Raw genomic sequence first — 54,771 nt, forward strand, 5'->3', positions numbered from 1 at the left:
AGCAACAGGCTCAGGAGCCGCGCCGAAGTTGTAGCCCAGCGTCAGCATCAGCGAGTGCGAACGGAAGCGCGTGCGAATGCTCTTGCCCGCAGCGTTCACCAGGTCGTTGTTGAACTGGTTGTAGAAGCGATACTTCAAACCAAGATCAACGTTGCTGGAAACCGGCATGCGCACGCCGGCCAGACCTTGCCAAGCGAAACCAGTGTCCGAATCGTTCACTTGCAGAGCAGTGGTCGGAATGAACATCTGGTTCTTCACGCGGCCAACACCGGCACCGGCGCCAACATAGCCCTGCAGGCCATCATCGGGTCCGAAATCGATCAGGCCGTTGATCATGAAGCTCAGTGCCGAAGCACCGCCGACCATGGGCGAATAGGTGTAGTTGAGCGTCGGGCTGCGATAAGCCTTGATGTGCGCACGGCGATAGCTGGCTTCGGTTTCGAGGCGAAATGCGCCGAAGTCATAACCAACAATGCCGCCTACATCGTAGCCAGCCTTGGTTTCCAGGATGCCGAGATTGTTAACGCCCGTCATGTTCTGGATATCTTCGACGATGGTGCCACCGGCATCACCTTCGACATACCAAGAATCATCGCGAGCCAGGGCTGGCGTCGCCATGGCCGTAGTGGCCAGGGCCATCCCAATGACCAGTTTCCGCATTATCGTTTTCCCCTTTTAGCAGGATTGAACCACCGAGTGCCGCGTTTTCTAACTGCTTAGAATCCCCGGCGCAAGCGCTCAAACACCACTACTGTTGCAATTATGCCTCGAATCCGCTGCGGAATTCCATGAAACGACACGAAAATACGGCAGGAATTGCACAGGTTTGGGTAAAACGGACCGAAATTTCCAGTCGTGATGTCAGCTTGGGGGCAGGATTCCGGCCAGTTCCAGTGCTGAGATCAGCGCAGATATGGTCGCCCGGGCTTCCGAATCGATTACCGTGCCGCCACTTGGTGCCGCGGGCCTGGCGGGCTTTAGCCAGCCGTCGACATAGCGCATGTCCTGGTCAGCTTCGCGATTCAGCACCCGCATTCCATCGCGCGGGCTCATGAACAGCCAGTTGCCACCGCTGAAGCAGGCGATCTGCCCATCTTTTCCTGCCCAGCTGCCGCTCGCGCCGCTGCCGACGATCCAGCATTGGCCGTCGATCGCTGCGGATGGCGGGGTGGCCAGAGTGGCTTCGATCGCCACGTGCAGCAGCGCATCGATCCGACTGAGGGCTTCATTGACGTAGCCCTCTTTCTGCGACTGGCCGGCAGGCGTGGCTGTGCTGCGGGCCGCGCAGGCTTTCGGGTTCTCCGGCGGAATAGAGTGTGGCCTGAGCCCCGTTGGGCCAGGTCAGGGTCCGTTTGGACGGTTCAAAGCGCGGGCGCTTGTCCTTGGGGGCGATCGCCTGCAAGCCGCTGTCGCCCTGAACCATAACCGCGCGCGCTTCATGCAAGGAGGCCGCAATCAGCGCGATCCGGGCCGCAGGGTTCTGTTCCGCGATCGCCCGGATCCATTCTGCCCCGGCCCGGGTCTTGCCAAACCCGCGCCCGGCCAGAATTAGCCAGGTTTGCCAAGCGGCATCGGGCGCAACCTGGCCGTCATGAGCCCACAGGTACCAGCAGGTCCGCAGCGAGCGGCGCTCGCGATGGCCCATCCGGCTTAGCAATTCGCGGCATTCGGAGCGCGACAGCCCTTCGAACAGGCGGCCCGGCTCAGTCGCCTTCATCGCCCTGGTCCTGTTCTTCGAGCAGCGCCGTGTTGGCGGCATTGCGCTTGCGCATGTCCTCGATCATCGCGGTGATCGATTCCAGCACGTCGGCTTCGTCAGCCGCCTCGTCCTGGGCGACCTGTTCGGCCTGTGACTGTTTATGCAGGGTCAGCACGCGGATCGCATTGCTGACATCCATCTTGTAGCCGGGGTTGGGATCGCGCAGGTATCCCAGCACTTCCATTTCAAGGTTGCGATAGCCTTCGGTCTGCGCGGCCTGCCACAGGCGGCGAAAATTGGGATAGCGGGCGCGGGCATGATAGGCCTGGCTGGTGGTGATCCCGGCCACTTCGGCCGCGCGGGTAACATTGGAAGTTTCGATCAGGGCGGCAATGAAGCGGCCGCGCCAGTTACGCTTGACCTGGGCGGTGCCGGGCAAGCGGCGGCGGGGTTGGCGGGCTGTGCAATCGGGCTGCGTGGTCAGCGCCGGGAGGGCGCACTGCGCGCCGTCCGGCGCGATGGGGGCCGTGCTCATCCGGTTCTCCTGTGCGGGAAAGGAAGGGGTATCGCGATAACGCCGGGCCGGTGCAGGTGGAGGCGAATCGGACTATCGCGATGTTCTCTATATGTGCCATATCAGCGTGACATTGTCAAGCGCAAAGAACCAATATGGTTATTTGCAGCACATGCTTGTCGCCCGCGCGCTTGCTCATTAAGCAAGCGGCCTGACGCTCAGAGCCAAGGGAACCCATATGCTGCGCCGCCTCTACGACTGGACCATGGCCAAGGCCGCCGATCCGCGTGCCGAATGGTGGCTGGCGCTGTTCGCCTTTGTTGAGGCAAGCTTTTTTCCGATCCCGCCGCATCCGCTGCTGGGGATCATGTGTCTGGCCGAACCCAAAAAGGCGATCCGCTTTGCCATAATCGCCACGCTGGCCTCGGTCGCCGGGGGGCTGCTGGGCTATGCGATCGGACATTTCCTGTATGACACGCTGGGCACCCAGCTGCTGGCACTGCTGGGCCTGACGCAAAGCTTTCCCAAGGCGGCCTGCTATCTGCGCGAATACGGGGCAGAGATCATCATGATCAAGGGCGCCACCCCGATCCCGTTCAAGCTGCTGACGATCACCGCCGGGTTCATCGCCATGCCGCTGGTAACTTTCGTGCTGGCCAGCCTGGTCAGCCGGTCGATCAGCTTTATGATCGTGGGCGTGCTGTTCCGCCTGTTCGGTGCGCCGATCAAGGCCTTCATCGACAAGTACCTGGGCCTGGCCACGGCCGGTTTCGTGGTGCTGGTGGTGGGCGGGTTCATTGCTGCCGCTGCGCTGTCGGGCGGGGGCAATGACAGCAATGCCAAGTGCGATGCCGTTGCGCCGCTCGCCGCTGCGGCATGAATGCGATCACGCTCTACCACTGCAAGGATGCGCGTTCGTTCCGCGCGCTTTGGGCGCTGGAAGAACTGGGTCTGGACTATGCCCTTGAACTGATGCCCTTCCCGCCGCGCGTCAGGGTGGAGGGATACCGCGAGATCAACCCGCTCGGCACGATCCCCGCGCTGCTAGTTGATGGCGCGCTGATGACGGAAAGCGCGGCGATCCCGCATTTCCTGGCAACGCGGTTCGGCCCTTCGGACCTGGCGGTGGCGCCGGACGAGCCGGACTATGCCCGCTATCTCAATTTCCTGCACATGGGCGAGGCGACGCTGACGTTCCCGCAGACGATCCACCTGCGTTACACCCGGCTGGAGCCGCCCGAGCGCCGCGTGGCCCAGGCGGCAGAGGACTATGCGCTGTGGTTCGGATCGCGGCTGCGCGCCGCAGAAACCATGCTGCACGGGGAATTCGCAGCGGCGGGGCGGTTTACCATGGCCGACATTTCGGTGGGCTATGCGGTGATGCTGGCGCTCAGCATCGGGCTTGAGCAACAGGTCACACCGGGGATGCAGGCCTATCTGGAGCGGCTGAGCCAGCGCGCGGGGTTTGCCCGCGCCAAGGCGGCGCAGGGATCTGCGGGGCTGGAAACCAGCCCGCTGGACTGAAACGGGGAATAAAGCGCATGCCAATGTCCACCTGGGCCGTGCTGGGGGTCTATCTGACTTTCGCACTGATCGAACTGTTGCGCACCCGCCTGTTCGCCAAACCTGGCCAGACCCGCGACGATGCGGTTGTCGAAGTGGCCAGCACGGTGATCCTGCTGGCGCTGACCCAGCCCGCGATCGTGCTGGCAACCGACTGGCTGCTCGACCACTGGCTGCCGCAGTACCGGGGGGCGCTGACCGATCTCAACATCGTGGCGGCGGTGCTGCTGTTCCTGGTGTTCGACGATATGGCGCAATATTGGTGGCACCGCGCCTCGCACTCCACCGCCTGGCTCTACAACCTCCACCGTGCGCACCACAATGCCGGGTACATGAGTGTCCGGCTCGTCTATCGCAACAACCTGCTTTATTACGCGATGATGCCGGCGATCTGGTTTTCGGGCGTGCTGGTCTACCTCGGGCTCGGCTGGGTCTATGCCGGCTATGTGGTGGTCAAGCAGACCGTGATCATCGCCGCGCACAGCGATGCCGCCTGGGATCGGCCGCTGTATCGGATCAAGGCGCTGTCCCCGCTGATGTGGCTGGTGGAACGCACCATCTCAACCCCGGCGACCCATCATGCCCACCACGGCCAGCATGCCACCGATCCGGGGACCCATTACAAAGGGAACTACGGTAACCTGCTGTTTTTCTGGGATGTCCTGTTTGGATCAGCGCGGATTACCCGGCGTTATCCGGAAAGCTACGGGGTGGAAAACCTGCCCCACGCCGGGTTCGGCCAGCAATTGCTCTGGCCACTGGTGCCAGAAAACAAGGGCGAGCCGGTTACGGCACCGCGCGACTGAGCGCCGCCGCCAGCGCGGCCCGCGTGACCGGCTCCATCACCGCATAGCCCGCCGCTTCGGGATGCACGCCATCGCGGCCGAATTCGGTGCGCAGTTCGCCATTCGGCCCGGACAGGATGGCGTGGTAATCGGCAAAGGTCAGTTGCTGCTCCTTGGCATAGTCCTTCAACCACCGGTTCAGTTCGGCTATGCGCGGGGCGGGCTTTACCTCGGGCCGCCAGCTCATCCGGTCGGCTGGCGGGATCGAGCCGAGGATCACGCGGATTCCGGCGGCTTTCGCCAGTGTGACCATCGCGCGGACGTTGTTCTGGTAAGCCACGGGCGTGGTCGGCCCCGTATTCCCGGCAATGTCGTTGGTGCCGATCATCAGGTGCACCACGCGCGGTTTCAGCGCGATGACATCGGCCATGAAGCGCAACAGCAGTTGCGGGCTGGTCTGGCCGGAAATGCCGCGGTTGACGATCCCGCCGGTGAACAGCCCCGGGGTGAAGCGGCTCCAGCCCTCGGTGATCGAATCGCCGATGAACACGATGTCGGCATGCTGGCCGGGCAAAGCCAGATTGGCAGCGTGATAGCGGCACAGCCAGGCCCAGTCGGCCTGCGGGTTATAGGCACCCGCCGATTGCGGCGTGCAGGCTTCGTCCAGCATGTAGCTCTCCGGCTTGGCGGTGGTCGTCTGGCCCCATGCCGGTGCCGACAGCAGCAGCGCGGGCAGGGTCAGCAGCAGGGCTGAGGTGCGCGGACGGACTGGCATATGCGAACTTCTCCATTCCCTTGGCACCGCGCGGTGGTATGCCCCCCGTGATGAACCCGATCGCCCGAAAGCTTAAAGTGCGGGTCCGGCAGGCCCTGGTCAAGGGGCCACTGCGCCCGCTTGCCAGAACCGCCTTTCACGCGCTGACCGGGGCCGAACTCGCGTTCCAGCGCCTGGTCCTGCCGCGTCGGCCCGATCCGGCTGACCTCAGCGATGTCACCGCCGTGATCAAGACCTTCCAGCGCCCCCGCCGCTGCCAGGCCCTGATTGATTCGATCCGCGCGCTCCATCCCCACCTCAGGATCGTGGTGGTCGATGACAGCCGCGTGTCCACTCCCTTCCACCATGCCGAAACCCTGGTCCTGCCGTTTGACAGCGGGGTCAGCGCGGGGCGCAATGCCGCCTTGGCTGCGGTCGAAACACCCTATGTCATCAACCTTGATGACGATCTGGTGTTCTTCCGCAAGACCGGCCTGGCCGCCGCGCTGGCATTGCTGCGCGGACAGAGCGATCTGGCCATCATGGGCGGGGTCATGCTTGACCTGCCGCACTACGGCTGGAACCACTCGCTTGGCGGAGCCCTGCACCCGTCGGCGGCCTCCTCGCTGATCCCAGAAGGAACCCGGATCGGACCGCTGACCGTGGGGGACAAGGTCAGCAACTTCTTCATCGCGCGCACCGAAGCCGTGCGCAGCATCGGCTGGGATCCGCAGGTCCGGCGGCTGGACCATGCCGATTTCTTCACCCGGGCGAAGGGCCGCCTGGTCTGCGCTTATAACCCCGCGCTGCAGGTCCTCCACGTCAAGGATCCGTTCGACGCGGACTACCTGCGCTTCCGCTTCGACCTCGCGGCAGACCTGGCCTACCTCAAGGCCAAGTACCCCTAAGATTGCTCCGCTGGCCGTGCCGGCAGCGCGGCCTGGGCCCGGCGCACCACCGGTTCGAGCAAGGCATAGGCCTGCGCCGAAGGGTGCACCCCGTCCAGGCTCAGCCCCGGCCGGGGGGTCTTGCCATCCGGCCCGACCAGCGCGGCATGGAAATCCGCCAGCACCGCCCCGCGCCGCGCCGCCATCTCGCGCAGCGCCGTGTTGAGCTGCTCGATCCGGGGATAGGGCGCCAGCCGGGGGCGGGTCGGGAACCGTTCCACCGGCGGCATGGTCGCCACGATCACCGCGATCCCGTTGGCCTGGGCCAGATCGATCAGCGATTCGATATTGGCGAGGTATTCCGCCGGACCGATCAGGCCGCCGCGCCCGATCACATCGTTGATCCCCGCCTCGATCAGCACGGCCCGGGGACGCAGCGCGATCACGTCTTGCCGGAACCGGGGCAAAAGCGCGGCGCTGGAATGGCCACCGATCCCGCGATTGACCCAGTCCCGCCCGAACAGGCCGGGTTGCAGTTCATCCCAGTCCCCGACGATCGAATCCCCGTAAAAGACCAGTTCCGGCCGCAGACCGGCAGCGGCCAGCCGCCGGTTGTCGGCCCGGTGGACGCAGATGCCGAACACGTCGCCGGGCACCGCCAGCGGATCGGCCGCCGGATCATCCGGGCAGGGCTGGTCCACCATTTGCTTCTGATAGGCCGGAGCCCACCAATAGCGCCAGTGGTTCGCCGCCCAGACCGCAGCAATCGCCGCAAGCAGCAGTGCAATGCGCCAGCGCCGCGTCACCGCCGATCCCCTCAGATGATCCCGGCCGTGTGCCCGGCGCGTTCGAACATGCCGATGATCGTCTGCACCTGTTCGGCGCTATGCTCCGCGCAGAGCGAGCAGCGCAGCAGGGTCATCCCGGCCGGGGTCGCGGGCGGGCGGGCCAGGTTGACGTAAAGCCCTTCGTGCAGCAGCGCTTCCCACATCATCGCGCCGCGTTCCAGATCGGGCATGATCACCGAAATGATCGCGCTTTGCGGCTCGTCCGTGCCCAGCTGAAAGCCCTTGTCCTTCAGTCCCTTGTGCAACACCCGCGAATTTTCCCACAGATGCGCGCGCTTGTTGCCGGCGTGCATCAGCTTGCGGATCGAGGTGCAGGCGGTTGCCACCACGCTGGGCGGCAGGCTCGCCGTGAACACATAGGGACGGCAGACCAGCCGCATGATTTCGAACTTAGGATGGTTCGATACGCAGAAGCCGCCGACCGTGCCGACCGATTTGGAGAAAGTGCCGATCACGAAATCGACATCGTCCAGGCAGCCCTGATCCTCGGCCACGCCGCGTCCGTTGGGGCCGATGAAGCCCATCGAATGCGCTTCGTCCACCAGCACCATCGCGCCGTTTTCCTTGGCGACGCGGATCATTTCCTTCAGCGGGGCAATATCGCCCAGCATCGAATAGACCCCTTCCAGCACCACCAGCTTGCCCGCGCCTTCGGGAATGCGCTTCAGCCGCTTTTCCATCGCTTCGATGTCATTGTGCTTGAACGGCACGACCTCGGCATCGCCCATCTTGCAGCCATCCCAGATGCTGGCGTGGCTATCGATGTCGAGCACGATGTAATCGCCTTTGCTGGCGATCGTTGAGATAATCCCAAGGTTGGCCTGATAGCCGGTGGAAAACACCATGGCGTGATCCATGGCGTAGAATTCCTTCAGCGCCTCTTCGACCGCGCGGTGCCCGGCATAAGTGCCGTTGAGCACGCGACTGCCGGTGGTGCCGGCGCCAAAATCGTCCAGCGCCTGCTTGCCCGCCTCGATCACATCGGGGTCAAAGGTCATGCCCATGTAATTGTACGTGCCGAGCAAAATCGTCTCGCGCCCGCTGCACATCGCAACCGTGGGCGAGATCACCCGTTCCATCACCAGATTGAACGGATCGGTCACCCCGGTCGCCAGCAGTGCGCGGCGGGTTTCGATCAGCGGGTCGAATTTGGAAAACAGGTCAGTCATCGCGGCTCCGGCCCCCTCAGCCCTGCAGCTTTACCACGGCGTCAACCAGCTGGCCGTAATTCTCGATTTCGGCCTGCTGGTTCATGGTGATGATGATGTCGAAATCGTCCTCGATCGCGGCGACGAAATCCATCACGGTCAGGCTGTCAAATTCAAGATCCCCGGCAAAAGTCGTGGCATCGCTGATCGCCACGCCCTTCTTGTTGAACGGTTCGATCAGGGCGGCGATTTTCTCGGCGGTAGCGGCGCGATCCATTGTTGTCTTAGCTCCGGAATTGACGTGACGGCGCTCTGGCCGATGAATGGGGCGGAAAAGCGGCGTGGGGCCGAATTTGTCAAGCATTGGTGCGCCTGCCGCCAGCCGTGAAGTAGCAAGACCGGCGGACAAGGGTGACACCAAGGTGACACTCTGTCCGGCCAACTTCTTATTTCAGATCAATACATTATTCCAAACAAGGTGACACATGTGCGGTTTCTGGGTCATTTCCCCGCAGCTTTCGGTCCGGGGAACGGACTGATCGCACAATATGACAGGTCTCACCAATGTAGGAAAGCGCCGCGCTGACCGCCGCTTTGGCTAGCGGTCCACCAGCGCTTTCACCGCCGCCATGAACGGCCCGATCGAGACGGGCTTGGCCAAGTACCCTTCCGCGCCCGCATCGCGGATGCGTTCTTCGTCACCTTTGCCGGCATAGGCGGTTACCGCCAGCACCGGGATCGAGCGCAGTGTTGCGTCGGCTTTGGCTGCTTCGATCAGATCAAGGCCAGAGACATTGGGCAGCTGGATGTCCATGATGATCAGGTTGGGGACAAACTGCCGTGCCTTGTCCAGCGCTTCCAGTCCGTCGGCGCAGGGTTCCACGCCGTAGCCCTGGCTGCGCAATACGTCGCAGAACAGCTTGCGGTTGAGGTCGTTGTCCTCGACAACAAGGATACGCTTTGCCATGGCATGCGCCCTACGCCCGATCACGGAGAGAGACAATTATCCGCGAGCCGCAATCCCCGGCGCACGATGCCACCGTTCTGGCGCTGGGTGCGCTCGGCTGGGTGCTGGGCGACAGCGCGCGGGCGGATCGGCTGCTGGCCTTGACCGGGCTGACCCCCGATGCCTTGCGCGGGGGGCTGGACAATCCGGCCATGCTGGCGGCGGTGCTGGATTTTCTGGCCAGCTACGAACCCGATCTGGTCGCGGCGGCCGATGCGCTGGGAATTGAACCGGCAGAGCTGATCTCTGCCCGAAAGAGGTTGTGACACCATGGGAAAACCGCTGATCATCAGCGATTGCGATGAAGTGCTGCTGCACATGATCGTGCCGTTCGGCGAATGGCTGGAAGAAAGCCAGCCGGTTTCGTTCAAGCTGATCGGCAACGATTTCGGCAATGCGATCCGCCACAAGGATAGCGGCGAGCCGATCGATCCGGCGGAAATCTGGAAGCTGCTGAACCTGTTCTTCGACAATGAAATGCACCGGCAAAGCCCGATTGCCGGAGCGGTCGGTTCGATCAATACCCTGGCCGAGCATGCCGACGTGGTGATCCTGACCAACCTGCATGACAAGCACAACGCCGCGCGGCAGCGGCAACTGGCGGATCACGGGATGCCGTACCGGGTATTCACCAACCAGGGGCCCAAGGGCCCGGCGCTGCAGGCGATCCTGGATGAATACCAGCCGTCAAAGGCGGTGTTTATCGACGATCTGGCCCAGCATCATGGCTCTGCGGCTGAATTGGTTCCTCATATCGATCGACTTCACCTATGTGGTGAACCGACTCTGGCCCCGCATATCAAATGCGGGTTCGAAGCGGGGCATGCCCATGCCCGGATTGATACGTGGGAACATGCCTTGCCGTGGCTGCTCTCGCGATTGTAAGGTGGCACCATGAACATTGACGCACGACTGGCCGAACTCGGCATCACCCTTCCCGAACCCGCCGCGCCGGTTGCGGCCTATGTCCCGGTCGTGATCGCGGGCGGGCTGGCCTATGTTTCGGGTCAGGTCTCGATCATCGATGGCCAGCGCCTCAACGGGCGGCTGGGCGAAGACCTCAGCCTGGAACAGGGCGTGCTGGGCGCGCAGGCCTGCGGACTGATGATCCTGGCGCAGCTGAAAGCTGCACTCGGCTCGCTTGACCGGGTGGAACGGGTGGTCAAGCTGGGGGCCTTCGTCAATTCGACCCCCGATTTCACCGACCAGCCCAAGGTTGCCAATGGTGCTTCCGAACTGATGGTCGCGGTGTTTGGTGAGGCCGGCAAGCATGCCCGCAGCGCGGTTGGCGTGCCCAGCCTGCCGCTGGGCGTTGCCGTGGAAGTGGACGCAATCGTTGCTGTTCGGCCTGCTTGACGGCTGGCTCGCACCGCCGCCAAACCCGGAACGGGTGCGGTGGCTGGGTGAGTGGCGCTATGCCCATCGCGGGCTACACGGCCCCGGCGTGCCGGAAAACTCGCCTGCCTCCTTCACTGCGGCGATGGCCCGGGGGATGGGGATCGAATGCGATGTCCTGCGCAGCCAGGATGACGTCGCCATGGTGTTTCACGACGACACGCTGGAACGGCTGACGGCCGAAAGCGGGCCGGTTCACCGCCGCTCTGCCGCGGATCTGGGCCGGATCACCCTGACCGGCGGGGAAGATGGCATCCCCACGCTGCGCCAGGTGCTGGATCAGGTGCGCGGGCAGGTGCCGATCCTGATCGAAATCAAGAGCAACCCCGATACCCGCACCAGCGCGCTGTGCACCACGGTGCGGCGCGCGCTGGAAGGCTATCTGGGGCCGCATGCCGTGATGAGCTTTGACCCGCGCGTGGTGCGCTGGTTCTCCGAATTCTCGCCGTTGACCATTCGCGGTCTGGTGGTGACCGAGGAGGGGGCCAAGGCGTTCATCGGGCGGCTCAAGCGCCGGATCGCTTTCTGGCATGCCCGGCCGCAGTTCCTCGCCTATGACGTGCGCGATCTGCGCAGCTGGTTCCCCGCCAAACAGCGCAAGCGCGGCTTTCCCGTGCTGACCTGGACCGTGCGCGATGCGGATCATGTTGAACGGGCCGCGAAATATGCCGATGCGCCGATCGCGGAGGGTACCGGAATCGCGTGAGCGCGCCTGCGGCCAGCGTGCGGATCGCGCGTGCAGTGGGGGAACTGCCCGCTGCCGAATGGGATGCGCTGGGCGCTGACAACCCGTTCCTGAGCCATGCTTTCCTGTCTGCGTTGGAAGACTCAGGCTCGGTTGGTCCCGGCACCGGCTGGAGCCCCGCGCCCTTGGTGATCGAGGGACCGGATGGCGCACTTGAAGCCGCGCTCCCGGCCTATCTCAAGGATCACAGCCAGGGCGAATATGTGTTCGACCATGCCTGGGCCGATGCCTGGCACCGCGCGGGCGGAAACTATTACCCCAAACTGCAGATCGCCGTGCCGTTCACCCCGGCCACCGGGCCGCGCGTGCTGACGGACGATCCGATCAAGGCGGCGCTGCTGCTGCGCGCGGCGGAACAGGTCTGCGCCGACAACGGCCTGTCATCGGCCCACGCGACATTCATCGAACCGGCGCAGCTGCCGTGGTTCGAAGCGGCGGGCTGGCTGCCGCGCAGCGATATCCAGTTCCACTGGACCAATCGCGGCTATGCCTGTTTCGACGATTTTCTGGCCCAGCTGTCATCCCGCAAGCGCAAGGACTTGCGCAAGGAGCGCGCGGCGGCGCAGGCAGGGGTGGAGATCCGGGCCTTGCGCGGGGCGGAAATCCGGCCCGAACACTGGCAGGCGTTCTGGCATTTCTATCAGGATACCGGATCGCGCAAATGGGGCCGGCCCTATCTGACCCGTGCCGCGTTTGACCTGCTGGGGCAGCGGATGGGGGAGCAGATCCTGCTGGTTCTTGCTTTTGCAGGCGGCGAGCCGGTGGCAGGGGCCCTGAATTTTATCGGGCCGAACGCGCTCTATGGCCGCTACTGGGGCGCCGTGGTCGACAAGCCGTTCCTGCACTTTGAGCTGTGCTATTACCAGGCAATCGACGCGGCGATCGCCTTGGGGCTGTCACGGGTTGAGGCGGGCGCCCAGGGCGGGCACAAGCTGGCCCGCGGTTATGAACCCGTTGAGACCTGGTCCGCGCATTACATCGCCCACCCGGGCTTCCGCAGCGCGGTTGCGGACTTTCTGGCGCGCGAGCGGGCGGGAACTGCCGCTGACCGCAACTACCTGAGCGAGCGGACGCCCTTCAGGAAGACTTAGGCCGCGCGGCGGGCGCTGGCGGCGAGCCATTCGCGGGCGCGGCGCTGGGCTTCGGCGATTTCGCGGGCGGTCATTTCGTCCGAGATGTCGGCGCGGCACAGCTGGGCTTCGGCATGGCCCGAAACGGCGGCCAGGTTGAACCACTTGTGCGCTTCGATCAGATCGCAATCGACCCCGTGGCTGCCAGTGGAATAGGCAACACCCAGATCATAGTAGGCGCTGATGTCCCCTTGGGCGGCGGCGGCAAGGCAGCTCGCGACCAGCAGGTCTTCACTGGTGTCGTCCGCAATCGAAACCGGCCCGGCAAAATGGCCGGCGAAATTTCCGTTCTGGATCCAGGCAGTGCTCATTTCGAAACCCCCTAATTGCGATCCCGATCAGGACCGCCGATGGGTTCAAACTTCCCGAACATGGTCAACAAAAGGTTAACGCCGACGTTAATTTGTCCCGTGATGCGACATCGCCGTGTCACATGCCTGTGTGACAGGGCCGTGAAACGGGCTCCCTGGCCTGTTCGGCTTTGCTTAATGTTGATGAATCCAGTTTCGGTCCGCATTGCCGCTTGTGCGGGATTCTGCGGAGTTCTATAGGCCCGCTCGATCCGGCGCGGGTGGCTGACGGGAAAAACCCGGGGCCGCAGGAACCCTCGGTTCCGGCTGGTCTGGTGTGGAGAGTATATGGCAACCGTTCTGGGCGATGAGATTGACGTCCTTGCCAAGGCGAAACGTGCGATCGCGGGCGAATATGTCCCGGGCGATAACGAACCCTACATGGCAGAAGCGCAGCTCGATTATTATCGGCGGCTGCTGCAGGAATGGAAAAAGCTGATCCTTTCAGCCGCGCAGGATACCCTGCAGCAGCTGCAGGACGGCCCGATCCGCGAGCCTGATCTTAACGATCGGGCCAGCAGCGAAACCGACTGGGGGATCGAACTGCGCACGCGTGACCGGCAGCGCAAGCTGATCGCCAAGATCGATTCGGCCCTGCGCCGGATCGAAGAAGGCGAATACGGCTATTGCGAGGTTACCGGCGAACCGATCGGTCTGGGCCGCCTTTCGGCCCGCCCGATCGCCACCATGACGGTCGAAGCGCAGGAAGCGCACGAGCGTCGGGAGAAAATTTCTCGCGACGATTGAACCCTATAAGGGCGTTAACCGCATTTTTGCTAGTTCGCTTTAGCATTCAGCCACGGTGAATCTCTTAGTGAGAAGCCAGGCACGGGCCGCGATGGCCCCAGAACGTTGGAGCGACGGTGACGGCAATGAGCGATAGCGAGCATCGGCAGATCGCGCGCGACAGCCTGTTCGTCATGGCTGAGCTGCGCCTTGACGGAGTTGGCGGAGAGCACCGCGTGCGGGTCCGCAACCTGTCTTCGGGCGGGCTGATGGCCGAAGGCAACCTTGGCGTGCAGCGCGGCCAGCTGTGCTGGGTCCAGATCCGTAACATCGGCTGGGTCGAAGGATCGGTCGCCTGGGTGCAGGACACTCGCTTTGGCGTGGCCTTCCGCGAGGAAATCGATCCGATGGTGGCGCGCGCACCGATCGCCAGCGGGGAAGGAACCCCGCGCTATGTCCGCCCGCCGCTCGCCCAGTTTGAACCGGGCGCCTTGCGCAAGATCTGACTTTCGCGGCCAGAGCGCGGTCAGCGGTTGTCACTGCCCCTGCAAATCCCCTAAGACGAGGCGGCGTGTCGATCCACCCGCCTTTCCGAGCCCCCCTGGCGCTGCTGGCCGGCCTGGCCCTGGCCACGCTTGCGGCCTGCAGCAGCGATGACGACAAGGCGGTCGACGTTGCGGTGATCGGCGATCCCGGCGCACCCTTTGTCACCGCCGGGCGGCTGCCGTTTGCCGCCGAACTGGTCCGTGCGGCAACGGTCGAAGGGCTGGTTGCGCTGGATGAGGAAGGCCGCGTGGTGCCTGCCGTGGCGGACCGGTGGATCGTTACCGATGATGGCATGTCCTATATCTTCCGTTTGCGCGACGGAACCTGGCCCGATGGCTCGCCAATCACCGGCGAAACCGCGCGCGCGGCGCTGGTGCAGGCCATCGGAGCCTTGCGCGGCCGCGCGTTTGGCGATGACCTGGCGGCAATCGAAGAAGTGCGCGCCATGGCGGGCCGCGTGGTCGAAATCCGGCTGAGCCAGCAATCACCTGATCTGCTGCAATTGCTGGCCCAGCCCGAACTCGGCCTGGCCTGGCGCGGGCGCGGGGCCGGACCAATGCAGCTGGCCCGCAAAAAGGGCGTGGCCACACTATCTCCGATCCCGCCCGAGGATCGCGGCTTGCCCCAGCAGGCCGATTGGCAGGAACGCCGCCGCAAGCTGCGCCTGGTTGCCCTGCCGGCCCAGCAGGCGATTGACCGGTTCAACACCGGCGAGGTTGATTTCGTGCTCGGCGGCCAGTTTCAGGACTTTCCCCGGCTCGATGCCAGCGGGGTAGCGCGCGGTGCGCTGCGGTTCGATCCGGTGTCCGGCCTGTTCGGGCTGGCGATTGAGCATCGCGACGGATTCTTTGATCTGCCCGAAAATCGTGAGGCACTGGCCATGGCGATTGACCGGGATGGCATCGCCACGGCGCTGGGCGTGGGCGGTTGGCTGCAGACCACCCGGATCGTCAATCCGGGCAGCGGGGATGACAATGGCAGCGTGGGCGAACGCTGGCAGGGCCGCTCGCAGGCCGATCGCCGCGCCGAAGCAGCCGCCCGGGTTGCGCGCTGGAAAGCCGCGCACAAGCTGACGCCGCTGCGCATCGCGCTGCCAGCCGGGCCGGGGGCTGATGCTCTGTTCCGCCGCCTGTCGGCCGATTACACCGCAATCGGGTTGGAAGTGCAGCGCGTCCGGCTTGCGGCCGAAGCCGATCTGCGGCTGGTTGACAGCGTGGCGCGCTATGCCCGGATTGGCTGGTATCTGAACCAGCTGAGCTGCCAGGTCGCCCCGGCGGCCTGCAACCCGGCTGCCGATCGGCTGGCAATCCAGGCCCGCAGCGAACCTGATCCGGCCAAGCGCAATGATCTTTACGCCCAGGCCGAAGCGCAATTGACCATGGCCAACGGCTATATTCCCTTTGGCGCGCCGATCCGTTGGTCGGTCGTATCGGGCAATGCCACCGGCTTCATGGTCAACCGCCGCGCCTTGCACCCCTTGATGCCGATGGCCATGCGCCCCAAATAGGCACTGCGGCCTGACTTGGGCTGCGTTACGTGAAAGACCCTAATGGCTCAGGATCGCGTTAAACCCTTTATCCAGGACTTGCCGCTGGGCACCGATGCCCTCTCGGTCCGCCGCCGGGTGGAGGCGCTGGAACGATTGCTGGAAGGCATGATCGAAGTGCCACTGATCGGGCGCAAGGTCGGGCTTGACGCAATTGTCGGCCTGTTGCCGGGTGCGGGTGATCTGATCACCGGCGCGATGGGGCTCTACCTCGTCTGGGAAGCCCGCAACCTCGGCCTGCCGCGCTGGCAGCTGTGGCGCATGGCGGGCAATGTCGGGATCGACAGCCTGGTGGGCGCGGTTCCGGTTGCGGGCGACCTGTTTGACCTGCTGTACCGGTCGAACAGCAAGAACCTCAAGATCATCCGCAAGCACCTTGACCGGCATCACCCCGCGACTGCGGTGCTGGAGGGGTAGGGGAAAATTTTGATTAGTGCGCCAATCGCATCCGCGATTGGTTTGCAACACCAGCCCGCTCCCCTGGCCCGACCACCCATAGGGTACCATCAGCGGGCTGGTGTTGCAAGGGAGGCCCGGATGGGCCGACCGCACCCAACCAAAACGACTCGCGCAGTTCCGCCGTTTACGAGAAATTAACCTTTCATCTTCATTGGTCATATGGTTAATGGACGACAACGACTGTTGCCAGGTGGTTAGCAGTCGGGAAATTCGGGGCAAAGGGGGATATCCCATGCGCGTACTGCTGATCGAGGACGAGCCAACCACGGCACGGGCCATCGAACTGATGCTGACTTCTGAGGGCTTCAATGTCTATTCCACGGACCTTGGGGAAGAGGGTTTGGACCTCGGCAAGCTGTATGATTACGACATCATCCTGCTCGACCTGAACCTGCCGGACATGCACGGCTATGACGTGCTGAAAAAACTGAGCGTTGCCAAGGTGCAGACCCCGGTGCTGATCCTTTCGGGTATCAGCGAAATGGATTCCAAGGTGCGCTCGTTCGGCTTCGGTGCCGACGATTACGTCACCAAGCCATTCCACCGCGAAGAACTCGTCGCCCGCATTCATGCGGTTGTGCGCCGGTCCAAGGGCCATTCGCAGTCGGTCATTCGCACCGGCAAGCTGGCGGTTAACCTGGATGCCAAGACCGTTGAGGTTGATGGCGCCCGCGTTCACCTGACCGGCAAGGAATATGCGATGCTGGAACTGCTCTCGCTGCGCAAGGGCACCACGTTGACCAAGGAAATGTTCCTCAACCACCTGTATGGCGGGATGGACGAACCCGAACTCAAGATCATCGACGTGTTCATCTGCAAGCTGCGCAAGAAACTTGCCCATGCCTGCAATGGTGAAAACTACATCGAAACCGTCTGGGGGCGCGGCTATGTGCTGCGTGATCCGGGTGAAGAGGCGCAGGCCGCCTGATTTTACCTCCTGTTTGTTGCCAGAACGGCCCGCCCTTGATGGCGGGCCGTTTTGTCTTGTCAGGGGCGGTTCAATTGACCCGGTTGAAATAGGTGGTTTCCAGCTTTGGCATGCTGGTTCCCGCCCACACGATGGTTTCGGTCATCGATTTGCTATCTTTCGCAACGGTATAGACCCGCGTCGATACCGGTGCGCCGTTCTTGCCCAGGGTCATGACCAGAGTGCCCGGGGCCGGTTGGCGCAGCGATGCCGTATCGATGAACTGCATGGTGCCGCTGATCGGCACCGGAATGCCGTCCGCCGCTGCAGTTGATTCCGCATAAGTGGAGGAACCGTCGGGGGCGACGATTTCGACGCGCGAAGACCATTTCTGATCCTGCGAGCGGCGCAGCGTGATCGTTACCCGCTGCGGCCGTTCCGCCGCCGGAATGCGCTGAACATCGAGCGCCCAGGTTCCGACCAGCGGAGATTGCCGGGCCGGGGCCGCGTTGGCGGTTTGCGGGGGCAGCGGCGATTGCGCCGGCTGCGCGGCCATGATGGCCAGACCCACGGCGGCGGCAGGGATTGCGATAAGCATGACAAGCGTTCCTTTCGATCTGAACAGCCCCGCACTTGGGGGCTGGTCCAGACCGTGGGTCAGCGGGCTTGGCGCCGATAGATCGATATTCTTGTCCCAATTTTTCTGGGCATCGATCAGCCGCGCCAGTTCGCGGCTGCTGCCAACGCCAGTCTTGCGGCGGGCATCACGGAGGCGCTCGTTAATCGAGGCTTCGGAGCGGCCCAGATTGGCGGCAATCGACTTCACCGTGTGCCCCGCGGCGAGCAGGCGCAACACTTCGAGCTCCTTGTCGTTTAGCGCTGCAAGCGAGCTGGGCAGGCGTTCCATGACCGACATGCTGCCTGATCACCACAGGCATTGCCCTGCGTCCATCCCAATTTTCTTGTCCATTGGCTGCGGCGTGGCGCCCGTCCTGTGCGTGAACGCCGTCAGTATAGCGCAACCTTGACCCGTGTCGGGCCGACTGCCAAACGCCCGCGCCATGAGCGCTTACAAATCCGGTGACCCGACCACGATCAACCGCCTCTATGGCCGCGCCAAGGGCAAGCCCCTGCGTGCCGGGCAGCAAGGCTTGGTCGATATCTTGCTGCCGCGCATCGCCATGCCGGAAGAAGGCCCGATCACGGCGCAAGTGCTGTTCGGCGATGACCGGCCCTTGCATTTCGAGATCGGGTTCGGCGGCGGCGAGCACATGGCGGGGCGGGCGGATATGCTGCCCGATCACGGTTTTATCGGCGCGGAGCCGTTCCTTAACGGGGTGGCGCAGGCACTGACCCATGTTGACGGTGACAACGGCGCGCATCCGCCGCTGGGCAACGTCCGGATCCACCACGGCGATGCGCTGGAAGTGCTGCGGCGGATCCCTGATGGCTCGCTCAGCTTCCTCTACCTGCTTCACCCCGATCCCTGGCCCAAGGCGCGCCATGCCAAGCGGCGGATGATGAACGATGGCCCGGTCGATCTGTTCGCGGCAAAGCTCAAGCCGGGTGGAGAGTTCCGCTTCGGCACCGATCACGCGGTCTATCTGCGCCACGCGCTGATGGTGATGCGCCGCCACACCGGGCAGTTCGAATGGCTGTGCGATCAGCCGCAGCAGTTCCAGAAACGCCCCGGCGGCTGGCCCGAGACGCGCTATGAACACAAAGCCCGGACGGTGTACGGGCATGAGGTCTGGTACTTCCGCTACCGCCGCAAGTAGCGGTCTGGCTTGGCCATAGAGCGGCTTGGCGCAGGCGTACTTTTTCCTTCTGGTACCGTTCCTACTTAAACTCCACCACATTGGTTGACAAAACCACGAGGGGAGTCGGTCATGGACCTGTCGCTGCTGAGCATCGAGGCGCTGCTGCCGTTCATCGCGGTCGGGTTTGCCGCGCAGCTGGTCGATGGCGCGCTGGGGATGGCCTTCGGAGTGATCTGCAACACTTTGCTAGTGGCAGTGATGGGCGTGCCACCCGCGCTGGCATCACAGCGGGTCCATGTGGTCGAATGCTTTACCACGGCCACTTCGGGGATCAGCCATTTGCTTCACGGCAACGTCGACAAGGACCTGTTCTTCCGTTTGCTGGTGCCGGGCATGGTCGGCGGGATCGCCGGGGCCTATGTGCTGACCAGTCTCGATGCAGCGGTAGTGAAGCCGTTTGTGCTGCTCTACCTGACGGCAATCGGGTTCTACATCCTGGTGCGCGGGCTGTTTTATCCGCCCAAGATCAAGACCGCCCGAGTGATTGCGCCGTTGGGCCTGTTCGGCGGGTTCCTGGATGCCGCAGGCGGCGGTGGGTGGGGGCCGGTGGTGACCAGCAACCTGCTGATCCAGGGTGCCGATCCGCGCAAGGTGGTGGGCACGGTCAACACGGTCGAATTCTTCCTTACGCTGACCGTCTCAGCGGCTTTCATCTGGCGTCTGGGCCTGGCCGATGTAGCCGGGGCAACGCTGGGCCTGCTGATTGGCGGTCTGCTCGCCGCGCCGATCGGGGCCTGGGCGGCCAAGCACTTCCCGCCCAAGCAGATGCTGATCATGGTTGGGATCGTGCTGGTGCTGACCAGCGGGTTCGGGGTGTGGAAGGCCTGGGGTTAGGCTGCAATCAGCGCCGCGATATCGAGCAGGCGGCGGGCCTGTTCCAGATGCAGCAGTTCGACCATCTTGCCGTCGAGCTTGATCACACCCTTACCCACATTCTCCGGCAGGTCGAACGCGGCGACGACTTTGCCCGCCCAGTCCAGTTCGGCGGCACTGGGGCTGAACACCGCGTTGCAGGGATCGATCTGGTCGGGGTGGATCAGGGTCTTGCCGTCGAACCCGAACAGCAGGCCTTGCTCTGCCTCGGCAGTAAAGACAGCGGCATCGCGGAATTCATTGCAGACCCCGTCCAGCACGGCCAGGCCATGCGCCCGCGCCGCGGCGACGGCCATGGTCAGCACCGGCTGGAAAGGGACGCGCCCCGGGCGCAGCTGGGCGCGCATTTCCTTGGCGAGGTCATTGGTGCCGAGCACGAACCCCGCCAGGCGGCTGTCCGCAGCGCAGGCGGCAACCTGATGCAGGCAGGGCAGCACCGCGCAGGTTTCAATCATCACCCACAGCCGGGTCTTCGCCGGGGCTTTGGCCAGCGCTGCATCATAAGCCCGGACATCCGCCGGGCCGTCGAACTTGGGCACCAGCACCGCGTCTGGCCCGGCCTCGGCCAGCACGGCCAAATCGTCCGCGCCCCAGGGAGTGGACAGGGCATTGGCCCGCACCACCAGTTCGCGCCGCCCAAACCCGCCTTCGCGCACTGCCGCCACGGCCATCTGGCGCGCTTCCAGCTTATGCTCGGGCGCGACTGCGTCCTCCAGGTCGAGGATCACCACATCCGCCCCCAGACCCCGCGCCTTGGCCAGCGCCTTGGCGTTGGAGGCCGGCAGATAGAGGGCGCTGCGGCGCGGGCGCGCCGGCTGGGTCATCCCGCGATCCCTGCCGCTGCCAGCACAGCCAAGGTCAGAACGTCCGGCGCAATCGCGGTCATCGGGATCACTTGCACCGGCTTTTCCATCCCGATCAGCATCGGCCCGATCGTGGCGTTACCCGCCAGTTCGCGCAGCAGCTTGGCCGAGATATTGGCCGATTGCAGCCCGGGCATGATCAGCACATTGGCCGGAGCCGAAAGGCGGCTGAACGGATAGTTCTTCATCACCGTCGGGTTCAGCGCGGCGTCGGGGGCCAGTTCGCCCTCGTACTCGAACCCGGGTTGCTCGGCATCGAGCATTGCGACCGCCTCGCGGATCGGTTCCAGCCAGCGGCCCGGCGGGTTGCCGAAAGTGGAATAGGACAGGAACGCGACGCGCGGTTCGTGGCCCAGGCGGCGGGCAACGGCGGCAGTTTCCTTGGCGAACATCGCCAGATCCGCGCTGCTTGGGCGTTCGTTGACGGTCGTATCGGCCAGAAACACGGTGTAATTCTTGCCGACCATCAGGTGGATGCCAAACGGCAGGCGTCCTTCCTGCGGGTCGAGCACCTGGCGCACTTCGCGGATTGTCTGGCCGAAGGTCCGGCTGATCCCGGTGACCATCGCGTCACCTACCCCCAGCTTGAGCAGGGCTGAGGCAAACACGTTGCGATCCTGATTGACCATCCGCCGCACGTCACGCTCAAGAAAGCCGCGGCGCTGAAGCCGTTCATACAGCATGTCGACCATCGCGGGCACATGTTCGCTGACGGCGGAATTCTCGATCTCGTAACTACCGGGATCACCCACGCCCAGTTCGGCCAGCTTGGCCCGGACCGCATCGGTGCGGCCGACCAGAATTGGTTCGCCATAGCCATAATCGCGGTACTGAATTGCGGCGCGCAGCACGATTTCGTTTTCGGCTTCGGCAAAGATCATCCGCTTGGGATTGGCCTTGACCGCTTCATAGACCTGGGTCAGCACCGAAGTCGTCGGGTTGAGCCGCGCCTTGAGGCTGGTGCGATAGGCGTCGAAATCCTCGATCTGTTTTTGCGCCACCCCGGTATCCATTGCCGCCTTGGCGACAGCGGAGGACACCACTTCCATCAGCCGGGGATCGAACGGCGCGGGGATGATGTATTCCGGGCCGAACTGGTACTTCTGGCCATAGGCTGCCGCGACTTCCTCGGGCACGGTCTCGCGCGCCAGTTCGGCAATGGCATTGGCCGCAGCGATCTTCATCTCTTCATTGATCGCGGTTGCCCGCACGTCTAGCGCGCCGCGGAAGATGAAGGGGAAGCCCAGCACGTTGTTGACCTGGTTGGGATAGTCCGACCGGCCCGTGGCGACGATCGCATCGGGGCGCACCGCCTTGACATCGGGCGGGGTGATTTCCGGGTCCGGGTTGGCCATGGCAAAGATGATCGGCTGGGGCGCCATATGTTTGACCATCTCCTGCGTCACCGCGCCCTTGGCAGAGAGGCCCAGGAAGATGTCCGCGCCTTCCAGCGCTTCCATCAGCGTGCGCTTGTCGGTCACCGCGGCATGGGCGCTCTTGAACTGGTCCACCCCTTCGCGCCCGACATAGATCACGCCCTTGGTGTCGCAGACGGTGACGTTTTCGTGGCGCACGCCCATCGATTTGATCAGCGCGGTGCAGGCCAGCGCCGAAGCGCCCGCACCGTTGACCACCATCTTGACGTCCTTGAAATCGCGCCCGGTCAGATAGCAGGCGTTGACCAGACCAGCGGCAGCGATGATCGCGGTGCCGTGCTGGTCATCGTGCATCACCGGGATCTTCATGCGTTCGCGCAGCGCCTGTTCGATCACGAAGCATTCGGGGGCCTTGATGTCTTCCAGGTTGATCCCGCCAAAGCTGGGCTCCATCAGGGCCACAGCTTCGATGAACTTGTCCGGATCTTCTGTGTCGAGCTCGATGTCGATCGAATCGACGTCGGCAAAGCGCTTGAACAGCACGGCCTTGCCTTCCATCACCGGCTTGCTCGCCAGTGCCCCAAGATTGCCCATACCCAGGATCGCGGTGCCGTTGGAAATCACCGCCACCAGATTGCCGCGCGCGGTATAGTCATAGGCGGCAGCGGGATCGTCGGCGATCGCCTGCACCGGCACGGCCACGCCGGGCGAATAGGCCAGCGAAAGGTCGCGCTGGGTTGCCATCGGCTTCGATGCGATGATCTCGATCTTACCCGGGCGGATAGTGCTGTGATAGAACAGCGCCTCACGCTCGGTGAAGCGGACGTTGCTTTCGTTCTGCTGGGAAACTTCTTCTGCCAAGGGTCTTCTCCGAATTCAGCCCAGCCCTAACGGATGCAAAAGCCACGCGATAGGGGAAAGCGTGGGATCGCACCGTTCCGAATCGTCGCCAGAGCGGCTAACCCCCTGTCATGTCAGGCAACGGCACCAGTCCGATGATGGTCCAGTATCTTGCGCTGAAGCAGGAGGCCGGGGATTGCCTGCTGTTCTACCGCATGGGCGACTTTTTCGAACTGTTCTTCGATGATGCCCGCCATGCCGCGCAAGTGCTTGATATTGCACTGACCAGCCGGGGTGAGCATCTGGGCTTGCCGATCCCGATGTGCGGAGTGCCGGTCCATGCGGCCGAAGGCTATCTGGCGCGGCTGATCAAAGCCGGCTGCCGGGTGGCGATTGCCGAACAGGTCGAAACCCCCGAACAGGCGAAAAAGCGCGGCGGATCAAAGGCGCTGGTAGCGCGCGACATCGTCCGCTTCGTCACTGCGGGCACGCTGACCGAGGAAGCCCTGCTCGAACCGCGCCGTGCCAATGTGCTCGCCGCAGTGTGCGATGTGCGGGGAACCTGCGGGATTGCGGCCTGCGATATTTCGACCGGGCGGATGGAGCTGGAAGAATGTCCGCCGGGTCAGCTGGGCGCGGCGCTCGCGCGGCTGGGGGCGAGCGAAGTGGTCGTACCCGAGGGGTGGGAACTGGCCCCCGCCGAAGCGATTGCCCGCCCCGCGCGCGATTTTGCCTCCGATGGCGGTGAAGCGCGGCTGAAGGCAGTGCATCAGGTCGCCACGCTCGACGGGTTCGGGCTGTTCGGGCGGGCGATGCTGGCCGCGGCGGGCGGCCTGATCGCCTATCTTGACCATGCCGGGCGCGGCAAGCTGCCCTTGCTGCTGCCCCCGGTGGCGCGCCATGGTGAGGCGCATCTGGCGATGGATGAAGCGACGCGGGCAAGCCTGGAAATCCTGGTCTCCAGCCAGGGCACGCGCAAAGGCAGTCTGGTCGAAGCGGTCGATCGCTGCGTCACCGGTGCGGGCGCGCGGCTGCTGGCGGAGGACCTGTCCGCCCCGCTAACTGACTCTGCCGGAATCGAAGCGCGGCTCAATCTGGTGCAGTGGCTGCACGGCGATCCGCTGCTCCGGGCAGACCTGCGCGCGGTGCTGCGCGGCCTGCCCGATCTGGGCCGCGCGCTGGGCCGGGTGGTGGCAGGGCGCGGCAGCCCGCGCGATCTTGGCCAGCTCCGCGACGGGCTGAGCGAGGCGCGGCGGATCCATGATGTGCTGCTGGCGCGAACCGATCTGCCCGAAGCGTTGCGCGCGCTGCTACCGGGCCTGTCGGGTCACGGCGCACTGTGCGATCACTTTGCTCGCGCACTGGTGCCCAGTCCGCCGACCGAACGCAGCCAGGGCGGCTATATCGCCGAAGGCTATGACCACGCGCTGGACGAACTGCGCCGGACCTCGGGCGATGCCCGCCGTGCAATTGCCGCGCTGGAAGCGAAATACCGCGACCAGACCGGAATTGCCGCGCTCAAGATCCGCCACAACGGGGTGCTGGGCTATTTCATCGAAGTGCCCGCCGGGCGCGCCGATCCGCTGATGGCGCCGGACAGCGGGTTCACGCATCGCCAGACCATGGCCGGGGCAGTGCGGTTCAACGCCGTGGCCCTGCACGAGGAAGCCAGCAGGATCGCCCAGGCCGGGGGCCATGCCCTGATCGCGGAAGAAGCCCACTTCGAAGAGCTGGTGGCCGAGGCCGTGGCCGCTCGCCACGCCATTGCCGGAACCGCGCAAGTGCTGGCCCGGATCGACGTCGCCGCCGGGCAAGCCGAGCGCGCGGCAGAAGGCGGCTGGGCCCGGCCCGTGATCAGCGAAGGCCTGTCACTGGAAATCGAGGGCGGACGCCATCCGGTGGTCGAAGCCGCACTGGCGGCCAAAGGCGAACGCTTTGTGTCCAATGACTGCCGCCTTGCCGTGCATGACCGCCTGTGGCTGGTCGGCGGGCCGAACATGGGCGGCAAGAGCACGTTCCTGCGTCAGAACGCACTGGTGGTCTTGCTCGCCCAGGCGGGCGGCTTTGTCCCGGCTGCGCGGGCGCGGATCGGGCTGGTTGACCGGCTGTTCAGCCGGGTCGGGGCGAGCGACAACCTGGCGCGCGGGCGCTCGACCTTCATGGTCGAAATGGTCGAAACTGCCGCGATCCTGGCCCAGGCGAGCGAGCGCAGCTTTGTGATCCTGGACGAGGTCGGGCGCGGCACTTCGACCTATGACGGGTTGGCGCTGGCCTGGGCGGTGGTTGAAGCGGTCCACGGGGTGAATCGTTGCCGCTGCCTGTTTGCCACCCATTACCACGAACTGGCCCGGCTGGCGGACAGCTGCGATGCCTTGTCGCTGCACCATGTCCGGGCGCGCGAGTGGAAGGGCGAGTTGGTGCTGCTGCACGAAGTGAGCGAGGGCCCGGCGGATCGTTCCTATGGCCTCGCCGTGGCCAAGCTGGCCGGAGTGCCCGCGCCGGTGGTGGCCCGGGCCAAGGCGGTGCTCGACAAGCTCGAAAAAGGCCGCGCGGAGACTGGCGGGCTGGCCGCCGGGCTGGGTGATCTGCCGCTGTTCGCCGCGTCTGCACAAGCGGAAGAGGCCGAAGTCGATCAGCTGCGCGCGCGGCTCACGGCAACCGATGTCGATGCGCTCAGCCCGCGTGAGGCGCTGGACCTGCTCTATGAACTGCGGCGGCTGGCCGAATAGGCTTCCTTAAGCATTGTCCGCTAGACCGGAGGCCATGTTTGGTTTCGGTCCCAAGATGAGCCAGGTCTTCGCGAGCCGCTGGAAAGCGCTGACCTGGTCGCTGGGTATTCTGGCCACGGCCTATTGCACCCTGCCCGCCGCCGATGTCGCGCGCGAGCATGAGACCAAGCAGGTGGTCCAGGCCACGGCCGCGCACAAATCGCCCTGGGCGAAGGACTGAACGGCGATGTACGAACTGATCTTTCGCAACTGGAAATTCGCCATGCTGTGGGCCATCGGCCTGACCGCCAGCGCGGCTGCCTTTACCGAAAGTGACGGCGGACAGGCGGAAATCCAGGCCAGCGCCGATCAGATCCGGGCCCAGCGCGCGCAGCTTGCCCCCGCCGCACCCCCCGCCGCTGCGCCGCTGCCACCCAGCAGCGATCCGGCCATGGAGGACGGGGAAGAGGCACCGCCCGCCGAAACCGAAGCGCCGATTGAACCGGGCGAAGCGACCGACAGCGCGGCCTAGCGGCCGAGCATAGCTTCGTCCAAACAAACCAAGCCCCGTTCGCCTCGAGCGAAGTCGAGAGGTCAGGCGCGTGTGTCTCGACTGCGCTCGACACGAACGGTGCGGAGTGGGAATTCGGTAGCGACCGCCTTAACCCGCCAGTTTCGCGATCTCACCTTCAACCCGGTCGATGATTGCATCCTTCATCCAGCGTTCTTCCGCCCGCGTTCTGGCGGCCTGACCCCAGACGGAGCGCTGGGCTGGATCATCGACCAGACGTTCGATTGCAGCGGCCAGCGCTGCCGCGTCTCCGGGCGGCGTCAGCGCGCCGCAGCCATCGACTTCGCCGTAAAGCCCGGTGCCTGGATCGGCGGTCGCCACCACCGGCCGGGCCGAGGCGAGCATGTTGGTCAGCTTGCTCGGCAGGACCAGATCGGCTGCGCCCGCGATCTGCGGCAACAGGTGCAGATCGGCCATGGTCAACATCGCCCCCATCCGTTCCGCCGGTTGCAGATCGTGCAGCTGGACATTGTCCAGCCCTGCGGCCAGCCGTTCCAGCTCGATCCGGTTGGGCCCTTCGCCGCAGATCACAAAGGCCAGATCGCGGCGGTGCTGAAGCAGCCGTGCGGCCTCGACCAGAATCTCGATCCCCTGTTTGCGCGCGATATTGCCCGAATAGAGCGCGACCAGCCGGCCTTCCAGACCCCATTCGGCCCGGATCGTGGCAGCGCCAGCCGGATCGGCAGCAAACCGGCTGTCGGCCCAGTTGCGCACTTCCAGCACGCGGGTGCTTTCCACCCCTTTGTCACGCAATTTGGCGCACATCTGCGGGCTGATCGTCGACACGCGGTCGCCTCGGCGCAGCACCCAGCTTTCCAGCCAGCGGGCGAACCGCGCGGGCAGGCTGGCCTGATCCATCAGTCCGGTGGCGAGCGCTGCTTCAACCTCGAAGTCCTGAACGTGGATCCACAGGCTGGCCCCGGCCAACCGCGCCGCGATCCAGGCGGTCAGCACGCTGAGCAGGGCCGGGGCGGTGACCACCACCACTTGCGGCTGCTGCGCCTTTCCGCGCAGCGCCGCACGCAAGGCCACGGGCAGCGCGCTCAGCGCAAAGCTGGCGAGGTGGACGATACGCTTGAGCCCGCTCGGCTCGGCCGGGACATAGTGGGGGCAGCGGGTCACGCTGACGCCGTGTTCCTCACCGCTTTGCCACCCGCCCCCGGCATAGGCCGGATAGACCTGCCACTGTGGATAGTACGGCTTGCCCGCGATCACTTCCACCCGGTGCCCGCGCGCGGCCAGCGCTTCGGCCAGCCCCGCGCTATAGGGTCCGATCCCGACCGGTTCGGGCGCGTAGTTGAGCGTCAGCAGCAGCACGTTCGCCTTGGTCATTGATCAAGCCACCGCGAAAGCAGGGCCAGCTGGCGTGATTGGCGGCGAACCTTGGGATCGGCCAGATCGCCCAAGGTGCGCGCCAGACGGCTGCCAGCCCAGGCCAGATAGCCGCCATCACGCGCGCTGTCGCGGTGGTGGACCGTGCCCTCTGCGCTCTGCACCCGGCGCATGATGCGCGGCCACAGCCCCTTGATCCCGCGCGCCAGACCCGAAGCGGCAAAGCCTGCGCTGTGGCGGGTAGTAAGGTCTTGCAGCATCAATTCCCCAGCCATGTCCAGCAGTTCGGGCGGAGAGGCCGGGACCGGCGCCATGGTCAGATCGAGCCCGGGCGGGGCGCGATAGTGCTGGACCAGATCGAGCACCAGCCGCACCCCTCCGGCATAGCCACCCGCCTGCGCGCGGTGCCAGAAGGCCTGCCAATCGAGCGGACCCTGTCGCAGCAGGAAGTCGATATCGGGCAGCAGCAATGGCCCGCAGTCAAGCCGGTGGCTGTAGATCGCGTGGATCACCAGATGCGCCAGCATGTCTTCGCGCGAAGGGTAGAGCAGACCGCCGGGGCCGCGCTGGCTGCGTGCGAACAGGCCCGCATCATCGCAGGGCGGGCTGTGGTATTCCAGCCGTCCTTCGGGGAACCAGGCGTGAAGATGCAGTTCGATTGCGGTGCCGCGCGGGGTGATCAGCGGCGGCGGGCTCTTGTCGACTGCCATCAGCTGATCGAGCGGCAAGTCGAGTTCGGCCGCCGGGCGATAGCCCGCGTTCAGCAGCAGGTCCCATCCGGCGGCAAAGCGATCCTCGCGCAGCAGCAGGTCAATGTCGCGCAAGGGGCGCTGCGCGGCTTCAGGATAGGCGTGCCAGGCGAGCCACCCGCCCTTGAGTGCCATGGCCTCGATCCCCGCCCCGGCCAGCAGCCGCGTGGTTTCGATCAGGTCGACCTGCTGGACCATGGCGAGCAAGGCCGAAGCGCGGTGCGCGGCCTGCCAATCGTCCCGGATCGCCTGCGGCACTGCGGGATTGCCGCGGTGCTGGGCGTGGAGCAAGGGGCGCAGCCGGTGTTCGCTCGCCAGTTGGCCCAGCGCCTGCCAGTCGGTGAGGTCCAGTGCAGTCAGATCGGGCTGGCTGGTGGTCCCGGTCAGCGCCAGCACGGCGCGGCACAGCGCGGGCCGGTCAGCCATCGCGGCGGGATCAGCTGCCGCGCTTGGGAACCTGGAAGGTCCCCGAAACGCGGCCACCACTGCCCGAAGCACCCGGCGCACCGCTGCCGCTTACGCTCGACAGCCCGCTCTTGAGGTCGATCACCAGCCGTCCGCCGTTCAGCGTATCGGCATCGCGCTTCAGCCCGACCCCGCCTGCCAGGGTGATGATCCGCTGGTTGAAATCATAGACCGCCACTTCGCCGCGCGCGCTTTCGTTGCCCCGCGTGACCAGCACGCCACCGGTCGCGTCGATCCGCTGGATCTTGATCGAACCATTGTTGGTATAGGCAACCGTGGTGCGATCGGCGGTCATATGCAGATCGCCTTGCCGGATATCGACATTGCCAGACAGGACCACGCGCTGGGCCTTGTCCTGCAGCTCGATCCGGTCGGCGGCATAGCTGACCGGGGCGTCGCTGTTGTGCCCGGCAATCGCCTGGGCGCCGCCCTGGCTAACGGCCAGCAGGCCAAGGGTGCCCAGCGCGAAACCGCCCAGCAGCGAGCGGAGAGCAACAGCTTTGATCGAACCTTTTGCCATCACGGCATCCTGAGCTTGCCGGGCTGCATCAGCAGCCGCGCGTGTCCATCGAGCGTCACTTTGCGCTCACCAAGATCGGCCACTATCCGGTCGGCGCTGAAAGTGCCAGCCGGAATGGCCCCGGTCACCCCGCCACCCCCGGTCGCGATTCGGCGCTTGAGGTCGATCATGATGTTCTGGGTGGTCATCCGGTAACCGTCCGCAGCAGTGAAAGTCACCGGGCCGGTCACCGCGACGGTTTCCTTCGAATAGTCATAGACCCCGCCTGCCGCGGCCAGTTCGGCCGGGCCATCGGCCAGCTTGATCCGGGCGACCAGGTTCTGCATCGTCACCACCGGATCGGCGGCGCTGACCTGTACTGCGCTGCCGGCGGTGACCGTGAAGGGCCGCCCCTGGCTGTCCTCACCCCGGTACATTGCATCGGCCACCCGCAGCCGTTCCTTGACCGCCGCCACTTTGGTCCGGTCAAGCAGGAAGCTGATTTCGCCCCGGGGAAACAGCGGGCCGACGATCATCAGCGCCGCGACCACGCCCACAGCGCCGGGCAGCCAGCGTGCCAGGAACCGCACGGTGCGGTCATGCGATCCCCCCGGCGCGGCCCAATGGCGGCGCTGGTCGCGGATCTGGTCGGCGGCTTGGGTCATCGCGGTCCTGTACCTGTCAGCCTAGGCTTCGTGGCTGAAGATGTCCTTGTCCGGCCAGCCGATCAGATCGAGCCGGGCGCGGTGTGGCAGAAAATCGAAGCAGGCCTGCGCCATTTCCATCCGCCCTTCACGCACCAGCCGCTCGGCCAGGATCACCTGCATGGCGTGGAGGTAGCGCACGTCGGAAGCGGCATATTCCTGCTGCGCATCGCTCAGCACCGGGCCGCCCCAGTCGCTCGATTGCTGCTGCTTGGAAATCTCCTTGCCCAGCAGTTCGCGGACCAGATCCTTGAGCCCGTGGCGGTCGGTATAGGTCCGCACCAGCTTGCTGGCGATCTTGGTGCAGAACACCGGCGCGGCGATCACGCCCAGGTAATGCTCGATCGCGGCCAGATCGAACCGGGCAAAGTGGTACAGCTTGACCCGCGCCGGGTCCGCCAGCACCGCTTTCAGGTTCGGCGCGGCATAGTCCGACCCCGGCTTGAAGCGGACCAGATGCTCATCGCCCTTGCCGTCGGACAATTGCACCACACACAGCCGGTCACGCGGGGTGATCAGCCCCATGGTTTCGGTATCGACGGCGATCGGCCCGGGCGCCAGCACGCCCTCGGGGAGATCTTCTTCGTGGAGATAGACTGCCATAGGTCAGAACGCTTAGGCTGATCCGCGAAGTTAGGAAAGAGGCCATGTCCGGTAGCGATGCAGTTCCCGCAAGCTGGCGCAAGGCGCTTGATCCCGTGCTGGCCACCCCGGAAAGTCGGCAGCTGGGTGGGTTCCTCAAGGCTGAGGAAGCGGCCGGCAAGGCGATCTACCCCCCGCTCGGGTCCCGCCTCGCCGCGCTGGACCTGACCCCGCTGGACGCGGTCAAAGTGGTGATCCTGGGGCAGGACCCCTACCACGGACCGGGACAGGCGCATGGCCTGTCGTTCTCGGTCCAGCCGGGGGTCAAAGTGCCGCCCAGTCTGGTCAATATCTACAAGGAGCTGGAAAGCGATCTGGGGCTGCCCCGGCCCGGCCACGGCAACCTGACCAATTGGGCCCGGCAAGGCGTGCTGCTGCTCAACAACGCATTGACGGTGGAGGACGGCAAGCCCGCCTCGCATCAGGGCAAGGGCTGGGAAGCGGTGACCGATGCGGTGGTCGCCGCCGTTGCCGCCAAGGCGGAGCCCTGCGTTTTCCTGCTGTGGGGCAGCCATGCCCGCAAGAAAGCGAAAGACGTGCCGGGGCTGGGGCCGGGCAGCCATCACCTGGTCCTTACCGCGCCGCATCCCAGCCCGCTTTCGGCCCACACCGGCTGGTTCGGCAGCCGCCCGTTCAGTCAGGCCAATGCTTTCCTGGAGGCCAAAGGGCGCGGGGCAGTGGACTGGCGGGTGGAGTGAGGCCAAATCCAACCCAGGTTGACACAGTTGACACTGTCCAAGGCGAAAAAAGTTCCTCCCCCCTGAAGCGATCTAAAGTGCGGATAATGCAGCGGAAAGTTGCATCGCTTTCGCGCCGCGTGCGAGGACCCAGCGTAACGCTGGGCAGCCCGCCGCAGTCACCTGACCTATCCACCATGAGAAAGAGCACCCCGAATCGCGTGATTGGAGTGCAGGGGTGTAATGTTTCATATTTGTTCCGTGTAGGAAAATGGTTTTGCCGAACGACCATCTCCATTTTTTGCGTAGCACAAATGGGGAGGGGGACCGCCGCGAAGCGGTGGTGGAGGGGTATTGCGGCGTTGCGCCATTACCCCTCCGTCAGCCGCCTGCGGCGTCTGCCACCTCCCCATTTGTGGCATTCGCCAAAAATGGGAAGGATCTTAGCGGCACTGCCTCACCAAGATCCTTCCCATTTTCACGCAGTGCAAATGGGGAGGTGGCATTCGCGCAGCGAATGACGGTGGGGTAAGGGCCTCGCCGCCAAGCTCCTCCGTCTCGTCCTGTCCTGCTACCCCACCCGCGCCAGCACCGCTTCGGCCAGCCGCGTGCCAAAGCCTGCATCCTGCAGCGGGTAGAGGTAGGGTTCGATCAGTTCCGCCTCGATCAAGGCCATCTGCCCGTCGAGCCCGCGCACCATATCGATCCGGGCATAGAGCGGGGCCTGATCAAACGGCAGCATGGCCATCACCGCTTGGGCGCGGGCCAGGTCGGCACTTTCGGGCTGCACTGCATGTTCGGTCCCGCCGTAGAGTGACTGGATCCGGTAGTCCCCTGCCACCGCGCGCTTCCTCAGCGCGTGGCTGAACCGCCCGCCAATGAACAGCAGGCTCAATTCGCCTTCGCTCTGGATCGCGGGCAGGAACGGCTGGATCATCGCCGCCGTGCCCATCCGCCAGCCGCTGAGCGCCGGATCGCCCCGGACAAAGCTGAACTGCCCGACCGCGCCCGCGCCAACCCGGCGCTTTACCACCAGCCGCTCACAGCCGAACTGATCGAACGCATCCGCGATGTCCGCCTCGCCCGGATCGTCGTGCCACAGGGTCGGGATTGAAGGCGCGCCGGCCGCGGCCAGATCCTCAAGGTAATGCTTGTCGGCATTCCAGCGCACCATTTGCGGCGGATTGCACACGATCACGCCTGCCGCCTCCAGCGCTTCCAGCCGGGCCAGGAATTCGGCCGGGTGATCGGTATAGTCCCAGGCCGTGCCGAGCAGCGCCAACTGGCATTCGGCGATCGGCTCCAGCGGCCCCCGCCAGTCCAGATCGAGCACTTCAGCCCGTCCCGCGAGTCCCTCGCGCAGCGCCGCGATTTGCAGGTCATGCTCAAACGCATCGGCGCGGCGGGTGGGCGATCCGGGCAGGGTTTCCTGGCAGGCAAGGAAGGCGAGGCGCATGGCCGCGCGCTAGCTTGGTTCTATCATTCGATCAACTGATCCAGCATGCCAAGCCACTGGGCCCTGGCGCGAAGCCAGGTCTGATGGACCTTGCGGGAAAGCGGCTGACTCTCAAAAGCATCCTTTGCGGTTCGCTGCGCAAACTGGCTGCGAACACCCGCCAGAAACTGCTCACGCTGCGCAACCGGAACCAGGTGGAGATGAACCAACCGGGTCCTCAAGGGATCAAATCCCAAGCCAGCAGCCCGTTCACAATCCAACAGCCAGCCGTGCAGGGCAGTCACCCCTTGTTCGGTCAGACAGTACGTCTGGCTTGGGCGCTTTCCGGTCAGGGCGGTTTCCGAATTCAGCAGGCCGCGTGCGGCCATGCGTTTGATCATCGGATAGACTGCCCCGGCCGATCCCGACCAGAATTCGGATGGCGAACCCGCAAAAGCCTGCGCCACGGCATAGCTGGTGGCCGCTCCGCGCTTGGCAATCTCGGCGAGAGCCGCCCCTTCAAGATCGGTAAGTCGGTTGGCCATGACAGGACCTTGACGAATGTCACCGCATTGGTCAAGTATATTGCGAATCGTAATATACGGAGACGAAGATGAAAGCTGTCCTTGGGGTACTTTTGGCCGCCGCGCTCGGGATCGGCGCCAATGGAGCAGAGCTTGCGAAGCCAATCCAGGGCCCGTCTGACGGCGGTTCGGCGGGTGCCGCCGTTGGCGCGCCCGCCGCGCCCGGCGACATGCCGATGGATATTTCGACCGGACGGCCCCGGATTGTGGCCAGCGTCAACGGCCGTCCAGCCGAGGTTGTGGAATTTGATACCGGATCGACGGGTGCGGTGGTCCAGCGCGCCTATGTCGATAAACACAAGCTGCCGATCACAGGCGAAGTGGCGTTGCGCAGCCCATTCGAAAATACGCCGCCCATGATGGCCAAGACGGTGCGAATTGACAGCATTGTGGTGGGCGGCATCACGTTGCGAAACGTCCGTGCGGTGGTGTTGGAAGACAAGGGCTTTGTGGGTGCCGACGCGCCCCTGATCATCGGGCCGGATGAGTTTCCCCGCCATGTCATCACTCTGGATTACCCCGCCAGCAGGTTCAGTCTGACCGCCGCAAGACCCGTTGGAAAAGCCGGATGGCAGCGGCGCAAGCCCGGTAGTCAGCTGGAAACCAGCATCGAGGTGCAAGGCCAGCGGATTGCCCTGCTGATCGATAGTGGCAATCCCGGGGTGTTGATGCTGCCAAAGTCGGTTGCGGACCGGATCGATCCCGCCATGAAGCTGATCCCGGTTGGCGCAATCCGCACGGTTGATCGCGAGATTCCAATCCTGATCGGCAACCTCAATCGCGATGCCAGACTGGCGTCCGTTGCGGCAAGATTGGGCCATACCATCTTTGCTGAAGTGCCGTTCGCCAATTTGGGATCACAGGGGCTCTTGCCGTTCCGGCTGACGATCGACAATCCCCGGCGGCGTTGGCGGCTGGATCACCTTGGCGCAGGCCCGGTCATGCTGGACAGCGCGCCGCGTCGCCAGCCAGATCCTGCGCCGACTGGCAACAGGTCCTGATCCCGGATCAGGCTTCGAATGGGCGATCGGGCCACTGGGTGACGGCTTGGTGTGGCAATTCGCTGACTCCCAATAGCACCAGATCACCCGTTGACGCAGCCTGCCCTGCAAACCCGGGGCCTTGAGCAAGACCGCGCGCCGTGGTCTAATCGCAGGCCATGGTCCGGCTGATCCTGATCTATGGCGGCGCGCTGGCAGCGCTGGCCTTGTTGGTGGAATGGATGGACTTCCGCCATCAAAGCCGCGCCTGGTCGACCTCGCTTTATGTGCTGTGCGTCGCGCTGCTGTTTGCGGGGCTGGGGATCTGGCTCGGCAATCGGCTTACCCCGCGCGCCCGCACTGGCCCGTTCCAGCGCAACCGGGCCGCGCTGACCAGTCTTGGGATCAGCCCGCGCGAATGCGACGTGCTTGATCTGTTGGCTGCGGGGCATTCGAACAAAGTGATCGCGCGGCGGCTGGCGATTTCGCCCAACACGGTGAAGACGCATCTGGCGCGGCTGTTCGAAAAGCTGGAGGCGCAAAGCCGCACTCAGGCGATCGCCAAGGCGCGCAGTCTGGATCTGGTGCCGTAAAAATGGCCGATTTGCCGCCAGTCACCCTTCTGGGCGATACATCCGGGCCTGCCAGTGCGATAGCTGGACGGTCCTCAATTAGGGAGGACTGAACATGCAACGGCTGATTCTGGTTTACGGTTCGATTGGCGGCGCGATCCTGCTCGCCAATCTGGCCTTTGTGATCCTGTCCGGGGTCGAAGGTGGCGCGCTGGGCATGGCGCTGGGCTATCTGTCGATGCTGATCGCGCTCAGTCTGGTGTTCGTGGGTGTGCGCAAAGTGCGTGATGAGCAGCGCGGCGGGGTGATCCGGTTCTGGCCCGCTTTGGGCGTGGGCATGGCCATCGCGGCGGTTGCCTGCCTGTTTTATGTGCTGGGCTGGGAAGCCTACATGTGGGCCACCGACTATCGCTTCATGGCCGAATATATGGCCAGCGCGCTGGCGCAAAAGCAGGCCAGCGGGGCCAGCGCGGCGGATCTGACGGCGTTCAAGGCCGAAATGGATGCCTTCGCCGCGATGTATGCCAATCCGCTGCTGCGGATGCTGATCACACTCAGCGAAATCGCCCCGATCGCGCTGCTGGTGCCGCTGATTTCAGCCATGCTGCTGCGCAATCCGCGGTTTTTGCCGGCGAAGGTCTGAAAACTCGCCGCTGATGCTGAGCTTGTGTCGCGCAAGAGGTGACTGAACCGGCAAGAGTGCCTGGGTAAACGGGCCGTTCGACAAGCTCTGGCTGTGTGGATCGGGTTCAGATGGGGCAGCCTGCGAAGCGGGCGCGCCACGCCTTGTAGTTCGGGGTTTGGAACCCCATATCGGACGTTCTCCATTCAAGCGCCCCTGCTGTTGTCAGTAAGTCTGTCGCGTTTGAATCTTCGCTCCAATCGTGATGCATTGACGGGTCTTCACGCGGGTGATCCGGGCTTTGCCCCTGCGCGCGCGACGCGACGGGGAAACCCAAGGAATCCTGCCTGATGATCGCCTATTTCCTGTTGGTCCATCGCTTTCCCGAACAGTTCAAACGGATGTTCAAGGCGATCCATGCGCCGGGCAATCGCTATCTCGTCCATATCGACAAGAGTTCGGGCAAAGCGCTGGCGGCGGATATCGCGGAGTTCCTGAAATCCTATCCCGAAGCCGAGATTTTGCCCTCCCGACGTGCGTTGTGGGGTGGTTTCAGTCTGGTCGATGCCGAATTGCGGGGAATGCAGCATTTGCTCGACGGCAGCACCGAATGGCAGCATTACATCAATCTCAGCGGCCAGGATTTTCCGTTGAAATCTCAAGGCTATATTCGCGATTTCCTGGCCGCCCATCCGGGCACGCAGTTCATCCGCTACGCCGATCAGTTGCTGGTGCGGCCCGATACGATGAACCGGGTGCAAAGCGTGTTTCTGGAACTGTTCGGGAAGATCTGGCGGACCGGCATCCGCCGCAAGCTTCCCGCCGGGATGACCCCTTACATTGGCACCCAATGGAAGGTCGTCAGCCGGGCATTTTGCGAACACGTTTGCAGCGATCCGTCGGTTGCGCGGATCAAGCGGTTCTATCGCCGCAGCCTGATCGCCGACGAAGGATTTTTCCAGACCGCCTTGATGAACACATTCCCGCGCGGCCCAGTGGTCAATGATGACATGCGATTGATCGATTGGGTTCCCGACGGCCTGATCAAGTTGCGTCCACGCACCTTTGTCAGCCGCGATGCTTCCGAATTGACGCTCAGCAACGATCTGTTCGCGCGCAAGTTCGATTGTCAGGAGGATTCGGCGATTTTCGATGTGCTGGAACGTCACCTGACCACACGCCGGGCAAGCACCTATGTCGCAGCGCCGGCCCGGGCCCGGCCTGCGCCGCGCCCGCACCCACAGGCTCGCGGGTTGGCCGTGCCGGTCTGATTCTGGCCAAGGCGGCGCCGGGCCGTCTGGCAGTTGCAAACAGGGCGCCTCCCTTGCGGAAGGCACCCTGTCTGGTTTCACTCGCTGTGAAAAGGATCAGCGTGGCAGGTCGGTCTGGCCCATCAGCATCTGGTCAACCGCGCGGGCGGCCTGGCGGCCTTCGCGGATCGCCCAGACCACGAGGCTTTGCCCCCGGCGCATGTCACCGCAGGCAAAGATCTTGGGATCGCTGGTCTGATAGCTGAAGGTATCGGCGAACACGTTGCCGCGCGCGTCGAGCTCGACCCCGGCCTGATCGATCAGACCCTGCTTGCGCGGACCAAGGAAGCCCATGGCGAGGAAGATCAGGTCGGCCTTGAGCGTGAATTCGCTGCCGGCCACTTCCTGCAGCTTGCCGCCCACCCATTCGACGCGGACGCATTCCAGGCCGGTCACCTGATTGCCTTCGCCGACGACGCGCTTGGTCAGGATCGCCCAGTCACGCTCGCAGCCTTCTTCGTGGCTGGAACTGGTGCGCAGCTTCATTGGCCAGTTCGGCCAGGTCAGCGCCTTGTCTTCCTTTTCCGGGGGCTTGGGCATGATCTCGATCTGGGTGACCGAGGCCGCGCCCTGACGGATCGAGGTGCCGACGCAGTCAGAGCCGGTATCGCCGCCGCCGATTACCACCACATGCTTGCCAGTGGCGACCAAGGTGCCGCGCGGTGCGGCGCGCAGTTCATCGTCGCCCGCATTGCGCTTGTTCTGCTGGGTCAGGAATTCCATCGCAAAGCGCACGCCGGGCAGTTCCCAGCCCGGAATGTCCAGCGCGCGCGGGTCTTCCGCCCCGCCCGACAGGACGATCGCATCGAAGTTTTCCTTGAGCGAATTGACCGAGATCGCCACGCCCACTTCGGTCGAGGTGCGGAATTCGACGCCTTCGGCCAGCATCTGCACCATGCGGCGCTGGATCAGGTGCTTTTCCAGCTTGAAGTCAGGAATGCCGTACCGCAGCAGCCCACCGACGCGGTCGTTCTTTTCGAACAGGGTCACCGAATGGCCCGCGCGCGCCAGTTGCTGCGCGGCGGCCAGCCCGGCCGGGCCCGATCCGACCACGGCGACTGACTTGCCGGTGCGGTGTGCGGGCACCTGCGGCACGATCCAGCCCTGTTCCCAGCCCTTGTCGACGATCGCGCATTCGATGCTCTTGATCGTGACCGGCTGGTCCTGGATGTTCAGCGTGCAGCTCGCCTCGCACGGGGCGGGGCAGATGCGGCCGGTGAATTCGGGGAAGTTGTTGGTGCTGTGCAGCACTTCCAGTGCGTTCTGCCAGTCCCCTTCATAGACCAGGTGGTTCCAGTCGGGGATGATATTGTTCACCGGGCAGCCGTTGTGGCAGTACGGGATCCCGCAATTCATGCAGCGACTTGCCTGCGCCGTGAGGTCTTCTTCCTTGTGGGGAACGACGAACTCGTTGTAATTCTTCACCCGTTCGCCAGCATCCGCATAGGTGCGGTCCTTGCGGTCAAGCTCGAGAAAGCCGGTTTCCTTGCCCATAGTCCTAACCCTTATTCCGCGGCCACCGAGGCGGCGCTGAGCCGCTCGGCCTCGAGTTGCTGCAACGCCTTGGCGTAATCGCGCGGCATCACCTTGACGAATTTGCCCAGCGCGGCGTCGAAATCATCGAGCAACATGCGGGCGCGTTTCGATCCGGTGTGGAGGTGGTGGCGTTCCAGCAGCACGCGCACACGGTCGGCATCGTGGCGCAGCACATCGCCCATCCCGGCATCGCTGACCCCATTGGTGCGCTGCTGCGGACGGCCGGCGCCGTCCTCCTCGTCGCGCAGATTGGCAACCGGGAGCAGATCGACCTGCGCCTGATTGCACAGCTGCGCGAAATTGCCCGCCTCGTCATAGACATAGGCGACACCGCCCGACATGCCCGCGGCGAAATTGCGCCCGGTCTTGCCCAGCACCATCACCACGCCGCCGGTCATATATTCGCAGCCATGGTCCCCGGTGCCTTCAACCACCGCGACCGCGCCCGAATTGCGCACGGCAAAGCGTTCCCCGGCAACGCCGTTGAAGAACGCCTCGCCCGCAATCGCGCCATAGAGCACGGTGTTGCCGACGATGATGTTCTCGGTCGGCTCGCGGTCAACATGGCCCGGCTGGCGCACGACCACGCGGCCGCCCGACAGGCCCTTGCCGACATAGTCGTTGGCATCGCCGGTCAGTTCAAGGCTGACGCCGTGGGCCAGCCACGCGCCAAAGCTTTGCCCGGCGACCCCGGTCAGGCGGATCGAGATCGTGTTGTCCGGCAGCCCGGCATGGCCATAACGCCGCGCCACCTGGCCCGACAGCATCGCGCCGACGGTGCGGTTGACGTTGATTACCTTGCGTTCGATCACCACCGGGCTCTTCTTGTCCAGCGCATCGGCGGCAGCCGCGATCAGATCGTTGTCGAGCGCCTTGTCGAGCCCGTGGTCCTGCGTGCCCGACCAGCCGAGCGACGGACTGTCGCCCAGCGGGGTCTGGTAGAGGATCCGGCCAAGGTCCACGCCCTGCGCCTTCCAGTGGTGGATCGCCTGCTTCATGTCGAGCCGGTCAACCCGGCCGACCATTTCGCCGACGGTGCGAAAGCCCATTTCGGCCATGATCGCGCGCAGTTCTTCGGCCACGAAGAAGAAGTAGTTGATCACGTGTTCGGCCTGGCCGGTAAAGCGCGCGCGCAGTACCGGGTCCTGCGTCGCCACGCCGACCGGGCAGGTGTTGAGGTGGCACTTGCGCATCATGATGCACCCGGCCGCGATCAGCGGCGCGGTGGCAAAGCCGAATTCATCCGCCCCCAGCAGTGCCGCCACGGCGACATCGCGCCCGGTGCGCAGCCCGCCATCGGCCTGCACGCAGATCCGGCTGCGCAGGTTGTTGAGCAGCAGGGTCTGCTGAGTTTCAGCGAGGCCGATTTCCCAGGGCGAACCGGCATGGGTCAGGCTGGTCAGCGGCGAAGCGCCGGTCCCGCCTTCATAGCCGGAAATCGTGACATGGTCCGCGCGCGCCTTGGATACGCCCGCAGCAACCGTGCCGACCCCTACTTCGCTGACCAGCTTGACCGAAATCCGCGCGCCGTTGTTGACGTTCTTGAGATCGTGGATCAGCTGCGCCAGATCTTCGATCGAATAGATGTCATGGTGCGGCGGCGGGCTGATCAGGCCGACGCCGGGGGTGGAATGCCGGGTCGCGCCGATGGTCTTGTCCACCTTGTCGCCGGGCAGCTGCCCGCCTTCACCGGGCTTGGCGCCCTGGGCCATCTTGATCTGCACGTCATCGGCATTGACCAGGTATTCGGTGGTCACGCCAAACCGGCCCGATGCGACCTGCTTGATCGCGCTGCGCAGGTTGCGGCCATCCTCCATCGGCTTGAACCGGCGCGGATCTTCGCCGCCTTCGCCGGTGTTGCTCTTGCCGCCGATCTGGTTCATCGCCTGGGCCAGCGTGGTGTGCGCTTCCCAGCTGATCGAGCCATAGCTCATTGCCCCGGTGGCGAACCGCTTGACGATCTCGCTGGCGGGTTCAACCTCGCTGACGTCGATCGGCTTGTCGGCCGGCTTCAGATCCATCAGCCCGCGGATGGTCAGCATCCGGGTGGACTGATCGTTGATGGTCTGGGCGAATTCGCGGTACTTTTCGGGAATATTCCCGCGCACCGCGTGCTGCAGCGCGGCGACGTTGTCTGCGGTCCAGGCGTGCTGTTCACCGCGCAAGCGCAGCCCGTACATCCCGCCGACGTCGAGCATCTTGGCATAGATCGGATTGTCACCATAGGCGGCTGCATGGCGGCGGACGGTTTCCTCGGCCACCTGGGTCAGCCCGACGCCCTCGATCGTGGTCGCGGTGCCGGTGAAGTAGCGTTCGATGAACTTGCTCGACAGCCCGACGGCGTCAAAGATCTGCGCGCCGCAGTACGATTGGTAGGTCGAAATGCCCATCTTGGACATCACCTTGAGCACGCCCTTGCCGATTGCCTTGATATAGTTCTTCTGAACCTCATAAGCGGTGAGCGGCAGGTCCTTCTTCACGCGGATATCTTCCAGCGTTTCGAAGGCGACATAGGGGTTGATCGCTTCGGCGCCATAGCCTGCCAGCACGCAGAAATGGTGCACTTCGCGCGCTTCGCCGGTTTCGACCACCAGCCCGGTCTGCATCCGCAGCCCCTGGCGGACCAGATGGTGATGGACCGCCGCGGTGGCGAGCAGTGCGGGCATCGGGATCCGGTCAGGCCCTTGCGCCCGGTCGGACAGGATCAGGATGTTCTTGTCCTGCAGCACCGCTTCGGTTGCGGCCCAGCACATTTCCTTGATCGCCATTTCCAGACCCGCCGCGCCGCTGGCTGCGTCCCAGGTGATGTCGATCGTTTCGGTGCGGAACGCCCCGTCCAGCGCAGCTTCGACCGAGCGGATCTTGGCCACTTCGGCATTGGTCAGGATCGGCTGGTCAACCTCAAGCCGCTTGTGCGTGCCGGCATCGCGGCCCAGCAGGTTGGGGCGCGGGCCGATCATGGACACCAGCGACATCACCAGTTCCTCGCGGATCGGGTCGATCGGCGGGTTGGTGACCTGGGCGAAGTTCTGCTTGAAGTAATCGTAGAGCAGGCGGCTGCGGTCAGACAGCACCGCGATCGGGGTGTCGGTGCCCATCGAGCCGAGCGGATCGTCGCCATTGCGGCCCATCGGCTCCAGGAACTTCGATACGTCTTCCTGGGTGTAGCCAAAGGCCTGCTGGCGATCGAGCAGGCTGGTCACTTCCACCGGCAGCTGCGCCAGTTCGGGCTCGATCAGGTCAAGGTCCTTGAGCTTGTACTGCGCCGATTCCAGCCAGGCTTCATAGGGTTCCTCGGCCGAAAGCTGGGCCTTCAGTTCCTCGTCCTCGATGATCCGGCCCTGATCGAAATCAATCAGCAGCATCTTGCCGGGCTGCAGGCGCCATTTGCGGCGGATGTTGTCTTCCTTGATCGGCAGCACGCCGCTTTCCGATGCCATTACCACCAGATCGTCATCGGTCACGATGAAGCGCGCCGGGCGCAGGCCATTGCGATCCAGCGTCGCGCCGATCTGGCGGCCATCGGTAAAGGCGACGGCAGCCGGGCCGTCCCACGGTTCCATCAAGGCGGCATGGTATTCGTAGAACGCGCGGCGCTTGGCATCCATCAGCGGATTGCCGGCCCAGGCTTCCGGGATCAGCATCATCACCGCATGGGCAAGGCTGAACCCGCCCGCGAGCAACAGTTCGAGCGCATTGTCGAGACAGGCCGTGTCCGATTGCCCGTGCGGGATGATCGGCCACATCTTGTCGAGGTCGGCGCCCAGCAGTTCGCTTTCCATCGTGCGGCGGCGCGCGTTCATCCAGTTGACGTTGCCGCGCACGGTGTTGATCTCGCCGTTGTGGGCGATCAAACGGTAGGGGTGCGCGAGCTTCCAGCTGGGGAAGGTGTTGGTCGAGAAGCGCTGGTGGACGAGGCCAAGCGCGGAAACGCAGTCCGGATCAGTCAGGTCGCGATAGAAGCTGCCAACCTGCGTTGCCAGCAGCAGCCCCTTGTAAACCACCGTGCGGCTGGAAAAGCTGGGCATGTACAGCTCGGTCAGGCCGGGCAGGCCATGCTTTTCGGCCAGCGCTGCCAGCGGGTTCTGGGTCTGCTTGCGGATCGTCAGCAGCTTGCGTTCAAACGCGTCCTGATCGGCGCAGTTTTCCCCGCGCGCGACGAAGCACTGGCGCACCACCGGCATCGATTCCAGCACGGCCTTGCCCAGTCCGTCCGTATTCACCGGCACGTCGCGCCAGCCGATCAGCCGCTGGCCTTCCTTGGCGATGAATTTTTCAAAAGTGCCGATCACGAAGGTACGGCTCTGTTCATCCTGCGGCAGGAAGCACATCGCCACGGCATAGTCGCCCGGCTGGGGCAGCTTCAGCCCTTCGGTGTCGGCCCACTTGCGGAACAGCGCATCGGGCAACTGGATCAGGATCCCCGCGCCGTCACCCAGCAGGGGATCGGCACCAACCGCGCCGCGGTGGTCAATGTTTTTCAGAATCTCCAGCGCCTGGCTAATGATCGCATGGCTTTTCGCACCTTTGATATGGGCGACAAAGCCCACACCACATGCGTCATGCTCATTGTTCGGATCATAGAGCCCCTGGGGCGCCGGAAAACCCATCGATGTACCATCCTGTTCATGCCGCCGAGCGTCACGATTCTCCGCGCAACCGCGCGTGAATCGCTGATTTCCGGCAATTAAGCGCAATCCACCCCGCCACCAAAAGCAGCGAAAGTTGCGCCATGGTTCCCCATGACGACACGATACTGTTTTTGCAACTGCGAAAAGGACAAGAACCGCTTGGGTCGGCCCAAGCGGTTCTTGAATAGGATTTCAGGACGGATTGAAGGCGGTCAGGCCGCGCCGCTCATCCGCTGCAGGTTGGCCAGCGCCGCGCGCAGGGCCTGATCGGCCTCGGCCGGATCGGTGCTCGATTGCATGGCCTGGCCTGCGATCGGTCCACCCTGTCCGGCGGCGCTGGGCGCATCGAAGCGCCGGAACGGCACTGTATCTGCTTCGGCCAGACTGGCGGCAAATGGTGCGGGCGGCGCCAGCGGGGCCTGGCCAGGGAAAATCACCACTGGTTCGACAGCCTGACTTTCGGCCTCGGGTTCCTCGATCCGCACGAACTGCGAGCGCGCTGAAAGCGGCTGGCCGATATCGAGCAGCGAGGCATAGCTCTCTTCCTCGGCTACCTCGACTTCAACAGCGGCGGGTTCCTCTTCGGCTACCGGCGACGCGAACGGCGCGGCAGGGGCCGCGAAGGAAGCGGGCGCAGTGAAGGGGGCAGGCTGGGCCGGCAGCAATGCCGAAGGCGCTTCGGGTGCTGCGGCGGCGAATGGCGCAGGCGGGGCCTCTGCCGAAGCCGGAGCGGTTACCGGCATGGCGATATGGCGCGGCGGCAACAAGCTGGCGAGCATGTCGTCATCGTCATCGCTCATCGCTTCGAGATTGAGCGGGCGCAGCGAGGCGGGCATCGGCAGCGGGGCCGGGGTGATCACGGCGGCAGGATCAGGCGCGGCATGGACCGGTGCCGGGTTCAGCAACGAGATAGCATCCGCGATCGGGGCGGCTGCAACCGGTGCTGGTGCGGCAAATGGTGCAAGCACAGGCTCTGGCGGCGCGGCAAACGCCTGCGGTGCGGCGAAAGCGGGGGGTGCAGCGACGACCGGCTCTGCCTCGGCAACGACAGGTACGGTTGCCTGTTCAGCCGAACCGGCTTCACCCGAGCGTGCGGCGCGGCGGCGCTGCATCGACTGCTGCAGGCGAGTAGCCAGGTCAGTCATGCCCAGCCCGGTCACGGACGGCAGCGGGTCGGCCGGTGCAATTACCGGTGCCGGAGCAGGCTCAACCAGAGCAGGCGCGGCGGCAACCGGTTCGGGCGCGGCCGGGGGGGCAAAGCTCTGGTGAACTTGCGCGGCCGGCATTGCGGGCGGCAGTTCGGCATCCGCGTCGCTGGTCATGCGGCCGTTGAACAGCGGTTCGGCTGCCTCGGTTTCAAAGACAGAAGTCTTGAACCCGGCAGCGCGGACGAATTCCGGGTCAATATGATCACCATCGATCGGCATGCCAAAGATCTGGCGTGCCGAGGCCGGTTCGGCCGGCTGGAATTCGGGGGCAGCTGCAACCGGCGGCGGCGCAGCGGCGACGGGCGCGGCGAATGCCGGAACCGGTTCTGCCGGAGCGGCAAAGCTGGGCATGGCGGGAGCTGGTGCGGCTGGCGCAGGCATGGCAAAAGGCGGTACGGCGGGTTTCGGCGCAAACGGCGCTTCAGTGACTGGCGCATCAGCTTCGGGCAGCGGCTGGAACAGCTGGCGAGCATCGGCCTGGGCGTGGATCGGCTGACCGAACGGTGCGGCGGGGGCCGGGGCCGGTTCGGCATAAGCGCCCAGATCGAGCGGGGCATGTGCCGCTTCGGCAGATTCGATCGGAGCATATTCGGCCAGTTCGATCCCGGCGATGTCCAGCACCTGCGGTGCGCCGCCCGGCAAGGGGGCCATTTCATGGGGCACGAATTCCGGCTCCTCTTGTTCGATTGCCAGCGCGCCTCGGCGGCGTCCGGCCAGCACTCCGCCACTTTCGGCATCGGGGCCGATTTCATCGTGGACCGATAGCGGTGCGGCATGGCCGCTGCGGCTGGCATAGCCCGATGCAGCGGCATCGCCGCTGCGCACGCCGCGCTTGCGTTGGCGCTGTTCAACCTTGGGGCGGGCGCTCCGGCGAGCGATCATCACGCCCAGCACGGCACCGATGGCTGCCAGAACCAGCGCAATCAGCATCCGCGCCGTAATGCCAAGCGGCGGAGCGGCGGCAGGAACGATCAGATCGATCCGGCTCTTCATCACCAGCGATTCGATCAGACTGGGGCGTACGGCCAGGCTTCCCAGCCCGAACAGCGCCCCGAACCACAGCGCAACCACAGCTGGAAACAGCTGGTGGCTGGTGATCGGCTTGCTGGCCTGCGGCTTGCCTTTGGGCGCGCTGCGCTTGTGCTGCTTTGCCACTCTTGAATACCCCGTCATTTCAATCCTGGCTGCCGGTTCCGCCGTAGTCAGGCGGCAGAACGGCGGCAGTCCACCAAACGGGATAAGACGAGATGGTAAACATCCTGATAACGATAAACGTTGCGGGCCCAGTCATGGCTGGTCTGGACGTGGGCATAGCCCGCATCGCGGCGCGCTTCCCAGCCTGACCGGTCACCCAGCAAGGCCGCCAGCGCGTCGGCGCAGGCGGCGGGATCGTCCGGGGCGAACAGCGTGCCGGTGACCCCGTCGGTGATCAGTTCGCGGTGCCCGCCGACATCCGATGCGGCCACCAGCTGGCGCTGGGCCATGGCTTCGAGCGGCTTGAGCGGGGTGACCAGATCGGTCAACCGGCTGCGTTTGCGCGGATAGGCCATGACATCGACCAGCGCATAGTATTTCTCCACCTCGCTGTGCGGCACACGCCCGACAAAGCGGATCGCCGCACTGGCGGGGCTGGCCTCTGCCTGGGCCCGCAGCGCCGCTTCCATCGGGCCGCCGCCGACCAGCAGCAGCTTGGCCGCCGGTACGCGCTGGATCAGCAAGGGCATGGCCTCGATCAGGTCGTCCAGCCCTTCATAGTCATAGAAGCTGCCGATAAATCCCACCACCGGGCCTGCACCCAGCCCGAGCTGCTCCGCGAGCGCCGGATCGCGCGCCACTGGTTCGCCGAACAGGCTGAGGTCCACTCCGTTGGGGCTGACCGTGATCTTGTCCGCCGCCGTGCCGCGTCCGATCAGGTCTGCTTTCAGGCCCTGGCAGATCGTTACGACCGCATCTGCCTGGCTGACGACATGGCTTTCGAGCGCGCGGGTCAGGCGGTATTTGACATTGCCTTCGTGGCCCGTGCCGTTGGAAACGGCGGCGTCTTCCCAGAAGGCGCGGATTTCATAGACCACCGGGATCCCCAGCCGCTTTCCCGCGATCAATGCCGCCTTGCCGCACAGCGCCGGGCTGTGGGCGTGCAGCAGGTCAGGCTGCCAATCCTGCGCGGAGGCGACGATGGCATCGGCCAGCAGATTGATCTCGCGCCATTCGCGCAGGCCCACCGGGCCGCTGGCATTGCCGCGGGTGCGGTAGAAGGTCAGCCCTTCGGCTTGTTCCACGTCGGGGCCTTCGGCCGTGTGGCGCAGCCCGGTGATCCCGCGCACTTCCAGCCCCATCGCCGCCTGCGCGGTCAGGATCGCGCGGGTGCGAAAGGTGTAGCCGCTGTGCAGCGGCAGCGAGTGGTCGAGGACGTGCAGAACCCTGGTCATGGCCGCATTCTCTAGCGCGGGAAGGCTTAACGGGCCGTCAACCCCGTGCGGTTAAAGGGCTTTCCGGATGATCGATTATTTCGCCCTGGCACTGACCCATGCCCTGCTGGCCCTTGCGGCCTGGCGGATGCTGCATCGCGCCGATCTGGATCACGAGGAACCGATGGACTCGCCAGCGCCGCCGCCCCCGCCGAGCGAGCCGCCCGCGCGGACCAAGCCCCGCCTGCAGGTGCGCCCGCGTGCTTGACCTGGCGCTGACCGGCTTTGTCTTTGCCCTGCTTGCGCTGGGGCTGCGCCGCCCCTTCGTGTGGGTGCTGGCCTATCTCTATATCGATATCCTGACCCCGCAGCGGATTTCGTGGGGGCTGCTGGCCTCTTTGCCGATCTCGCTGATCGCTTTCCTGCTGGCCTTTGGCGGCTGGCTGATGCTCGATGCCAAGAATGACACCCGCTTTACCCTGCGCCAGGGCCTGATCGCGCTGTTGCTGGTCTATTGCGGGATGACCACGCTGGCCGCCGACTATCCCGATTCGGCGGTGGAGAAATGGGCCTGGGTGTGGAAAGCGCTGTTCTTTGCGATCTTCCTGCCCCTGACCCTGCGCACCCGGCTGCGGATCGAAGCCGCGACGCTGCTGATCGTGCTGACGGTTGGCGCGATTGTGATCTGCGGCGGGATCAAGACCCTGGCGGGCGGCGGCGGGTATGGCACCTTGCGGCTGTTCGTGGCCGACAATGCCGGGATCTATGAAGGGTCGACCCTGTCGACCATCGCCATCGCAGTCGTCCCGCTGATCTGGTGGCTGGCGCGGTTCGGGACGATCTTTACGCCGAACCGGCTGGTCACGCTGTTCGCGCTGGGGCTGACATTTGCCTGCCTGCTGATCCCAATCGGCACCCAGACCCGCACCGGTCTGCTCTGCATCGCCTTGCTGGGCGTGCTGGCGCTGCGTTCGGCCAAGCGGCGGTTCCTCTATGCCGGACTGGCCAGTGTGGCAGTCCTGGTGGCGATCCCGTTCCTGCCGGAAAGCTATACCAAGCGGATGAACACGATCGAGAACCACCAGTCAGACCAATCGGCCAGCACCCGGGTTGCAGTGTGGATGTGGACGCTGGACTATGTGAAGGATCATCCCTTTGGCGGCGGCTTCGACGCTTACCTTGGCAATCGCCTGCGCGTGCCGACCAGCAAGGCCGAAGGATCGCACAACAACGTTTCGATCAAGACCGAATACCACGAGGAAGTGGGCCGGGCCTATCACTCGGCCTATTTCGAGATGCTGGGTGAACAGGGCTATCCCGGGTTCCTGCTGTGGGCCTGGATCCATGCGCTGGGGATCTGGCAAATGGAACGCCTGCGCCGCCGCTGGAAAGGCCGCACAGATGCGCAGCGCGCCTGGATCGCCCCGCTGGCCAATGCGCTGCAGCTGTCGCAGATGGTCTATTTCGTAGGCGCCTTGTTCATCGGGATCGCGTTCCAGCCGGTCATGTTCATGCTGATCGGGCTGCAATGCGGGCTGTGGTCCTATGCCAGGCGAATCGACCAGCCGCTGCACCGCGCGCCGCGTGGTCAGGGTGGCCAGCCGGTGCTGCGGGTCAAGACAGCATGACCGGCGCGGCGGCCAAGCCCCACCACCTCGATGCCCTGACCGGGATTCGCGGGATCGCGGCCTGGGCGGTGGTGTTCTATCACATCCGCCTGTCGCTGGTTGATCTGCTGCCCGCCTGGACGATTGCCGCGCTGGGCAAGGGCTATCTCGCGGTTGACCTGTTCTTCATCCTGTCAGGCTTCGTGATCTGGTACAATTACGCGGACAAGCTGCGGCGTGGCGGCTGGGCGGAAGCACGACTGTTCCTGTGGCGCCGATTCGCCCGGGTCTGGCCGCTGCACGCGGCGGTGCTGGGCGGGTTCGTGGGTCTGGTTACACTGCTGCTGGCCACCGGGCGCGATGCCTCGGGCTATCCGCTCGAGCAATTGCCGCTGCACTTCGCGCTGGTGCAGAACTGGGGGCTGACGGATGCACTCAGCTGGAACCATCCGGCCTGGTCGATCAGCACCGAACTGGCCGCCTATCTGCTGTTTCCGCTGGTGGTCATGGCCGCGCGGTGGGAGCATTGGCCGCGCTGGGCGCTCTATGCGCTGCTGCTGGCCATGGCGGGCACGGTCCACGCCGTCTTCGCGGCTCATGGCTATACCACGTTGGGAGAGGACATTTCCGGGCTTGGCCTGTGGCGCTGCCTGCCCGAATTCGCGATGGGTATGGTGCTGTGCATCCTGTGGCAGCGCTGGACCTCCAGCGGCGGCCGGGCCTGGCGCGCGGCGATGGCCTGCCTGTTCTGGTTCACCATGTGCCTCGCCTGGCGCCTGCCCGAAACCGCCCTGGTGCCAGGGCTGTTCTTCCTCGCTCTTGCCGCGCTTTCGCTCGATACCGGGCCGGTTTCGCGGCTGCTCGGCAACAAGGTGCTGACCTATCTGGGCGAGATTTCCTATTCGACCTACCTGGCCCACTTCCTGCTGTTCATTGTCTGGAAGCTGCTGTTCGTCGATGCCTCGCTCCAACTCGGTTGGCTTGGTCTCGGAGGCTATCTGGGCAGCGTCGCGGCGGCCTCGGTCGGACTTTACCACGGGCTGGAAAAGCCCGCCCAGCGCTGGCTGAATCGCCGCCCGCCGCAGTGGGCGAACCGCTCTGAGCCGCTGCCAGCCCGGTGATTCGCAGCTTCTGACCTCCCTCACGCACCGCTTGCCGTAGCGGCAGCACAGCGCGCGTTGCACCGCGCCTTCGCTTGGGCCATGAGAGGCGCAGAGATTCAGTGCGAAGGAGAGGCAAATGACCCCCCAAGAAATGCAGGCCAAGACCGGCGAAGTGATCGGCGTGTCGGACTGGTTCCACGTGACGCAGGAACGCATCAACATGTTTGCCGAAGCTACCGGCGATCACCAGTTCATCCACATTGATGAGGAAAAAGCCAAGCTGACCCCGTTCGGCGGAACCATAGCCCATGGCTTCCTCACTCTCTCGCTGATCCCGGTGCTGGGCGCGATGACCGATGGGGCGCGGATCGATGGCGTCAAGATGGGCGTCAATTACGGGGGCAACAAGACCCGCTTCATCAGCCCGGTCAAATCCGGCAAGCGCGTGCGCAGCCACACCAAGCTGCTCGAACTGGTCGAAAAGCGCCCCGGCCAATGGCAGCAGACCAACGAGATCACGATCGAGATCGAAGGCGAAGACAAGCCCGCGCTGATCTGTGAATGGATCACGCAGTTCTTCGTCTGAACCGGACCTCCCCAGGGATCGGCACTCCTGCCAGGCCTTCGACAAGCTCAGGCTGAGCAGACTTTCGTGTAATGACCCTATTCCGCGCGGGCTGAGCTTGTCGAAGCCCCCGTGCGGCCCAAGACCAAAGGATTTTCGCAATGTCACGTGACGCAGTTATCGTATCCACCGCCCGCACGCCGCTGACCAAGGCGGCGCGGGGTGCATTCAACAATACCACCGGCGCGACGCTGGGCGGCTGGTCGATTCGGGCAGCGGTCGAGCGCGCCGGGATCGAAGGCGGCGAAGTCGATGACGTGCTGATGGGCACCGCGGTCCAACAGGGTTCGACCGGCGGCAACGTCGGCCGCCTCGCCGCACTGCGCGCCGGACTGCCGGTTTCGGTCCCGGCCATGACCATGGACCGCCAGTGCTCCTCCGGCCTGATGTCGATCGCAACTGCGGCCAAGCAGATCATCGTCGACAACATGGACATCTGCGTTGCGGGCGGCCTCGAAAGCATTTCCAAGGTAGTCGGCAGCGGCAAGATGTTTGTCGAGCCGGACCGCGAACTGCTGGAAATGCACCCGCACATCTACATGCCGATGATCGGCACGGCCGAAGTGGTGGCCAAGCGTTATGGCATCAGCCGTGAAGCGCAGGATGAATACTCGCTTCGTTCGCAGCAGTTGACCGCTGCGGCCCAGGCGGCCGGCAAGTTCAACGACGAAATCGTGCCGTGCACCGCAACCATGGCTGTGGTCGACAAGGAAACCAAGGAAGTTTCCTACAAGGAAGTGACCGCCGACAAGGACGATTGCAACCGCCCTGAAACCACCCTTGAAGGGCTGGCCAGCCTCAAGCCGGTGATGGGCGAAGGCGGGGTGATTACCGCTGGTAACGCCAGCCAGTTGTCCGATGGCTCGTCGGCCTGCGTGGTGATGGAAGCCAAGCTGGCCGAAAAGCGCGGGCTTGCTCCGCTCGGACGCTATGTTGGCATGGCTGTGGCGGGCACCGAGCCTGACGAAATGGGCATCGGTCCGGTCTTCGCGATCCCCAAGCTGCTGGAACGTACCGGGCTGAAGATGAGCGACATCGGCCTGTGGGAACTGAACGAGGCGTTCGCCGTGCAGGTGCTCTACTGCCGCGACAAGCTGGGCATCCCTGATGAACTGCTCAACGTGAACGGCGGCTCGATCTCGATCGGCCACCCCTTCGGCATGACCGGTGCGCGCTGCACTGGCCACGCGCTGATCGAAGGCAAGCGCCGCGGCGTGAAGTATGTCGTGGTGACGATGTGCATTGGCGGCGGTCAGGGCGCAGCCGGGCTGTTCGAAGTCCTGTAAGATGCGTCTGCCTGCGCCCCGGATCGCCCCGCTGCATGACGCGGAGCTTGGTCCGGAGGCGCAGGCCGCGCTGGCCGGGCTGCCCGAATTTGCCCGCGCCTTCAACATCTTCCGCACTCAGGCGCACAAGCCTGCCGCGCTGAAGGCGTTTCTCGCCTGGGGCAACTATGTGTTGGGGCCGGGCAATTCGCTCGATCCGCGCATGCGCGAACTCGCGATCCTGCGCACCGGCTATCTGTGCAGGGCGGGCTACGAATGGGCTCAGCACGTGGTGATCGGGCAGCAGGCCGGACTGACCCCGGATGAAGTGGCGGCGATCAAGCGGGGTGCGCAGGCTCCCGGCTGGAGCACGATCGACCGGGCCGTGCTGACTGCCTGCGACGAACTGGTGCGCGGCCATTTCATCACCGACCCGACCTGGGCCGCCCTCACCCCGCTGGGGGACGAAGGCCGGATCGATCTGGTCTATACCGTCGGGCAATACACCCAGGTTTCGATGTTGCTCAACAGCGCCGGGGTGCAGCTGGATGCGATGCTGACCGTCGATCCTGATCTGATGGGGTGATTATCCTCCCCTCCCGCCTGCGGGAGGGGGCAACCGGGCCAAACTTGCCAAATCGCCCAAACCGGGCCAAGCTCTGTCCCCTTAGGTCGCGCTGGGGGGAGAAGCTGCCATGGGCGAGCATCTCGGCATTGTCGAAATTCTGGGGATCGCGGGGTCGGTCAGCCTGCTATCGGGCTGGCGGCTCTATCTGTGTGTGCTGGCGACGGGGCTGGCGATGCATTACAACGTGCTGCCGCTGCCCGAAAACCTCAAAAGCTTGCAGGTGCTCGCCAATCCCTGGGTGATGGGGACCGCCGGGGTAGCGGCAACGCTGGAATTCTTTGCCGATAAGGTGATGTGGCTCGATACGGTGTGGGATACGATCCACACCCTGATCCGGCCGCTGGGCGGGGCCCTGCTGGCTCTGGCTGTGGTCGATCCCGGCGATCCGGCAACCCAGGCGATTGCCTTTATCCTGGGCGGCGGGGCCTCGTTGCTCTCGCACGGGGGCAAGGCCAGCGCGCGCGCCGTGGTCAACACCAGCCCCGAACCGTTCAGCAATGCAGCGCTATCGACCGTGGAAGACGTGGCGACCGGCGGCTTGCTCTACCTCGCCTACAGCCACCCGGTCGCTGCGGGCGGGGTGGCGTTGGGGCTGGCGCTGTTCACCGCCGTGCTGCTGGTCATGGCCTGGCGCGTGCTGCGCCGGATTTTCCTGCGGGTGCAGCCGGAACCGGCGGTTCCGGCCGCGCCGGAAGGTTAGGCTACCACCTTCAGCTGCACTTTGTCGTGCTTGGCGATCCAGTCCTCGACGATCGGGGCGATCAGATCACGCCATTTGCTGCCGTTGAAGATGCCGTAATGGCCGACTTCGGGGGCCATGTGGTACTTCTTCTTCGCTTCTGACAGGCCGGTTGCCAGGTGCAGCGCGGCCTTGGTCTGACCGATCCCGGAGATGTCGTCGCGCTCACCCTCGACCGCCAGGATCGCGGTGTCCTTGATCTTGCCCAGATCGACCACTTTGCCGCGGTGGTTGAAAGTGCCGTTGGGCAAGGAGTGCTTCTGGAACACTTCCTCGACCGTCTGGAGGTAATAGGCGGCGTTGAGATCGCAGATCGCGCGGTATTCGTCGTAAAACGCCTTGGTTGCGTCGGCATTCTCGTCCGCACCTTCGACCAGGTGCTTGAACATGTGATAGTGGCTCAGCATGTGGTTGCCCAGGTTCATGCTCATGAAGCCCGCCAGCTGCAGGAACCCCGGATAGACCCGGCGTCCCGCACCCGGATATTGCAGCGGCACCGTGGCGATCACAGTATGGCGGAACCATTCGATCGGGCGCTGCATCGCCAGATCGTTGACCGTGGTCGGCGCTTCGCGTGTGTCGATCGGGCCGCCCATCATGGTCAGGCTGGCCGGGCGGCAGGGATGCTTGTCCGCCGCCATGATCGCGGTCGCGGCAAAGGTTGGCACCGAAGGCTGGCATACTGCCAGGGCATGGGCGCCCGGGCCGATATGTTCGAAGAATTCAACCAGATAGTCGATGTAATCGTCCAGATCGAACTCGCCGGCGGACAGCGGCACCATCTTCGCATCGGCCCAGTCGGTGATGTAGACCTCACACCGCTCAATCATCCGTGCCACCGTGCCGCGCAGCAGCGTGGCGAAATGTCCGCTCATCGGTGCGACGATCAGCAGCCGCGGCGCGCCCTGGGGCAAGCCGGGGTGCGTAAAGCGCAGCAGGTTGCCAAACGGCTTGTGCAGCACGATCGCTTCGGTAACGGGATGAGTCACGCCATCAACCGTGACGTCTTCGATATCGAAATCAGGCTTGCCATAGGGCGCGGAGGCATGGGCGAACACTTCCAGTGCCGAGGAGATTACCGGCGCAATCCCGCTATATCCGAACGGCATGACCGGATTGTTGAGCATTTCAGCCCCGACCGAAGCCCAGGTGCTGGCGGCATTGAGCCACGAACGCTGCATTTCATAGGCGGTGTAAAGCAAGCTGCGAACCTCCTGCCGAACCGGTCAAGCCCGGAATCTGGCCTGCCATGGTGGCGGCAATCAATGCATTGTGCAATGCAATATTTGACGCTGCATTGCACAACGGTCGGTTTTGTCCCTTACCTCGGCCCGGCACTGTGCTAGGGCGCTGCGCCATGGAATCCGAAAAGTCCGCGGTCGCGCCAGAGCAGCCCCAATCCTCCGCTAATGCCGAACCGCCCCCGGCGCGCAACCTGGGGCCGCTGCGGATGATCTGGCGCGAGACGGTCAAGTACCCCAAGCAAGTGGCCATCGCCGTGGTGGCGCTGTGCGTCACATCCGCTGCGACGATCTCGATCCCGGACCGGCTGCGCTCGATTGTCGATACCGCTTTCGGGCAGGGGGCCAGTCCGGAATCGATCAACCAGGTGTTCCATTACCTGCTGATGATCGTCGCGGTGCTGGGTCTGGCCACGGCAGTGCGGTTCTATTTCGTCAGCTGGCTGGGCGAACGCGTAGTAGGTGACTTGCGTTACAAAGTGCAGTCCAACCTGATGCGGCTGCCCCCCAGCTTTTTCGAGGAAAACAGCCCCAAGGAAATTTCCTCGCGAATGACGTCGGACACCGCGATCATCGAACAGGTGGTGGGAACCACTGTTTCGGTCGCGCTGCGCAATTCGCTGACCACGATTTTCGGGATCGCCTATCTGTTCTATCTCGCCCCCAAGCTGACCGCCGGGCTGATCCTGGGCATCCCGCTGGTGGTGGTGCCGATCACCTGGTTCGGGCGGCGGCTGCGCAATATCTCGCGCACCAGCCAGGATCGGGTAGCGGATATCGGTGCGCGCACTTCTGAAGTGCTGGGCGCGATGCGGGTGGTTCAGGCTTTCAATCAGGAAGAGCATGAGCGGCAGGCCTTTTCGGCAGTGGTTGAACAGACCTTTGCCACGGCCAAGCGCCGGATCCGGATTCGCGCGCTGATGACCAGCGTGGTGATCATTCTGGTCCTGGGCGGGATCGTCCTGCTGATGTGGGAAGGCGCGCTCAAGGTCGCCGAAGGGTCGCTCAGCGGCGGGACGATTGCCGGGTTCGTACTGGCCGGTGGGCTGGTCGCGGGATCATTCGGAGCCCTGGCCGAAGTCTATGGCGATCTGCTGCGCGGGGCCGGGGCGGCCAGCCGCCTCAACGAATTGCTCAATGAAAAACCCCT

The 54,771-nt window shown here is 64.5% G+C and carries 57 protein-coding genes (1 of these 57 only partly in view); 32 read left to right on the forward strand and 25 right to left on the reverse strand.

What is annotated here, in order from left to right:
* The 4 genes from MNBBLIKP_RS07700 to MNBBLIKP_RS07715 form a co-directional block, all read right to left on the reverse strand.
* On the reverse strand, positions 1–660 hold a 660-nt coding region (locus MNBBLIKP_RS07700; protein ID WP_140420550.1), incomplete at its 3' end, for an outer membrane protein.
* A gap of 201 nt (positions 661–861) precedes the next feature.
* A complete protein-coding gene (locus tag MNBBLIKP_RS07705) occupies positions 862–1,194 on the reverse strand; it encodes a DUF2793 domain-containing protein (RefSeq protein ID WP_254912955.1) in 333 nt (110 codons plus the stop codon).
* 31 nt (positions 1,195–1,225) lie between these two features.
* Positions 1,226–1,717 (reverse strand): terminase large subunit domain-containing protein, encoded by a 492-nt coding sequence (locus MNBBLIKP_RS07710; protein WP_088309138.1) that lies wholly within the window; start codon positions 1,715–1,717, stop codon positions 1,226–1,228.
* A complete protein-coding gene (locus MNBBLIKP_RS07715) occupies positions 1,704–2,234 on the reverse strand; it encodes a hypothetical protein (protein ID WP_088309140.1) in 531 nt (176 codons plus the stop codon). Before MNBBLIKP_RS07715 ends, MNBBLIKP_RS07710 begins: the two co-directional genes overlap by 14 nt.
* A gap of 217 nt (positions 2,235–2,451) precedes the next feature.
* Here MNBBLIKP_RS07715 and MNBBLIKP_RS07720 point away from each other — a divergent pair, with 217 nt between their 5' ends.
* From MNBBLIKP_RS07720 to MNBBLIKP_RS07730, 3 genes are read left to right on the forward strand one after another with little or no spacing between them, the layout of a single operon-like run.
* Entirely contained in the window at positions 2,452–3,093 is a 642-nt protein-coding gene (locus tag MNBBLIKP_RS07720) for a YqaA family protein (protein ID WP_088309142.1), read from the forward strand.
* The gene (locus MNBBLIKP_RS07725; protein ID WP_088309144.1) at positions 3,090–3,737 is read left to right on the forward strand and encodes a glutathione S-transferase family protein; all 648 of its coding nucleotides are present in this window, start codon (positions 3,090–3,092) and stop codon (positions 3,735–3,737) included. Before MNBBLIKP_RS07720 ends, MNBBLIKP_RS07725 begins: the two co-directional genes overlap by 4 nt.
* Positions 3,738–3,754: 17 nt before the next feature.
* On the forward strand, positions 3,755–4,582 hold the full coding sequence (locus tag MNBBLIKP_RS07730; RefSeq protein WP_088309146.1) for a sterol desaturase family protein: 828 nt from the start codon (positions 3,755–3,757) through the stop codon (positions 4,580–4,582).
* Here MNBBLIKP_RS07730 and MNBBLIKP_RS07735 read toward each other — a convergent pair.
* On the reverse strand, positions 4,563–5,336 hold the full coding sequence (locus MNBBLIKP_RS07735; RefSeq protein WP_088309148.1) for a GDSL-type esterase/lipase family protein: 774 nt from the start codon (positions 5,334–5,336) through the stop codon (positions 4,563–4,565). The genes MNBBLIKP_RS07730 and MNBBLIKP_RS07735 overlap by 20 nt on opposite strands.
* A gap of 50 nt (positions 5,337–5,386) precedes the next feature.
* On the opposite strand from MNBBLIKP_RS07735, the gene MNBBLIKP_RS07740 reads away from it, so the two are divergent.
* The gene (locus MNBBLIKP_RS07740) at positions 5,387–6,223 is read left to right on the forward strand and encodes a glycosyltransferase family 2 protein (RefSeq protein ID WP_176399712.1); all 837 of its coding nucleotides are present in this window, start codon (positions 5,387–5,389) and stop codon (positions 6,221–6,223) included.
* On the opposite strand, the gene MNBBLIKP_RS07745 is transcribed toward MNBBLIKP_RS07740, so the two are convergent.
* From MNBBLIKP_RS07745 to MNBBLIKP_RS07760, 4 genes are all read right to left on the reverse strand, one after another.
* A complete protein-coding gene (locus tag MNBBLIKP_RS07745; protein WP_088309150.1) occupies positions 6,220–7,008 on the reverse strand; it encodes a GDSL-type esterase/lipase family protein in 789 nt (262 codons plus the stop codon). The two genes, MNBBLIKP_RS07740 and MNBBLIKP_RS07745, sit on opposite strands and share 4 nt — an antisense overlap.
* An 11-nt stretch (positions 7,009–7,019) precedes the next feature.
* Positions 7,020–8,219 (reverse strand): serine palmitoyltransferase, encoded by a 1,200-nt coding sequence (spt, locus tag MNBBLIKP_RS07750; protein WP_088309152.1) that lies wholly within the window; start codon positions 8,217–8,219, stop codon positions 7,020–7,022.
* 16 nt (positions 8,220–8,235) lie between these two features.
* Positions 8,236–8,475 carry an acyl carrier protein gene (locus MNBBLIKP_RS07755; RefSeq protein WP_088309154.1) on the reverse strand — a complete coding sequence of 80 codons (240 nt, stop codon included), beginning with the start codon at positions 8,473–8,475 and terminating at the stop codon, positions 8,236–8,238.
* Positions 8,476–8,796: 321 nt separating this feature from the next.
* Positions 8,797–9,165 (reverse strand): response regulator, encoded by a 369-nt coding sequence (locus MNBBLIKP_RS07760; protein WP_088309156.1) that lies wholly within the window; start codon positions 9,163–9,165, stop codon positions 8,797–8,799.
* Between MNBBLIKP_RS07760 and MNBBLIKP_RS07765 the strand changes: the two genes are divergently transcribed.
* Genes MNBBLIKP_RS07765 through MNBBLIKP_RS07785 form a run of 5 tightly spaced genes read left to right on the forward strand, consistent with a single transcriptional unit; the run spans position 9,159 to position 12,435 of the window.
* A complete protein-coding gene (locus tag MNBBLIKP_RS07765) occupies positions 9,159–9,470 on the forward strand; it encodes a DUF3572 domain-containing protein (protein WP_441339269.1) in 312 nt (103 codons plus the stop codon). The genes MNBBLIKP_RS07760 and MNBBLIKP_RS07765 overlap by 7 nt on opposite strands.
* A 4-nt stretch (positions 9,471–9,474) precedes the next feature.
* Positions 9,475–10,089: a hypothetical protein gene (locus tag MNBBLIKP_RS07770; protein ID WP_088309158.1), complete on the forward strand. Its 615-nt coding sequence runs from the start codon at positions 9,475–9,477 to the stop codon at positions 10,087–10,089.
* Between the two features lie 9 nt (positions 10,090–10,098).
* A complete protein-coding gene (locus tag MNBBLIKP_RS07775) occupies positions 10,099–10,560 on the forward strand; it encodes a RidA family protein (protein ID WP_088309160.1) in 462 nt (153 codons plus the stop codon).
* Positions 10,541–11,305 (forward strand): glycerophosphodiester phosphodiesterase family protein, encoded by a 765-nt coding sequence (locus MNBBLIKP_RS07780; protein WP_088309162.1) that lies wholly within the window; start codon positions 10,541–10,543, stop codon positions 11,303–11,305. Before MNBBLIKP_RS07775 ends, MNBBLIKP_RS07780 begins: the two co-directional genes overlap by 20 nt.
* Positions 11,302–12,435 (forward strand): GNAT family N-acetyltransferase, encoded by a 1,134-nt coding sequence (locus MNBBLIKP_RS07785; protein WP_088309164.1) that lies wholly within the window; start codon positions 11,302–11,304, stop codon positions 12,433–12,435. The genes MNBBLIKP_RS07780 and MNBBLIKP_RS07785 overlap by 4 nt, the downstream gene beginning before the upstream one ends.
* Here the strand turns inward: MNBBLIKP_RS07785 and MNBBLIKP_RS07790 are convergent.
* Positions 12,432–12,785 carry a hypothetical protein gene (locus MNBBLIKP_RS07790; RefSeq protein ID WP_254912956.1) on the reverse strand — a complete coding sequence of 118 codons (354 nt, stop codon included), beginning with the start codon at positions 12,783–12,785 and terminating at the stop codon, positions 12,432–12,434. The two genes, MNBBLIKP_RS07785 and MNBBLIKP_RS07790, sit on opposite strands and share 4 nt — an antisense overlap.
* Before the next feature lie 327 nt (positions 12,786–13,112).
* Here MNBBLIKP_RS07790 and dksA point away from each other — a divergent pair, with 327 nt between their 5' ends.
* From dksA to ctrA, 5 genes are all read left to right on the forward strand, one after another.
* Positions 13,113–13,571, forward strand: a complete 459-nt coding sequence (gene dksA, locus MNBBLIKP_RS07795) for an RNA polymerase-binding protein DksA (RefSeq protein ID WP_088309166.1) — start codon at positions 13,113–13,115, stop codon at positions 13,569–13,571.
* A 125-nt stretch (positions 13,572–13,696) separates the two neighbouring features.
* Positions 13,697–14,056 (forward strand): PilZ domain-containing protein, encoded by a 360-nt coding sequence (locus MNBBLIKP_RS07800; RefSeq protein ID WP_088309168.1) that lies wholly within the window; start codon positions 13,697–13,699, stop codon positions 14,054–14,056.
* A gap of 65 nt (positions 14,057–14,121) precedes the next feature.
* A complete protein-coding gene (locus tag MNBBLIKP_RS07805; RefSeq protein WP_254912957.1) occupies positions 14,122–15,603 on the forward strand; it encodes an ABC transporter substrate-binding protein in 1,482 nt (493 codons plus the stop codon).
* Positions 15,604–15,645: 42 nt separating this feature from the next.
* On the forward strand, positions 15,646–16,059 hold the full coding sequence (locus tag MNBBLIKP_RS07810; RefSeq protein WP_088309170.1) for a DUF4112 domain-containing protein: 414 nt from the start codon (positions 15,646–15,648) through the stop codon (positions 16,057–16,059).
* A 274-nt stretch (positions 16,060–16,333) separates the two neighbouring features.
* Positions 16,334–17,029 carry a response regulator transcription factor CtrA gene (gene ctrA / locus MNBBLIKP_RS07815; protein WP_088309172.1) on the forward strand — a complete coding sequence of 232 codons (696 nt, stop codon included), beginning with the start codon at positions 16,334–16,336 and terminating at the stop codon, positions 17,027–17,029.
* A 70-nt stretch (positions 17,030–17,099) separates the two neighbouring features.
* On the opposite strand, the gene MNBBLIKP_RS07820 is transcribed toward ctrA, so the two are convergent.
* Positions 17,100–17,924 (reverse strand): helix-turn-helix domain-containing protein, encoded by an 825-nt coding sequence (locus MNBBLIKP_RS07820; protein WP_254912958.1) that lies wholly within the window; start codon positions 17,922–17,924, stop codon positions 17,100–17,102.
* A 145-nt stretch (positions 17,925–18,069) separates the two neighbouring features.
* On the opposite strand from MNBBLIKP_RS07820, the gene trmB reads away from it, so the two are divergent.
* The gene (gene trmB / locus MNBBLIKP_RS07825; protein ID WP_088309174.1) at positions 18,070–18,786 is read left to right on the forward strand and encodes a tRNA (guanine(46)-N(7))-methyltransferase TrmB; all 717 of its coding nucleotides are present in this window, start codon (positions 18,070–18,072) and stop codon (positions 18,784–18,786) included.
* 111 nt (positions 18,787–18,897) lie between these two features.
* A complete protein-coding gene (locus MNBBLIKP_RS07830) occupies positions 18,898–19,662 on the forward strand; it encodes a sulfite exporter TauE/SafE family protein (protein ID WP_088309176.1) in 765 nt (254 codons plus the stop codon).
* Here the strand turns inward: MNBBLIKP_RS07830 and MNBBLIKP_RS07835 are convergent.
* Both MNBBLIKP_RS07835 and MNBBLIKP_RS07840 read right to left on the reverse strand, forming a co-directional pair.
* The gene (locus MNBBLIKP_RS07835) at positions 19,659–20,525 is read right to left on the reverse strand and encodes an HpcH/HpaI aldolase/citrate lyase family protein (RefSeq protein ID WP_088309178.1); all 867 of its coding nucleotides are present in this window, start codon (positions 20,523–20,525) and stop codon (positions 19,659–19,661) included. The genes MNBBLIKP_RS07830 and MNBBLIKP_RS07835 overlap by 4 nt on opposite strands.
* The gene (locus MNBBLIKP_RS07840; RefSeq protein ID WP_088309180.1) at positions 20,522–22,801 is read right to left on the reverse strand and encodes an NADP-dependent malic enzyme; all 2,280 of its coding nucleotides are present in this window, start codon (positions 22,799–22,801) and stop codon (positions 20,522–20,524) included. The genes MNBBLIKP_RS07835 and MNBBLIKP_RS07840 overlap by 4 nt, the downstream gene beginning before the upstream one ends.
* 110 nt (positions 22,802–22,911) lie before the next feature.
* On the opposite strand from MNBBLIKP_RS07840, the gene mutS reads away from it, so the two are divergent.
* The 3 genes from mutS to MNBBLIKP_RS07855 are packed head-to-tail and all read left to right on the forward strand — an operon-like array spanning position 22,912 to position 26,020.
* A complete protein-coding gene (mutS, locus tag MNBBLIKP_RS07845) occupies positions 22,912–25,509 on the forward strand; it encodes a DNA mismatch repair protein MutS (protein ID WP_254912959.1) in 2,598 nt (865 codons plus the stop codon).
* Positions 25,510–25,564: 55 nt separating this feature from the next.
* Complete coding sequence (locus MNBBLIKP_RS07850) at positions 25,565–25,729, forward strand: hypothetical protein (RefSeq protein ID WP_254912960.1); 165 nt, start codon at positions 25,565–25,567, stop codon at positions 25,727–25,729.
* Positions 25,730–25,735: 6 nt separating this feature from the next.
* Positions 25,736–26,020, forward strand: a complete 285-nt coding sequence (locus tag MNBBLIKP_RS07855) for a hypothetical protein (protein WP_088309184.1) — start codon at positions 25,736–25,738, stop codon at positions 26,018–26,020.
* A gap of 129 nt (positions 26,021–26,149) precedes the next feature.
* On the opposite strand, the gene MNBBLIKP_RS07860 is transcribed toward MNBBLIKP_RS07855, so the two are convergent.
* From MNBBLIKP_RS07860 to MNBBLIKP_RS07880, 5 genes are read right to left on the reverse strand one after another with little or no spacing between them, the layout of a single operon-like run.
* Entirely contained in the window at positions 26,150–27,391 is a 1,242-nt protein-coding gene (locus tag MNBBLIKP_RS07860) for a WcaI family glycosyltransferase (RefSeq protein ID WP_088309186.1), read from the reverse strand.
* Positions 27,388–28,566 carry a nucleotidyltransferase domain-containing protein gene (locus MNBBLIKP_RS07865; RefSeq protein ID WP_088309188.1) on the reverse strand — a complete coding sequence of 393 codons (1,179 nt, stop codon included), beginning with the start codon at positions 28,564–28,566 and terminating at the stop codon, positions 27,388–27,390. The genes MNBBLIKP_RS07860 and MNBBLIKP_RS07865 overlap by 4 nt, the downstream gene beginning before the upstream one ends.
* A 10-nt stretch (positions 28,567–28,576) precedes the next feature.
* On the reverse strand, positions 28,577–29,125 hold the full coding sequence (locus MNBBLIKP_RS07870) for an LptA/OstA family protein (RefSeq protein WP_088309190.1): 549 nt from the start codon (positions 29,123–29,125) through the stop codon (positions 28,577–28,579).
* Positions 29,125–29,769, reverse strand: a complete 645-nt coding sequence (locus tag MNBBLIKP_RS07875) for an LPS export ABC transporter periplasmic protein LptC (protein WP_088309192.1) — start codon at positions 29,767–29,769, stop codon at positions 29,125–29,127. The genes MNBBLIKP_RS07870 and MNBBLIKP_RS07875 overlap by 1 nt, the downstream gene beginning before the upstream one ends.
* Positions 29,770–29,790: 21 nt before the next feature.
* Complete coding sequence (locus tag MNBBLIKP_RS07880; RefSeq protein ID WP_088309194.1) at positions 29,791–30,411, reverse strand: ribonuclease D; 621 nt, start codon at positions 30,409–30,411, stop codon at positions 29,791–29,793.
* 44 nt (positions 30,412–30,455) lie between these two features.
* Between MNBBLIKP_RS07880 and ung the strand changes: the two genes are divergently transcribed.
* Positions 30,456–31,148 (forward strand): uracil-DNA glycosylase, encoded by a 693-nt coding sequence (gene ung / locus MNBBLIKP_RS07885; protein WP_088309196.1) that lies wholly within the window; start codon positions 30,456–30,458, stop codon positions 31,146–31,148.
* Between the two features lie 550 nt (positions 31,149–31,698).
* On the opposite strand, the gene MNBBLIKP_RS07890 is transcribed toward ung, so the two are convergent.
* Both MNBBLIKP_RS07890 and MNBBLIKP_RS07895 read right to left on the reverse strand, forming a co-directional pair.
* Positions 31,699–32,583 carry an ATP-grasp domain-containing protein gene (locus MNBBLIKP_RS07890; RefSeq protein ID WP_088309197.1) on the reverse strand — a complete coding sequence of 295 codons (885 nt, stop codon included), beginning with the start codon at positions 32,581–32,583 and terminating at the stop codon, positions 31,699–31,701.
* Between the two features lie 23 nt (positions 32,584–32,606).
* On the reverse strand, positions 32,607–33,107 hold the full coding sequence (locus MNBBLIKP_RS07895; protein ID WP_088309198.1) for a PadR family transcriptional regulator: 501 nt from the start codon (positions 33,105–33,107) through the stop codon (positions 32,607–32,609).
* A gap of 68 nt (positions 33,108–33,175) precedes the next feature.
* Between MNBBLIKP_RS07895 and MNBBLIKP_RS07900 the strand changes: the two genes are divergently transcribed.
* The 4 genes from MNBBLIKP_RS07900 (at position 33,176) to MNBBLIKP_RS07915 (ending at position 36,591) form a co-directional block, all read left to right on the forward strand.
* On the forward strand, positions 33,176–34,147 hold the full coding sequence (locus MNBBLIKP_RS07900; protein WP_088309200.1) for a retropepsin-like aspartic protease: 972 nt from the start codon (positions 33,176–33,178) through the stop codon (positions 34,145–34,147).
* A gap of 158 nt (positions 34,148–34,305) precedes the next feature.
* A complete protein-coding gene (locus MNBBLIKP_RS07905) occupies positions 34,306–34,719 on the forward strand; it encodes a response regulator transcription factor (protein ID WP_088309202.1) in 414 nt (137 codons plus the stop codon).
* A 94-nt stretch (positions 34,720–34,813) separates the two neighbouring features.
* The gene (locus MNBBLIKP_RS07910; protein ID WP_088309204.1) at positions 34,814–35,341 is read left to right on the forward strand and encodes a DUF4199 domain-containing protein; all 528 of its coding nucleotides are present in this window, start codon (positions 34,814–34,816) and stop codon (positions 35,339–35,341) included.
* Positions 35,342–35,670: 329 nt separating this feature from the next.
* Positions 35,671–36,591, forward strand: a complete 921-nt coding sequence (locus MNBBLIKP_RS07915; RefSeq protein WP_088309206.1) for a beta-1,6-N-acetylglucosaminyltransferase — start codon at positions 35,671–35,673, stop codon at positions 36,589–36,591.
* A 96-nt stretch (positions 36,592–36,687) separates the two neighbouring features.
* Here the strand turns inward: MNBBLIKP_RS07915 and MNBBLIKP_RS07920 are convergent, their stop codons facing one another.
* The 4 genes from MNBBLIKP_RS07920 to MNBBLIKP_RS07935 form a co-directional block, all read right to left on the reverse strand.
* Positions 36,688–38,124: a glutamate synthase subunit beta gene (locus MNBBLIKP_RS07920; RefSeq protein ID WP_088309208.1), complete on the reverse strand. Its 1,437-nt coding sequence runs from the start codon at positions 38,122–38,124 to the stop codon at positions 36,688–36,690.
* Between the two features lie 11 nt (positions 38,125–38,135).
* On the reverse strand, positions 38,136–42,776 hold the full coding sequence (gene gltB, locus MNBBLIKP_RS07925; RefSeq protein ID WP_088309210.1) for a glutamate synthase large subunit: 4,641 nt from the start codon (positions 42,774–42,776) through the stop codon (positions 38,136–38,138).
* Positions 42,777–43,009: 233 nt separating this feature from the next.
* A complete protein-coding gene (locus MNBBLIKP_RS07930) occupies positions 43,010–45,160 on the reverse strand; it encodes a hypothetical protein (protein ID WP_088309212.1) in 2,151 nt (716 codons plus the stop codon).
* Between the two features lie 47 nt (positions 45,161–45,207).
* Entirely contained in the window at positions 45,208–46,434 is a 1,227-nt protein-coding gene (locus MNBBLIKP_RS07935; RefSeq protein WP_088309214.1) for a TIGR04063 family PEP-CTERM/XrtA system glycosyltransferase, read from the reverse strand.
* A 67-nt stretch (positions 46,435–46,501) separates the two neighbouring features.
* Here MNBBLIKP_RS07935 and MNBBLIKP_RS07940 point away from each other — a divergent pair, with 67 nt between their 5' ends.
* The 7 genes from MNBBLIKP_RS07940 (at position 46,502) to MNBBLIKP_RS07970 (ending at position 52,341) form a co-directional block, all read left to right on the forward strand.
* Positions 46,502–46,681, forward strand: a complete 180-nt coding sequence (locus MNBBLIKP_RS07940) for a hypothetical protein (RefSeq protein ID WP_088309216.1) — start codon at positions 46,502–46,504, stop codon at positions 46,679–46,681.
* A complete protein-coding gene (locus MNBBLIKP_RS07945) occupies positions 46,674–48,041 on the forward strand; it encodes a putative O-glycosylation ligase, exosortase A system-associated (protein ID WP_088309218.1) in 1,368 nt (455 codons plus the stop codon). Before MNBBLIKP_RS07940 ends, MNBBLIKP_RS07945 begins: the two co-directional genes overlap by 8 nt.
* On the forward strand, positions 48,038–49,141 hold the full coding sequence (locus MNBBLIKP_RS07950) for an acyltransferase family protein (protein ID WP_088309220.1): 1,104 nt from the start codon (positions 48,038–48,040) through the stop codon (positions 49,139–49,141). The genes MNBBLIKP_RS07945 and MNBBLIKP_RS07950 overlap by 4 nt, the downstream gene beginning before the upstream one ends.
* Positions 49,142–49,259: 118 nt before the next feature.
* Positions 49,260–49,709 carry a MaoC family dehydratase gene (locus MNBBLIKP_RS07955; protein ID WP_088309222.1) on the forward strand — a complete coding sequence of 150 codons (450 nt, stop codon included), beginning with the start codon at positions 49,260–49,262 and terminating at the stop codon, positions 49,707–49,709.
* Positions 49,710–49,849: 140 nt separating this feature from the next.
* Positions 49,850–51,034 (forward strand): acetyl-CoA C-acyltransferase, encoded by a 1,185-nt coding sequence (locus MNBBLIKP_RS07960; protein ID WP_088309224.1) that lies wholly within the window; start codon positions 49,850–49,852, stop codon positions 51,032–51,034.
* A gap of 1 nt (position 51,035) precedes the next feature.
* Positions 51,036–51,599, forward strand: coding sequence for a carboxymuconolactone decarboxylase family protein (locus tag MNBBLIKP_RS07965; RefSeq protein ID WP_088309226.1), 564 nt, complete (start codon positions 51,036–51,038; stop codon positions 51,597–51,599).
* A gap of 109 nt (positions 51,600–51,708) precedes the next feature.
* Positions 51,709–52,341, forward strand: coding sequence for a DUF4126 domain-containing protein (locus MNBBLIKP_RS07970; protein WP_088309228.1), 633 nt, complete (start codon positions 51,709–51,711; stop codon positions 52,339–52,341).
* On the opposite strand, the gene MNBBLIKP_RS07975 is transcribed toward MNBBLIKP_RS07970, so the two are convergent.
* Positions 52,338–53,582, reverse strand: coding sequence for a polyhydroxyalkanoate depolymerase (locus MNBBLIKP_RS07975; protein ID WP_088309230.1), 1,245 nt, complete (start codon positions 53,580–53,582; stop codon positions 52,338–52,340). The two genes, MNBBLIKP_RS07970 and MNBBLIKP_RS07975, sit on opposite strands and share 4 nt — an antisense overlap.
* A 155-nt stretch (positions 53,583–53,737) precedes the next feature.
* On the opposite strand from MNBBLIKP_RS07975, the gene MNBBLIKP_RS07980 reads away from it, so the two are divergent.
* Positions 53,738–54,771 carry the 5' portion of an ABC transporter transmembrane domain-containing protein gene (locus tag MNBBLIKP_RS07980; RefSeq protein ID WP_088309232.1) on the forward strand. The gene runs 805 nt beyond the window's last position, so the window shows 1,034 of its 1,839 coding nt (coding positions 1–1,034); the start codon lies at positions 53,738–53,740; its stop codon lies beyond the right edge, outside the window.

Origin of the sequence: Novosphingobium sp. B 225, from assembly GCF_002198665.1 — a bacterium.
In the GTDB taxonomy this organism is placed as follows: Bacteria; Pseudomonadota; Alphaproteobacteria; order Sphingomonadales; family Sphingomonadaceae; genus Novosphingobium.

Excerpts from the sequence above, each read along its gene's own strand:
- MNBBLIKP_RS07720 (WP_088309142.1), top strand. The coding sequence starts at position 2,452 with ATGCTGCGCCGCCTCTACGACTGGACCATGGCCAAGGCCGCCGATCCG.
- MNBBLIKP_RS07715 (WP_088309140.1), bottom strand. The coding sequence starts at position 2,234 with ATGAGCACGGCCCCCATCGCGCCGGACGGCGCGCAGTGCGCCCTCCCG.
- MNBBLIKP_RS07830 (WP_088309176.1), top strand. The coding sequence starts at position 18,898 with ATGGACCTGTCGCTGCTGAGCATCGAGGCGCTGCTGCCGTTCATCGCG.
- MNBBLIKP_RS07735 (WP_088309148.1), bottom strand. The coding sequence starts at position 5,336 with ATGCCAGTCCGTCCGCGCACCTCAGCCCTGCTGCTGACCCTGCCCGCG.
- MNBBLIKP_RS07895 (WP_088309198.1), bottom strand. The coding sequence starts at position 33,107 with ATGGCCAACCGACTTACCGATCTTGAAGGGGCGGCTCTCGCCGAGATT.
- MNBBLIKP_RS07755 (WP_088309154.1), bottom strand. The coding sequence starts at position 8,475 with ATGGATCGCGCCGCTACCGCCGAGAAAATCGCCGCCCTGATCGAACCG.
- MNBBLIKP_RS07950 (WP_088309220.1), top strand. The coding sequence starts at position 48,038 with ATGACCGGCGCGGCGGCCAAGCCCCACCACCTCGATGCCCTGACCGGG.
- ctrA (WP_088309172.1), top strand. The coding sequence starts at position 16,334 with ATGCGCGTACTGCTGATCGAGGACGAGCCAACCACGGCACGGGCCATC.
- MNBBLIKP_RS07890 (WP_088309197.1), bottom strand. The coding sequence starts at position 32,583 with ATGCGCCTCGCCTTCCTTGCCTGCCAGGAAACCCTGCCCGGATCGCCC.
- MNBBLIKP_RS07820 (WP_254912958.1), bottom strand. The coding sequence starts at position 17,924 with ATGTCGGTCATGGAACGCCTGCCCAGCTCGCTTGCAGCGCTAAACGAC.
- MNBBLIKP_RS07905 (WP_088309202.1), top strand. The coding sequence starts at position 34,306 with ATGGTCCGGCTGATCCTGATCTATGGCGGCGCGCTGGCAGCGCTGGCC.
- MNBBLIKP_RS07880 (WP_088309194.1), bottom strand. The coding sequence starts at position 30,411 with ATGGCAGTCTATCTCCACGAAGAAGATCTCCCCGAGGGCGTGCTGGCG.
- MNBBLIKP_RS07725 (WP_088309144.1), top strand. The coding sequence starts at position 3,090 with ATGAATGCGATCACGCTCTACCACTGCAAGGATGCGCGTTCGTTCCGC.
- MNBBLIKP_RS07965 (WP_088309226.1), top strand. The coding sequence starts at position 51,036 with ATGCGTCTGCCTGCGCCCCGGATCGCCCCGCTGCATGACGCGGAGCTT.
- MNBBLIKP_RS07900 (WP_088309200.1), top strand. The coding sequence starts at position 33,176 with ATGAAAGCTGTCCTTGGGGTACTTTTGGCCGCCGCGCTCGGGATCGGC.
- MNBBLIKP_RS07935 (WP_088309214.1), bottom strand. The coding sequence starts at position 46,434 with ATGACCAGGGTTCTGCACGTCCTCGACCACTCGCTGCCGCTGCACAGC.
- MNBBLIKP_RS07860 (WP_088309186.1), bottom strand. The coding sequence starts at position 27,391 with ATGACCAAGGCGAACGTGCTGCTGCTGACGCTCAACTACGCGCCCGAA.
- mutS (WP_254912959.1), top strand. The coding sequence starts at position 22,912 with ATGTCAGGCAACGGCACCAGTCCGATGATGGTCCAGTATCTTGCGCTG.
- MNBBLIKP_RS07710 (WP_088309138.1), bottom strand. The coding sequence starts at position 1,717 with ATGAAGGCGACTGAGCCGGGCCGCCTGTTCGAAGGGCTGTCGCGCTCC.
- MNBBLIKP_RS07850 (WP_254912960.1), top strand. The coding sequence starts at position 25,565 with ATGAGCCAGGTCTTCGCGAGCCGCTGGAAAGCGCTGACCTGGTCGCTG.
- MNBBLIKP_RS07855 (WP_088309184.1), top strand. The coding sequence starts at position 25,736 with ATGTACGAACTGATCTTTCGCAACTGGAAATTCGCCATGCTGTGGGCC.
- MNBBLIKP_RS07770 (WP_088309158.1), top strand. The coding sequence starts at position 9,475 with ATGGGAAAACCGCTGATCATCAGCGATTGCGATGAAGTGCTGCTGCAC.
- MNBBLIKP_RS07875 (WP_088309192.1), bottom strand. The coding sequence starts at position 29,769 with ATGACCCAAGCCGCCGACCAGATCCGCGACCAGCGCCGCCATTGGGCC.
- MNBBLIKP_RS07865 (WP_088309188.1), bottom strand. The coding sequence starts at position 28,566 with ATGGCTGACCGGCCCGCGCTGTGCCGCGCCGTGCTGGCGCTGACCGGG.
- spt (WP_088309152.1), bottom strand. The coding sequence starts at position 8,219 with ATGACTGACCTGTTTTCCAAATTCGACCCGCTGATCGAAACCCGCCGC.
- MNBBLIKP_RS07760 (WP_088309156.1), bottom strand. The coding sequence starts at position 9,165 with ATGGCAAAGCGTATCCTTGTTGTCGAGGACAACGACCTCAACCGCAAG.
- MNBBLIKP_RS07790 (WP_254912956.1), bottom strand. The coding sequence starts at position 12,785 with ATGAGCACTGCCTGGATCCAGAACGGAAATTTCGCCGGCCATTTTGCC.
- MNBBLIKP_RS07835 (WP_088309178.1), bottom strand. The coding sequence starts at position 20,525 with ATGACCCAGCCGGCGCGCCCGCGCCGCAGCGCCCTCTATCTGCCGGCC.
- MNBBLIKP_RS07730 (WP_088309146.1), top strand. The coding sequence starts at position 3,755 with ATGCCAATGTCCACCTGGGCCGTGCTGGGGGTCTATCTGACTTTCGCA.
- MNBBLIKP_RS07910 (WP_088309204.1), top strand. The coding sequence starts at position 34,814 with ATGCAACGGCTGATTCTGGTTTACGGTTCGATTGGCGGCGCGATCCTG.
- MNBBLIKP_RS07970 (WP_088309228.1), top strand. The coding sequence starts at position 51,709 with ATGGGCGAGCATCTCGGCATTGTCGAAATTCTGGGGATCGCGGGGTCG.
- dksA (WP_088309166.1), top strand. The coding sequence starts at position 13,113 with ATGGCAACCGTTCTGGGCGATGAGATTGACGTCCTTGCCAAGGCGAAA.
- MNBBLIKP_RS07960 (WP_088309224.1), top strand. The coding sequence starts at position 49,850 with ATGTCACGTGACGCAGTTATCGTATCCACCGCCCGCACGCCGCTGACC.
- MNBBLIKP_RS07870 (WP_088309190.1), bottom strand. The coding sequence starts at position 29,125 with ATGGCAAAAGGTTCGATCAAAGCTGTTGCTCTCCGCTCGCTGCTGGGC.
- MNBBLIKP_RS07800 (WP_088309168.1), top strand. The coding sequence starts at position 13,697 with ATGAGCGATAGCGAGCATCGGCAGATCGCGCGCGACAGCCTGTTCGTC.
- MNBBLIKP_RS07775 (WP_088309160.1), top strand. The coding sequence starts at position 10,099 with ATGAACATTGACGCACGACTGGCCGAACTCGGCATCACCCTTCCCGAA.
- MNBBLIKP_RS07940 (WP_088309216.1), top strand. The coding sequence starts at position 46,502 with ATGATCGATTATTTCGCCCTGGCACTGACCCATGCCCTGCTGGCCCTT.
- MNBBLIKP_RS07740 (WP_176399712.1), top strand. The coding sequence starts at position 5,387 with ATGAACCCGATCGCCCGAAAGCTTAAAGTGCGGGTCCGGCAGGCCCTG.
- MNBBLIKP_RS07955 (WP_088309222.1), top strand. The coding sequence starts at position 49,260 with ATGACCCCCCAAGAAATGCAGGCCAAGACCGGCGAAGTGATCGGCGTG.
- MNBBLIKP_RS07920 (WP_088309208.1), bottom strand. The coding sequence starts at position 38,124 with ATGGGCAAGGAAACCGGCTTTCTCGAGCTTGACCGCAAGGACCGCACC.
- MNBBLIKP_RS07915 (WP_088309206.1), top strand. The coding sequence starts at position 35,671 with ATGATCGCCTATTTCCTGTTGGTCCATCGCTTTCCCGAACAGTTCAAA.
- MNBBLIKP_RS07810 (WP_088309170.1), top strand. The coding sequence starts at position 15,646 with ATGGCTCAGGATCGCGTTAAACCCTTTATCCAGGACTTGCCGCTGGGC.
- gltB (WP_088309210.1), bottom strand. The coding sequence starts at position 42,776 with ATGGGTTTTCCGGCGCCCCAGGGGCTCTATGATCCGAACAATGAGCAT.
- trmB (WP_088309174.1), top strand. The coding sequence starts at position 18,070 with ATGAGCGCTTACAAATCCGGTGACCCGACCACGATCAACCGCCTCTAT.
- ung (WP_088309196.1), top strand. The coding sequence starts at position 30,456 with ATGTCCGGTAGCGATGCAGTTCCCGCAAGCTGGCGCAAGGCGCTTGAT.